Source organism: Pseudomonas sp., assembly GCF_030150285.1.
In the GTDB taxonomy this organism is placed as follows: domain Bacteria; phylum Pseudomonadota; class Gammaproteobacteria; order Pseudomonadales; family Pseudomonadaceae; genus Aquipseudomonas.
Genome location: NZ_JASLGE010000032.1, coordinates 114,038 through 169,396 on the forward strand (window position 1 = coordinate 114,038; position 55,359 = coordinate 169,396).

Here is a 55,359-nt window from a genome sequence, read left to right on the forward strand (position 1 = left end):
GGATAAAAGTGAGGTATAGAGGTATTCATTATAGTTGTCATTCTAATCACCTGGTTAAATGCACATCGAGTGTGGTGGTATTAAACAGTCTCGTTGGGCTTGCCATTGTCCATCCATGTTTGGAGTTTGAACGGTGCGGGTGCAGTAAAACTAAAGCGACAAACAGTCCCTGTTTATTCCCGGTCAACGGGTCCGTGAAGCAATGTCTAACGTCATACTTGACCCGCGCGTGGCAACGGGCATTGCGCACAGTCGCCTGAAGAGGTGACAGTGGGTATAAGCCGCCTGCTATTGGCGCAAGCCTTCAATCTTCAGCTGTGTTCGTGTGCTGGTACTGTTGAAACCATGTGCGGGGTGATTCGCCCTGGTCCGGCCCCAGAATTGAAAAGCCGCCATCGACCGGTACGTCTACGCCGGTCATCCAGGACGCATCGTCCGAGCATAGAAAGCTGATCACTTGTGCAACTTCCTGGCCGCGACCGATTCGCCCCAACGGGTGCAGCGGCGCGCCGACTTTATCCGCCACATCGATATCATCAGCGCACATCTGTGCAACGGCGGGGGACCATGTCCAGGCGGGTGACACGCAAAGCACGCGAACACCGGCAGGAGCCAGGGCAACAGCAAAACTCTTGGTTATCTGGATCAATGCCGCCTTGGACGCCGGGTAAAGGGCCCTGCCGACCGCTCCAAACTTGCCTCCGGTGCTGCCCATATTGATCACGACAGCGCCGCGGGATAAGTGAGGCAGCACTTTTTGAGTGAACATGGCGGCGGACACTAAATTAACGTCCAACGTCTGGTGCCATTGTTCGCGCGTTGAGTGAATGCCGTGGTCCACGTATATGCAGGCGTTATTCACCAGAATATCAATGCGCCCGAAACGAGCGATGGCAAATTCAATGCAATGCTCAATATCGTCATCGAGCTCAACATTGCATGCGCAAAAGGCGCTGGACGGGCCCAGTGTGTCTTCCAGCGCACAACCGGCATCGCGGTTGCGGCCGACAAGCACAACATTGGCTCCCACACTTAACAGGTGCCTGGCAATGTCTACTCCCAGGCCCTGGGTGCTGCCGGTAACAATCGCCACCTTACCGTTCAGGTTCATGTAAAGGCCCTCATCACGTCAGACACACGGGTGATGTCTGCGATTAACGTCATGTTATTGAGCGAGGCTTCATGGGTGAGCGTACTTGCCGAGGCACAAGCGTCGGCCACTACGCTGACTTCATAGCCGCAATCAACGGCATGTCTGACAGTACTTTCAACCACGGAATGAGTGGCAACACCGGCCACGATCAATACAGGGTTGTTGATCGAGGCAATCAGTTCTTCCAGGCGGGTACCGTAGAACGCATTAATCCGGTTGTGCGTAATCACCTGTTCCAGGGCAGAGTCCTGCGGCTTTAGTGCGTCTAAAAACTCCGCGCCCCATGACCCCTCCAGCACGGCACCCACCTTTGCCACGTTCTTGAAAATGGGGGCGTTCTGTATCAAGTCACCGTAGTCGGCGCTGTACGCCACCCGCACGTGGAAGATGGGCCAACCCTGGTCACGGGCCCCGCTTAACAGGAGTGACGCGGCGCTGACCAGGTGTTGTCTTGCTGCAGGATCATCACCCAAGCCGACTTTAATTTTGCCGTGCTCATGCAGAACATCATTTTGATAGTGCAGGGCGATCACAACCGGCGTCTTCATCACACAAAAACCTCAAGGTTTTCGAATACATCATCGCAGTTGACCAGTTGCACTTTCTTTAACTGTATTTTCCAGCCACCGTTTTCTTGCGCGGCCAGCTTGTAGGTGTAACGGCCCGCCAGTTGGCGCTGTTTAAGGCGCCACTCGGTGACTTGGAATACAGCGCTGACGACGACATTGCCATGGTCATCCGTGCCTTCGACGGCAATGTTGCCCACCAGGTGCGCCGTTTGGGTTTGCGGTTGTTGCGACCAGTTACGGGCGTTCTCGACGCGACGAATGCGTACCGCGCGAAGCATGCGGTCTTCCCAGAAAAGGGAAATATGATCGAACGGATTGTCCTGGTAGTGTTTCTGAGGTGCCCAGTACATGCCGGTGTCGGTAAACAGCTTGTCCCATTGCCAAAACTTGCGTTGATCCAGAAGTTTTGCTTCTTCGAAGATAAACGCCTCAATACTGCGCAAGGTTTCTACAGGCGTGGTGACGGCATTGAGTGCAGTGGTGTTAATGTCGAACGTTGCATCAGGCAGCATGGGTGCTCTCCTTGGCAATAAGGGTGGTCGTCATATACCGCTTCCACGCGGCAAACTGGTTGCGCATGGGCAGTTCGCTCGTGCCATTGGTAGAAATGGCACCGTCTTCCAGGGTGATATCCTGGCCGGCATAGCGGTGCATGCTGATCCACTCTCCGCCACGGGTCATGTTGCCTTCCTGGCAGCGGGCATAGACTTCAACGTCATCTGGCATGACGTTGGAAGAAGGCGAGTTAATAACGTTGGCGTAAGTCAGCGCACGATCAAACACTGAGCTGGGCGCGCCTTTACAGCGGAAGGTTTGAATCTCGACCATGGTGCGGTCCACAGCCAGTGGGCGGATCACGCGAAACTGCATAAAGACCGTGTGGGGAGAACCGCTGCCGTAAATCACCGTGTTGTGGCGGTTCATGCCCAGAATTTCACGGCTGCGTTCTTCGCCATACGCTTTGCTCAAACACTCAAAGTGTTCGCGCGACACAATATCTCGGTCTGCGGCAGCCGGGTCAAAGATGGCTTCCATATAACCGTGGCCGTTGTTGTAGGCGCGCAGTTCCAGTTTTTCCCAGAAGTCATACGGCTCGCCGTTGCCATCCATGATCAACAACTCAAACGGCATTTCGCCAATGGCTTCGGCTTCGCCCCGGGCAGCGTCTACGGAAGATTCATGGGTAATACGAGCGTGCATGGTGTCATGCAGGTTTTCATAGAACACTTTCCAGTTCGAACGCTGTTGCACACGGAAAATGCCACCGGCGACTTCAACTTCGCCAACCGGGGAACGGTCGCACAGGTTGTCGATAGAGGTGATCACGCCCCCGAGAAAGGATTTCAGGTCTTCGCCGTAGGCCGCCTGGCTCGCAAAAACAAAACCGCGGTAACTGTCGACACGGGCGACACTGACCATGGAAAAGTCGGCATGTTTCGGGTCGTAGCAGGTACCTTCGAAACCGCTCTTTAAAGGGGCCGACAGATGTTGCCCATCCAGTTTGAACGTCCATGCGTGGTACGGGCAGCGGAAGAACTTACCGACGTTGCCATCGCCATCGGCCACCAGTTTGGCCCCTTTGTGGGGGCAGCGGTTGTAGAGCACGTTCACCGTACCATCGGCTGCGCGAACCATGACGACATCCTGTTCGCCAAGGCGCGTGGTGTGGTAATCCCCCGCGTGTTTCACCTGGCTTTCATGGCCTACATAGATCCATGCATGGCCGTAAATCCGTTCCATTTCCAATTTGAAGAGAACCGGATCGGTATAGACGCTCTTATGGACGCTGTCTTCTCGAATTAAAGCGGCGATGTGTTCATTCGTTGGAATCATGACGTTTACTCTTTTTATTAGATGTTCAGGACCAATCGGTTGCTGGTGGCGCGTGACACACAGGTGCAAAAACTTCCGGCAGAACGCTCCCGCTCGGACAGGCAAATATCACGGTGATCGGCTTCTCCCTCTTGAATCTGCGCCACACACACGCCGCAATCGCCTCTTCGGCAATCAAACAGGGGGTCCAGCCCGGCTTCGATCATTGCGTCCAGCACGGTTTTGTCTGCGGCCACGGTTAATGCAATGCCAGTACCGCTGAGGAAAACTTCAAAAGCCCGGTCGCCTGTTTTTTCCAGGGCACCCGCGAAAGTCTCAGAGTGCAAATGGTCTTCTGGCCAGCCCAACTCGCGGGCGGTGGCCAAGACACTGCTGACCATTTTATTGGGGCCGCATATATATAAATGATGACCAGCACTGGGGTTGGCCAAGGCCTGCGAGGCGGGAAAACGCTTGCTTCTATCGCCCTGGGTAATCCAGAGTTTTTTATGGGTCAGTTGTTCAACCTCTGGCAGGTAGGCCATGGCTTCCTGGCTGCGGCCTGCATAGTGCAATGTATAGGGTTTTAATTGAGCATCGAGGTGCCGCGCCATACTTAAAATGGGCGTAATACCAATGCCACCCGCAATTAACGTTACATGGCGAGCGTGTTCATCCAGGGCAAATAAATTCTCCGGATGTTTAACCTGGACATGTTCGCCTTCGGTTAACGAGTGGAGCCATCGGGAGCCCCCCGTACTTTCATCTTCAAGTTGGACGGCTATTTCGTAGACGTCCTCGCCACCGCTATTAACCAGCGAATAAGCGCGGTGTTGTATGCGATCACCCGCAATAGTGATTTCGATATGGGCACCCGGCGAAAAAGCCGGAAGCGGACTGTGGTCGGGGGAAACCAACAAGAGCTTGCGGATTCGTGGGGTGAGGCATTCTATTTGCCGCACCATGAGAGACAGGCTGGACATACTTCATTTCTCCGAAGGCAGGTGCCCAATCTACGAGCCTGACGACTTCAAAAAAAGCCGGAAATGGAAAAGGCACTATCCAGATCTGGCATTTTATTTGGGCCAACTGGCGCTCGATATCTTTCGTTTAATCCAGGGTCTGGCGATAAATAGAGGTCACCACAGCTTTTGTTGTTTCGATATAACCGTCTACATCCGCGTCCGTCATGGGCAGCGTTAATCCAACCTGACCGCGATGTACCGGAAAGTAACCGCGAGTTGCCATTTCCAGCGCATAAATACTCATGCTGTTATCGTCTATCTTGTGCCAATAGTCGCGATGGGTGGTGATGGCCTCTCCCAGTTGCCGGGTAAAAGCGAACGCAAACACCGAGAATGCCCCGAATATAATAAAGGGATAATGATGTTCCGCTGCCCAACGGTTCAGTTCGTTTCTAATCTTCGCGAACATTTCATTGAGCCGTTGGTAGGCTTTTTGATCCATGGCGTTGAGGCATGCAATGCCTGCTGCGCAGGCCAATGGGTGACCATGGTGGGTGCCGGAAATCATGACGTGGTTGTCTTCCAGTACCCGGAACACTTTCCGGCTGCCGCCCACGGCCCCAATGGGAAGACCGCCACCAATCATTTTACCCAGCACGGTGAGGTCGGGCTTGATTTGATACTCGCCTTGAAGCCCATGGTATGCGGCGCGCAATGTGACGGTTTCGTCGACGATCAGCAAGATGCCAAGCTCTTCAGTCAACGCCCTGATTTTTTTCACGAATGTTTTGTCGAGTACGACAATGCCCCCAGCACACGCTTGTAGTTCCATCATTACGCAGGCGATGTCCTGCGCATGAGCGCGCAGAATCTTCTCGCAGGCTTCGTAATCGTTTTGCACCAGAATAATGACATTATCGGTTTTATAGCGTGGAATGCCGTCGGAGTCTGGAAGCGCCCTGGGGTTAAAATCCGGGCCGGGAAAGTGCTCGGGATTGGGGTGTGCCGACACGGCGAGTTCATCTGTAAACCCGTGGTACCCGCCTTCAAATTTGGCAATTTTATGACGCCCGGTGTATCCCCGTGCAATGCGAACGGCACTCAGGCAGGCCTCGCTGGCGGAACACGAGAACTTGACCTGTTCGATGGATTCAATTCTGTCGCAGATCAGCTTGGCGAGTTCAAGTTCGTGGTCGGTCGGGTTACCGAAAGAGAAACCATTCGGTAGCATATCCGTAATGGCTTGAATAATCGCCGGGTGGTTATGGCCCAGTACGTTCGTGGAGAAATTGTTATTAAGGTCGAGGAGTTTTTTTCCTTCAATGGTATAGATGTATTGCGCGTCACCTTTTTCGACAAAGATGGCGTGTGGACCAAAACCAAAGGTGCGCCTGCTGAACCCCCCTGGAATAAGATGCTTTCCTTTATGCGTTTCAGTCTTGGACAGACTAAAGGTGTCCGAGAAGTTTTTAACGGATTGCTGATAATCAAGTTTCATGGTTATTCCCGTATAAAAGTCTGGCAGGCGAATACGCTCGCGGGTAGCCCCGGGCACCTCTAACGCTGCCCGTCTCGCGTTCCAGTGTGGTTGTTGAACTCATGAGTCATGAGTGTGATAGCGGGTGTTTTAGGCATGTCCTATAGACACTGTTGTGCCTGGCGGCTCAGGTCGAAGTGGGCAGTTCATTGGCTTGGAAGTTTGCTGATTTGCGTCGGCCATTGATGATGCCCACCCCGGCTGCAATCGGAACGAGCCAAGGTAATAAACTGGCCAGTTCCGAGTGGGAGCCTGTTAACGCCTGAAAGTTACTCAGGGCTAACACGATGACAACGATAAGCCCCGCGCCCCCGAGTAGCGGGGCCGCAAAACCTTGCCAGAAAAAGCCTTTCCCTGTTTTTTTGAAGTACGCGATGACGGCAACGGCCCCCATGGCTTGCAAGACCAGAATGGCCAATGTGCCGACTGCAACCATCCACATGTAGAGATTGCCAATGGGATCCGCGCCGGTAAACATGAACGCCAGGAGTATGGCCAGTGTGATGGCGCTGAGTGCCAAACTGGCTCTATGCGGGCTGCTGTATTTTTTATGCACACGGCTTAACGAACTGAACAGAAACCTGGAGCGGGCGAGAGAAAAGAGGTACCGGCACAAAGCGTTATGGAACGACAGAAGTACTGCAAACAGGCTCGTAACGGCAAGTAATTGCATGAGTTGGGTCGACCAGAGGCCAACATAGCGGGTATTCATGTTGAACACGAAATTCACCAGGTCATCTGTAGCCGCGGCTTGTATGTCACTGCCTGAGTAAGCAATGCCCAAACACCAGGTGGTCAGCGTATAAAATACGCCAATCAGGGCAATGGCAATGTAGGTGGCCCTGGGAATGGTCGTATGCGGGTTTTTGGCTTCTTCACCGTAAAGAGTGGTTGACTCAAACCCGACGAAACAGGCGAAGGCAAACATTAATGCCACGCCGAGGCCGGGTGCGCTGAAATCGACTGGAATGAAGTTGGACACATTCATCGCTGCAAGGTCTGACTGAACCAGGACCGCTGCATCGAACACAACAAGAATCAACACCTCGAATATCATTAAGACACCGAGTATCTTCGCTGAAATGTTGACATCCAGATAACCAAACAGGCCGACTAGCGCAATGGCCATTACGGCGCTTAACTGCCAACTGATGGTCATGCCGGTAAAGTTTTTAACAAGTTCCGAGTTGAATGCGGAGAAGGCACCATAAATGCCGGCCAGCATGCAAATGTAGGCGAGTATGGCAACACCTGACGCGGCATGCCCGACGCTGCGCCCGATACCCACTTTAACCAGCTCGGCAAACCCGCCTGCACTCACCACATATCGGCTCATCGCGGCAAAGCCGATGGCGAACAGCATCAAAATAACGGAAGCACACAAATATAAGGCGGGTGCGCTGCTGCCGCCGATAGCGAATACCGCTGGCGATCCGCCCAGCGTTGCGCCCAGTGGAGCGGCTGCCGCGACGACAAAAAATACAATATCGGACACGCCCAGTGAGTTTGTTTTTAAATTGTTTTTCTGATCACGATCTTGCATAAGGTACTCCAGACGGCATATCACAGTACGTTGCTGCCACGTCGGCGAGCACGTTTAACTACGGATAAATTCGCATTGGACAATGCGTGTATTTACTTGGCAGCTTGCGATGTTTGCATTGGCGAGGTTTTTATTTCTTATTTGTTTTTGGCTCAATTCAAACTGGAGAAAACCTGGTGTTTAATCATCGGCTTTCACCACAACGGCGACGGCCTGCAGTGGTTGGATAGCCGGTAAGTTGGAATGTGTTCACGGTTCGCTCCCTGTTATTTTTATTAAAGCGATTGGGTACGGACTCTAACGGTTTTTAGGGGTGTCGGGTGTCAACGCCCCAACGAATTTCAACCTTATGAACGCTCAGTGTTTATGCGTCCGTTGAGCGATGATGTGACCATTCGGGGGGAGATTCAATGCGCTAAAACTGATTGATTAATCACGCTTTGAGATGGGTCAGCGCAGGAGCGGATTCTGACGCCAACGCTCAGTTGACCGTTGCACGCCAACAGCGAGCCGCCGAGCACAGGCTGCATTAAGAGGGCCGATCAGTGCCCGCTAATGGTGTCATGGGCTGGCGGCTAGTCTGAAAAATTGATCTTGAAGGTCTGCGATGCGCAATACCGCAATGCGCGGATGCCGGGGCTGCGGTTGCCTTGCAGTGTCGCCAGTGACAGGGTGCTTAACGACGCGTCCTCCAAAGCTATGTAGCGAATTCCGGGGTGGTTGTAGGCCTTTGTCAGCGACGATGGGAAGGTGTCAAAAGCCCCGGCATAAGCAACGGCTGATATGACTTCAGGTATGGTCCTGACCCTCGCTGCAATTTTACTGGGCTGGTTTCTGACATCCGCCAGGCTCCAGTATGAAATCAAGTCAGAAGGCGCACCTTCGTCTGGAATGGCGAAGGGTTTATCGAGCAGGTCAGCGACGCTTAAAACGTTAAGCGAGGCCAGTTCGTGCGTTGCGGGAACAACGGCGACCCGCTGCTCCTTGAAGAGCTCAACGTACTCGAGCCGCACATCGTGGGTCGGAATTCGCATCAAGACAACATCCACGGCCCCGCCCACCAGAGACTGCACCTGGTTGGTCATCTGCAGTTCTACGAATACCAAGCGAATGTCAGGGTTCAAGCGTTGAAAAAGCGCAAACATGGGATGGGTATATTCCGCGGCCTGATCTCCGAACATGCCAATTTTCAATACCGAGCGTTTGTTATCGGCCAGGGCTTTGCACTCAACGATAGAGTTATGCATGTCGGCCAGAATCAAGCGTGCTTTCTTAATGAAGATCTCGCCTGCTTCCGTCAGCGCCACTTTGCGATTCGCCCGTACGAAGAGGCGAAAGCCCAGTTCACTTTCCAGTTTGGCGATCTGTGCACTCAAGCCTGACTGCGCCATATTTTCAATTTCTGCAGCCTTCCCGAAATGAAGGGTTTCACCCAGCCTCACGGCCAGCAGTAGTTTCTTGGTATCCATGTCGTCGGGCCACGTAGAGGAGGTTGATGGTTATCAAGCAAGAAACGCACCTTGTGGCTTAGCACGTTGCTCAGGTAATCGGTGGCACCGGGAAAGAGGCTCAGCATGCGTATGGATACCCCCGCAAAGTCATGCGCCAAGCGATGACCGGTTTACCTTGCGCGGATCCATTTGATAAGGGGTGTATTGGTTAAATGTTACCGACGGAACTGAGTGCGGGAAAGTTTGTAACAACTACAGGTTTTAAAAAAGCGATGCACCGATGAGGTGCACAGCTTAATAGGGTGCGCGGGCGAGTTCGGTATCAGTTCGTAAACGAGTGGATATTTTCATTGGGCAATTTTCAGGATGATATTGGCTAATAAAGTGGATAGACACAGAGGGGCGGGTTATATCCAATAGCACGGTGGCTGTTCTTGTCATCTGTCAGTGCGCGCTACGTGTGTGAGCAGGCCGTGGTGTTTGATACTTGGCTGTAGAAGTTTCAGAAAAAAATAGTATATGAGGTCTGCGCTCAGGGGTGAATGCCGCAGGTATTAACTGAATAAAGCCTGGTCAGCTTTGTCGTGTTTCGGAAGTTGTTTTAAATGAACGTTCTGCCTCTAATAATAATTGGAAGTGCATCCATGCGCCCATACTCCATGCTTTGCTTATACACACTTGCTGCACTTGCCAGCACCGGCTCTCAGGTAGGTGCTTACGAGTTGTATTCTCGGGACGACACCCACCTTAGTGCCAATCTGGAAGCCGCATTCGGCGCTTTTCACAGCCAGCAACGTTACGCGCCCTCTGGCCGATTGGCGCAGGGATCGGCTTCCTGGCGTGAGGGCTACATTAAATATGGCCTGAGCGGCGATCAGGGCATCGGGGAAACAGGGGCGGCATATGGTGCGTTTGCCTTGCTCAGTTCCGGCACGTGGGGAGAGGGGGACGCAGCGGGTTTCAGCGACGGTTCTGAACGCACCACCCAGATCGAAGACGCCTACTTGGGGTGGCGTTCCGGTGCCCGGTTTGAGGCCCTTGGGGAAAACGGCGTTGACCTTTCTTTTGGCCGACAAAATATTGTGGTGGGCGACGGTTTCTTGATTCAGGGGGATGGTCTCAACTTGGGTCGAGGCACTAACGACGGTCAACTGAACCGCGGAGGGGCCTACTACCTGGCTGCACGCAAGGCGTTCGACAAAACGGCGGTGCTACGCATTGGCGGTCAAGAAGGTTGGCGTGGTGACTTGATGTGGCTCAAATCCGATAATCGGGCGCAGGCCGATACGCAGATGAACGTCGGTACGCTCGAACACGTGGCACAAGCCGGCACCGTCGGCCTGACCTATATTCACATTACCGATATCAGCAAGCAGTATGCCTCGCCGCTTCAACTTGAACGGGACGGAATGAAGACGTACAGCGTGCGCGCATCGGGCAATGCGGGCGTACATAACCTGTTCCTGTCGGGTGAGTACGCCAGCCAGCATAAACCCGACGCCTCAAATGAAAACGCGTGGTACATGGAGGCCGGCTGGACGTTCGCGAACACGCGGTGGGCACCGGGGGTCAGCTACCGTTACAGCCGATTTTCGCAAGGGTATGACACGCTGTTCTATGGTTTGAGCCGTGGTTACGGGACGTGGTTCCAGGGCGAAGTGGCGGGTAACTATGCTGGCCCTTTCAATAGCAATTCGCGCATCCAGAACGTGACGCTCAAAGCCTCTCCCCTGGAGAACCTGACGGTAGGCGCGTTGTATTTCCATTACGACACCCTTGATCGCCGCCTGGGCAATACCGATGGCCAGGAAGTCGACTTATATGCCGAGTGGCACGTTAATGAGAACCTGACGGTGATGCCGTTGGTGGGTTTCTACCGGCCCAGCAAAAGCGCAGAGCAGGGGGGGCTGCAGTTGGGCAACAACGAAACAAACGTGTACGCCCAGCTAGTGTTTGCGATGGGGTTCTGATTGCAACCCAGGGGGTTAGACGCTGGCCTGAGGCATTCAGTCGCGTGGCGAGTCCATTCGCCACGCGACTGAGAGGAAGCCGCGCAGGGGCGATATCAGCCTTCGCGCAACACCGTCAGGGGGCTGGCGTTCAAGGCGCGGCGTGTGCCAAACACACCGGCCCCTCCCACCATCAGGGCTCCCGCCACCGGCAGCAGCAACAGCCACGGGTGTGGCTGCCAAGGCAGGTCGAAGGCATAGCGATAGAGCACCAGGCTCACCAGTTCGGTGCCCAGCGCTGCAAGCAGGCCGCTGGTTGCGCCCAGCAGGCCGAACTCGATGCGCCGTACCTTGATCAGCAATTGCCGTTCGGCCCCCAGTGCGCGCAGCAGCGCACCTTGGCGAATGCGTTCGTCCAGGGTGGACTGCAAGCCGGAAAACAGCACGGCCATGCCGGCGGCCAATACAAACAACAACACGTATTCAACCGCGATCGTCACTTGCGCCAGAATGCTGCGCAACTGCCCCAACAAGGCTTCAATGGGCAAAATGGTGACAGCTGGGAAACTGCGTGACAGCTCGATGATTTCCTTGTCATGCCCCGGTGCCAGATAAAAGCTGGTGAGATAGGTGGCAGGCAAGTCCTGCAGGGTGCCCGGCTGGAAGATCATAAAGAAGTTCGGTTGGAAGTTGTCCCAGTTGATGCTGCGCAAACTGGTGACCCGGGCTTCACGGTTGACGCCGGCCACGGTAAATACCAGGTGATCGCCCAGTTTCAGTTTCAGGCTTTCGGCCACCTTGGCCTCGACCGACACGCCGGGTATGCCCTCGGCGGGCTGCTGCGTCCACCAAGTGCCCGCGGTTACTTCGTTGCCCGCAGGCAGGTCGGCGGCCCAGGTCAGGCTCAGATCGCGCTGGATGGCTCTGTCGCCGCTGGAGTCCTTGCTGACGATGTCTTGCACCGCTTCGCCATTGATACTGATCAAGCGCCCGGGTACCACCGGGTAGAGCGGTGCCGCCTGGGCCTGAAGTTCATGCAGGCGCGTGCCGAAGGTGTCTTTGTCGGCGGGCAGGATGTTCAGCGCGAAGTAGTTGGGCGCGTCTTTGGGCAACTGGTTTTGCCAAGTGTCCAGCAGTTCACCGCGCAACAGGGCAATCAAGGCCATGGAGAGCAGGATAAGGCCGAATGCCAGGGCTTGCCCGGCGGCCGCAAGCGGGTGTCGCAGCAGTTGGCCCAGCCCCAGACGCCATGGCAACGATGCGCCTGCCAATAGCCGACGCAGGCTTTGCAAGCCCAGCAGCAACAGGCCACCCAGCACCAGCGCGGCAACCACCCCGCCGCCGAGCAGGGCGAAGGTCAGAACCAGGTCCAGGCTCATGCGCCACATGATCAGCCCGAGAGCGAAGAGGGCAGCGCCGTACACGGTCCAGGTACTGGCCGGCACGGGCAGCATGTCGCGCCGCAAGACGCGCAACGGCGGCACGCGCCCCAAGGCGGCCAAGGGAGGCAGGGCAAACCCGGCCAAAGCGACCAGGCCGGTGCCCATGCCGGCAATGGCTGGCATCAAGCCACCGGCCGGTACATTGCTCGGCAGCAAGTCGTGCAGCAGTGCAAACAGCCCCATTTGCGCGAGCCAGCCGAGCAAGGCACCGGCCACACAGGCCAGAAGCCCGAGTACCGCCAGTTGCAGGGTAAACAGCCACAGCGTTTCCCGGCGTGACAGCCCCAGGCAACGCAGCAGGGCGCTGGCATCGAAGCGGCGGTTGGCGAACCGGGTGGCCGACAGTGCCACGGCCACACCTGACAGCAGCACGGCTACCAGGCTGGCCATGTTCAGGTAGCGTTCGGCTTTGCCCAGTGCGCCGCCGATCTGCTGGTTGCCATCACGGCCGTCCAGCAAGCGCTGGTTGACGTCCAGGCCTGGCTGGATCACATCCCGATAAGCCTGGAGTGCCGAAGGCTCCCCGCGCCACAGTTCGCGGAAATTGACGCGGCTGCCCGGCTGTACGATGCCGGTGGCTTGCAGGTCTTGCAGGTTAATCAGCACCCGTGGGGTGAAACTGTACAAATTGCCGGTACGGTCGGGTTCGTACGTCAGGATTCGGCCGATGTTGACGGTTTTCGAGCCCACGTCGATCTCGTCGCCCACTTTCAGGTCCAGTGCGGTCAATAGCCGCGACTCTACCCAGGCTTCGCCCGGCTTTGGCCCGCCGCCTGGCTGTTCTTCGGCGTAGGGTTGCGCAGTACTCTTGAGTTCACCGCGCAAGGGGTAGGCGTCGTCGGCCGCCTTGATGCTGGATAACTGAATGCCGTTATCGGTGGCGATCACACTGGAGAACTCTACGACGCGGGCATGTTGCAGGCCCAGTTCCCTGCCGACGCGCAGTTGTTCGTCGCGGGCTGGGGAACTGCCTTCAAGCACCAGGTCGGCCCCCAGGAACTCAGTGGCGCGCAGCACCATGGCACCGTTGAGGCGTGCACCGAAATAGCCGATGGCGGTGCTGGCCGCCACGGCAACCAGCAAAGCGAAGAACAGAACCCGCAACTCGCCGGCGCGGGCATCGCGCAGCAGTTGGCGGACGGCGAGGCTGAACAGACGTAACAGCGGCAGGCGTGCCATCAAGGCTCCAGCGGGCCGACCAAATGGCCAGCGTCAAGGCGGATCAGGCGCCGGCACCGATGGGCCAGGCGTTCGTCGTGGGTGACCAGTACCAGCGTGGTGCCACGCTCCTTGTTCAGTTCAAAGAGCAAGTCGGTGATGCGTTCACCCGTGTGGCTGTCGAGGTTGCCGGTAGGTTCGTCGGCAAACAGCACCGCCGGGTCGGCGGCAAATGCCCGGGCAATGGCCACACGTTGCTGCTCGCCCCCGGACAGTTGGCGCGGAGTGTGGCTCAGGCGTTGGCCCAGCCCCACGCGTTCCAGCAAGTGGCGGGCGTGTTCGCGGGCATCCTTGCGGCCGTCAAGTTCCAGCGGCAGCATGACGTTTTCCAGCGCGTTGAGGCTGTCCAGCAATTGGAACGACTGGAACACGAACCCGACGTGCTCGGCGCGTACGCGCGCGCGTTGGTCTTCATCGAGGGTGCTGAGGGCGTGTCCGGCCAGGGTCACCTCGCCCTCGCTGGGCAGGTCCAGCCCGGCCAGCAGACCCAAGAGGGTGGATTTGCCGGAACCCGAGGCACCGACGATCGCCAGGCTGTCGCCCTTGTTCAGTTCAAGACTTAAAGCGTGCAGGATGGTTAACTCGCCTTCCGCGCTGGGAACCACTTTGCTAAGGTTCTGCGCGGTGAGAATACGTTCGCCCATGGAGAATCCAATGCGTGTGTGGTTATTAAGTGCTGCTCTGGCCCTGATGTGTACGGCACAGACGGCAACGGCGGGAACAATTCTGATCGTTGGCGATAGTATCAGCGCGGCTTTCGGCCTGGATACCCGTCAGGGGTGGGTGACGTTGCTTGAGCAGCGGCTCAAGCAAGAGGGTTACAAGGATAAGGTGGTCAATGCCTCAATCAGCGGGGACACCAGTGCTGGCGGGCTCGCGCGGTTGCCTGCGCTGCTTGGCGAGCATAAACCTGAGGTGGTTGTACTGGAGCTGGGGGCCAATGATGGCTTGCGTGGCCAGTCGCCAGCGCAATTGAAACAAAATCTTGCAGCCATGATAGAGGCTTCCCAAAAGGCCGGGGCCAAAGTGCTGCTGCTGGGCATGCAACTGCCGCCCAATTATGGCGTGCGCTACACCCAGGCCTTTGCCGAGGTTTACAGTGAATTGGGCCGTGAAAAGCAAGTCGCGCGGGTGCCCTTCTTTATGGAAGGCGTGGGCGGCCAGCCCCAGTTAATGCAGGCAGATGGGCTGCATCCGGCCGCCAATGCCCAGGGAGTTTTGCTGGATAACATGTGGCCGGCGTTAAAACCTCTGCTTTGATGCTTTTCTAGTGGCAGTGTTTCGGCTAATGTGGCGCCCCCTCGATCTGGAGCCCCCGATGTCACGTCCTGCCTGGTCTTTATATGCCTATCAACTGATCGAGCCCGATGAGCAGCTCGATTTGTTCGCCTGCCAGGAGGTACGGGTGCATTTGGTGACGCGCCAACTGGAGCTGGGTGGCACGATTGATCGCACACTCTGCGGCTCTTTGTTGCCCGCGCAACCGCGCTGGTCAGATGTGACCCGCAAGGTGTTTCAAGACCATCGGTTGTGCCCGTTGTGCCGAGCAATTATCGAGTCGCAACGCCGTGGTACAGAACCGATCTGGCCTGAATTGCGCTTTGAACTATGATCCAACCTGTCTAACCGCTTAAGGCGAGGTACGCGGCCTCCTGGCTCATCAACCTGACGTGTACACTGCCCCCATTTTGTCCCCCGTTGATTATACGAAGGATGTTCCGGATGTTGTCGCGCCTACCTGCCGTCACCCGCTACCTGTCAGCTGCCGCACTGTGTGTTGCGGGGCCTGTTTCTGCGCTTGAGTTCCCATTACCGCCACCCGGCGAAGATGTGGTGGGCCAAGTGCAGGTCATCAAGGGCCAGTTCAAGGATACGTTTACCGATCTGGGTAGCCAGTACGAGTTGGGCTATTCGGAAATGGTTGCTGCCAACCCGGGGCTGGATGCCTGGTTGCCGGTCAAGAAAAATGCGGACGGTACAGAGATCGACACCGATATTGTGCTACCGACCCAGTTCATTCTGCCGCCGGGCAAGCGCGAAGGCATCGTGATCAACCTGGCCGAGTATCGGTTGTATTACTACCCGAAAGACCAAAACAAGGTGTACACCTTCCCGTTGGGGATTGGCCGCGAGGGGTGGGGCTCGCCGTTGGGCAACACGCGTATCACCGCGAAGACGCCTAACCCGACCTGGACGCCGCCCGCCTCGATCAAGGCCGAACACGCCTTGAACGGTGATCCGCTGCCGAATGTGGTGCCGGCCGGCCCTGATAACCCGCTGGGGCCTTTCAAGTTCACACTCGGGATGCCGGGTTACCTGATTCACGGTTCGAACGCGAAATTCGGTATTGGCACGGGCACCAGCCATGGGTGTTTCCGCATGTTGAACAAGAACGTGCTTGAAATGGCCAAAATGGTGCCGGTGGGCACACCGGTCAGAATCATCAACGAGCCTTACAAATTGGGTGTCAGTGGTGGCAAGGTCTTCGTTGAGGTGCATGAACCTTTGAACGTCAAGGACGGTTCGCTGATTGCCAAGAGCGACAAATCGCACCTGACCGATCAAGAAAAGCAAGACAAGTACGCATTGTTTATCAACTTCCTGCTCAAGCATCCCGACCTGGAAAGCCTCATTCAGATCGACAAGGATGAAGCGTTCCCTGTCGTGGTGGCCGAGACGGGAATCCCTGCACCCATCGGTATTGCCCATACAGTGGCACCTCAGGCGCAGTCCTTGGACTACGTGCAGTAAGTAAACGGTCCAAAAGCCGCCGCGGTTAATCACCCCGGCGGTTTTTTTTGACCGGCGGAATGAATAATGAGCAGGCAATAAAAAAGCCGGCCCATTGGATGGGCCGGCTTTCGGTAACAATCCCGAAGGACTATTACTTGCGGCTTGCTTTTTCAAGCATGCGCAGAGCACGTTCGTTTGCTTCATCAGCAGTCTGTTGTGCTTTTTGAGCAGCAGCCAGCGCTTCGTCAGCTTTACGGTAGGCTTCGTCAGCACGAGCCTGGGAACGTGCTGCTGCATCTTCAGTTGCAGTCAGACGGGCTTCAGTTTCTTTAGATACGCTGCTGCAACCGGTAGCCAGAACTGCGGCCAATGCCAGAGCAGAGAATTTCAGAACGTTGTTCATCGTGTTCCCCTTCAAGGACTTTCTAATTAAAGCTGCTCCTTCAGAGTGAGGAAACAGCCGGCGTACATACTACCCATTACTTGTAGTAAGTAAACTGACCTAGCGCAAGATCGAAAAAAAATAATTGGCGAGTAATGCCAATAGGCTAGTTTTAACTGTTTGTGTATGAAAAACAGGCAGTTTTGCGTGTCGAGGGCAAGGTCAATAATGCATCGGCACGTGACTTGATACGCAGCGGTACGTCATAAGGTCTACCCCGACAAAAAATGAACCCGGGTTGCAGGGCCGAAGGCACTGCCGGTAGTGGCGAAGTAGTTCCCACGGCTGGAAAACAACAGTAATGTAGAGGTCCAGGTTCAAGACCCGCTAAGGAGCAATGATGAGCGAGGCGTTGTCCATCCATCATGACCAGACAGCTCACCAGTTTGAAATCACTGTTGACGGTCATCGTGCCTATTTGACCTACATGGATCTGGGTAAGCAGACTCTGGATATCTATCGCACATTTGTTCCCAATGCCTTGCGTGGCCGCGGGATTGCGGCGGCATTGACCGAGCAGGCGCTCGATTACGCCGATAAAATGGGCTATCAGGTGATTCCTTCGTGCTCTTATGTCGAGTGCTACATGGAACGCCATCAGCGGGCCTCCGCTAAAATCTGAGCGTAGCCCCGCGAAAAAAAACGCCGGCCTGCCGGCGTTTTTTTTGGCTGTGATCCAGGCTCTGATGGTCTATCAGGTGCTCAAGCGCACGGTGACGGGGCTGGTGGGCCGTGTGCAACACAGCAAGATGTCGCCATGGGCCGGTGGCTCCAGCGGCTCCTCTAGGTACTCCACGGTGCCGGCTTGCAGCGGCACCTGACAGGTGTTGCACAGGCCCGCTCGGCAGTTGTAGGCGGGTGCCAGGCCCGCTTGCTCCGCCAGTTCCAGCAATGAGTGGCAGTTTTTATCCCACGCCACCCGCACGCCGGAAGGCAAAAAGCACACCTCCAGCCCACCTTCCTCTCGCGTCGGCACAGGCTGGGCAAGGGGATGTGCGGCGGTTTCGTCCCCTTCCAAAACCGTGGCCGGGCCAAAGAATTCGTAGTGGATGCGTTCCCGCGCAATACCCAGGCTGCGTAGCAAGCGCCAGTTGGCTTGCATAAAAGCCCTCGGGCCGCACAGGTATACGTCGTAGTCGTCCAGAGGCAGTAACCGTTGCAGGGTTTGCTGGCTGATCAAGCCTTGGCTGTGGTAGCGCCCGTGGTCATCGGGGCCTGGGTTGCGGTAGCAGAAATGCACCGCGATACCGGGTCGAGCATCGGCCAGTGCCTGCGCTGCTTCGCGAAACGCATGCACGGCACCGTTCTCACAGGCATGGATAAAGTGCACAGGTCGGTTCGACTGACGACTCAGGTGCTGCAGCATGCTGAACATGGGCGTTATACCCACGCCCCCGCTCAGCAGCAGCACCGGCCGTGGGCTGACCTCATCCAGTACAAAGGTGCCGGACGGGCCAGCTATTTCCAGTACGTCGCCCACATTGATCGCGTCGTGCAGGTGGTTGGAGCCGAGCCCGGCGGGCAGGTGGGGTAAATCGAAGGGCGCAGGTTCGCGCTTGACCGAAATCCTTACTTGGCACGGGTCATCGGGAGCGGCACTGAAGCTGTAGTTACGCAGCAGTGTTGCCCCGTCTGCGAGGGCCAGACGTACCGTCAGAAATTGCCCGGGTCGGAATGCCAGGCGGCTGGAGCCATCAGCCGGTGCCAAGGTAAACGAGGTGATGATTGCGCTCTCCGGTTGCCTGGCGACCACCCGCCAGGCACCGAACCCCTGAGTGCTTGTGCTCATTTCAGGCCTCCACGGCAGTCGGTTGCGCGGGAACCAGCGGGATCAGCGTGTCGGCATTTTCCAGCGCAATCAGTTTGGCCAGGTTGCGCCGAAAGCGCAGCGGGCCCGAGTCTGACGCCAGGTCAATGTTGGGCGTGCGCTTGTGCGTCATGCCCTGGTGCACGGCGCTCAGCACCACGCGATCCTCGGCGAAGGCGTGGCGCACATCTTCGTCAAACTGGCGGGAAACGTCTTCGTTGTCTTGATCGAAGTTGCGCACCTGGAACCAGTAGTAGCGCGTGGTGGATTCATCAATGGGCGTCATGAAGTTGTAGGAGTTCATTAAAAACACCTGCTCATGTTGCTCGCCGTCATCCGAACCAGTGCCCGCCGGGGTGAAAATCGCCTTGATAATGGCCTGCGCCGGGTAGTGCACCTCGTAGTGCTGCTTACGGTCGCAGTGGCCGCTGAACTTCACAAATTTGGCGTAGAACGGTGCCACCTCGACGTCACGCATCCAGCGCGACACAATCACACCGGCGTCGGTGACCGTGGTTTGCAATGGCTCCTGGGCGCAGGCCGCATTGCCGAAGGAAGACTGGTGTACCCACGCCACGTGAGACGGGTCCAGCAGGTTATCGGTCATGTACAGGTAGTTGCAGGGGATGAGCATGCTGTCGCCACGGTTGAGCCCCCAAGCCGGATCGCCCCATTCAGGTACCTGGCAGATTTTGTCGGGGTCGGCCAAGGCGGCATCGCCCATCCAGATCCAGATTAAGCCGTAGCGCACTTCCAACGGGTAACTGCGCACACGTGCGCCTTGCGGCACGCGGCTGCTGCCCGGAGCGCGGACACAACTGCCCGAGCAATCGAAGGTCAGCCCGTGGTAACCACATTCAATCGTATCGCCCACGCGGCGGCCCAGTGACAGGGGCAACTTGCGGTGTGGGCACGCATCCTCCAGCGCTACCGGGGTGCCCTCTTCTTTGCGGTACAGCACCACGGCTTCATTGAGTAATTTGACCGCCAGCAATTGCTCGCCCAATTCGGTTTCACTGGCGGCGACGTACCACGCATTACGCATAAACATGGGGACTCTCCTTATTATTCTGGGTGCCTCGGCGGGCGATGACTGATCACGAACCCAGCATAAAAGGCGGCAGACTCGTAAGGATAGAGGCCTAAAACTGTTGAATGATTTAGCTGTACTAAAGTGTTGGCGGTGAGCAAAAAAAGGCTGCAACGCGTTCAAGGCCGTCTAAAACGGCCTTGATGCGGTGCAGCTATTGCCCCTGCGTTTAGCTTATGACGCGCTTAAGGCGGCCAGCGCGCGGTCCCAGATTTGCCGGGTACGCACTGCGACCAATTCCTGCCAGTCGCTGTCGGCCGGGAAGAACTGTTCCAGCAATTGCAGCTTGATCTGGCGGGCCTCAGGGCTATACAGGTCACCGTACAGGTGCAGCCATTGGTCATCGCGCAACACGCTATGAATCTGCGGGCCGGGGTAGGTGCCGCACTCGATCACAAAGGGCATCAATTGCACATGCGGTAAGGCATTGATGATCGCTTGCGAGGTGTAACCGGTGGCGGTGGCCGCGACCCCGGTGTCACTCTGGCTGTCGGCCCCGGTGATCAAGGTGAACAGCCACGGGCCGAACAGCGCCTGAGCCGCGTCCAGCGCGGGGTAGGCCGCCTGGGCGATAGTCATCAGCATCGGGTGGCCATAATCCCCGGCCCCGGTGTGCAGGTCGAAACACATGACCCGCTCGGCCTGCCCGAGGTGGTCTGCGAGAATGCGATGCAGCGTGCGGTTCGACCAGCTGGCGGCCTGCCCGCCGTAAAACAGGCCGTCGGGGTGGCGATACTGGCCGGCTTCGACAATCGACATCACCGCTGACCAACCCTCGCGCTGTACCCGCTCATTGAGCACGGCGTCGGCGTGGTCGCGGTGTGGGCCGCGCAACTGGTCGCAGGTGTACACCCCGTGCAGTGCCTCGTAGGCGGTGTTGTCCGGTGGCGTGTGGTTGAAGTCCAGGTAGTTGCGGTTCAGGTCGATATTGTCTTCATTGACGCGGCGCATCCAGGCCGTGCCCCACGGGTTGATCAGGTGGATCATCAACACCGCGACGTCATCAGGCAGGTGCCGGGTGTCCAGCGTCTGTAACCACTGGCATTGGCTGTGCGAACCATAAAACCCTTCCACCCCGTGGGTACCGCTCAAGGACACCAGCACGCGTTTGGCCTCGGGGTTGCCGATGAGCGCCACATCGGTACTCAGCGGGTCATCAAAGGGGCCGCGAAACGGGTGTGGGTAGGTGAACAGGCGGGCACCGGCGGCATCGGCGGCGGCCACAAACTGCTCGCGCTGGCGGGTAAAACTGCGGTGCGATGGAAAACCTTCGCTCATGCTGTGCTCCTGTGGCAGTCGGGGAATGTGGGCGGCGGTCATTTCAAGCGACCGGACAGAAACTGCGTCAACCGTTCACTTTTCGGGTTGACCAGCACGTCCCCCGGCGCGCCTTGTTCTTCAACGCGGCCTTGATGCAGAAACATCACATGGTTAGAGACGTTGCGCGCAAACCCCATCTCGTGGGTCACCACCACCATCGTGCGGCCCTCTTCGGCCAGGGCTTGCATCACTTTCAGCACTTCCCCCACCAACTCCGGGTCCAGGGCCGAGGTCGGTTCGTCAAACAACATCACTTCCGGCTCCATGGCCAGCGCACGGGCGATAGCCACCCGTTGCTGCTGGCCACCTGACAGGTGCGACGGGTATTTGCTTTCGACGTTGGCCGCCAGCCCGACCTTGTTGAGGTACTGGCGGGCGCGCTCTTCGGCCACTTTGCGCTTGATACCCAGCACATGCACCGGCGCTTCAACGATGTTTTCCAGCACGGTCATGTGTTGCCACAGATTGAAGTGCTGAAACACCATCGCCAATTTGGTGCGTATTTTTTGCAGTTGTCGCGGGTCGGCCACGCACAGTGCGCCATTAAGGTCTTTGCGGGTGCGGATCTGTTCATCGTTGACCGCGATGCTGCCGGCGCAAGGCTGCTCCAGAAAGTTGATGCAGCGCAGGAAGGTGCTTTTGCCCGAGCCGCTGGACCCAATAATACTGATGACGTCGCCCGCTTTGGCCTTGAGGGAAACGCCCTTGAGCACTTCGTGGTCGCCGTATTTTTTGTGCAGCTCATCGACGCTGAGTTTGTACATGTTCAGTGATCTCCAGGTGAGTGCCGGGTTAGCGGGATTGAGGTTTCATGAAGGCCAGCCAGTGGTCTTCGCAACGGCGGAACACCCAGACCAGAATAAAGACCATCACCGCGTACAGAACGGCGGCCAGGCCGAAGGCTTCAAACGAGGAGTAGGTGGCCGAGTTCACATCCCGGGCCACTTTCAGCAGGTCGGGCACCGTGGCGGTGAACGCAAGGGTGGTGGAGTGCAGCATCAGGATCACTTCATTGCTGTAGAACGGCAGCGAGCGGCGCAGCGCTGAAGGCAAAATAATGCGCCGGTACAACGTGAACTCGGACATGCCATAAGCCCGGCCCGCCTCGATCTCGCCATACGGGGTTGCGCGGATGGCCCCTGCAAACACTTCAGTGGTGTAAGCGCAGGTGTTCAGCGCGAAGGCCAGTAACGTGCAGTTGATGCCCTCGCGAAAGAACGCATCCAGCGTGGGTTGATCGCGCACGATCTGCAGGCTGTAGATGCCGGTGTAAAGAATCAGCAACTGGATGTACAAGGGCGTGCCGCGGAACACGTAGGTGTAAAACCAGACCGGCAGGCGCAGCAGCGGGTTGCGTGACACCCGTGCGACGGCCAGTGGTACTGACAAGATGCCACCGATGGCGATGGACGCCACCAGCAACCACAACGTCATGGCCACGCCCGAGAGCTGGTAGCCGTCAAACCACAGGTACGACTGCCAGTATTGCTCAATAATCTCGTTCACAGCTGCGCTCCTCTGACGCCCACTGAATAACGCCGCTCCAGCCACAGCAGTGCACCGTTGGACACGGTGGTGAGGGCCAGGTAAATCAGGCCGCCGATGACGCTGAAGAAAAACAGGTCCATCGAGTTTTTGCCCGCATCCTGAGTGACTTTGACGATATCGATCAAACCAATGATCGACACCAGCGCCGTGGCCTTGAGCACCACCTGCCAGTTGTTGCCGATGCCTGGCAGCGCGAAGCGCATCATTTGTGGGAACAGCACACGTATAAACACTTGGCGCCGGTTCATGCCGTAGGCCGCGGCCGCTTCAAGCTGGCCTGCCGGGACGGCCTGAAAGGCACCGCGAAACGTTTCGGTGAAATACGCGCCGTAAATAAAGCCCAGGGTAATAACCCCGGCGGCGAAGGGGTTGATGTCGATTTGTTCGGCTTGCAGCCACTCGGTGAAGTTGTTGAGCCAGATTTGCAGGCTGAAAAACAGCAGCAGCATGATCACCAGGTCGGGCACGCTGCGGATCAGCGTGGTGTAGCCAGCGGCCAGGTGACGCAGCACGGGGTACCTGGAAAGTTTGGCGGATGCGCCGATCAGGCCCAGCGAGACGGCCAGCAGCATCGACAATAGCGCCAGCTGAATGGTGGTCAGCGTGCCTTCGACAATCAATGAACCATAGCCCTGTAAAAACATGTTCTGTCGCTCCATTGGCAACGTCGGCTCACAGGCCGGTTGCGCGAAAGTGAACTGCCAGGCTCCGGATTACCCGCCCATGGGTAATCCGGAACCGTTCAGACGCGGGGCTCAGTTATAAATGTCGAAGGTGAAGTACTTTTTCTGCAGCGTGTCGTAGGTGCCGTCCTTGTGCATGGCGGCCAACGCGCGGTTGATGGCTTCGCGCAGTTGCGGTTCGTTCTTGCGCAGACCAATGGCGATACCTTCGCCCAACAGTTCGGTGTTGATAACGGCATCACCGGCGAATTCGAACCCGGTATTTTTGGAGGTTTGCAAGAAGCCGATATCTGCCACAGCCGCGTCGGTCAGGCTGGCGTCGATCCGCCCGCTGACCAGGTCGGGGTACAGCAGGTCCTGGTTGGGGTAGGTGACCATGATCACGCCCTGGGGTGCCCAGATGGCCTTGACGTAGGCTTCTTGCGTGGTGCCTTGAGCCACACCGACGCGTTTGCCTTTGAGTGACTCGGCCGTGGGCAGCAAGCCGCTGCCCTTTTTGGCGATCAAACGGTTCGGGGAGTTGTAGAGACGGTCCGAGAAGTCGACGTTCTTTTTACGCTGTTCGTTGATGGTCATGGCGGACAACACGGCATCGAATTTCTTCGCTCGCAAGGCCGGGATGCTGCTGTCGAAAGGTGTTTCGACCCACACGCACTTGACCTTCAACTCGGCACAAATGGCATTGCCCAGATCAATGTCAAAGCCCACCAGTTCACCCTCTGCGTTTTTCGATTCGAAGGGGGCGAAGGTCGGGTCGACGCCGAAACGAATCACGCTCAGGTCTTTGGCCAGGACGCCAGTTGAAGCCAGTGCTAACACGGTTGCGAGGACAAATTTTTTCATTGTAGTTTTTCCTTTGTCTTACAGATTTAGCGTTGGGGTCGCTCGGCAGGTCTTTTTACTGATGACATGACCTGTATATACAGGTAGAGCAAGATACAGGCCAATTCAGTGATGTGACGTGCTAGAGCGGTTGCGGTGCAAGGTGCCTATCAGCAAACAGTGGGTATCGTTACGCGCAGTTACATTTTGTGTGAGGTGTTTCCTCATCTTTTAGGTGGATGTTTTGAACAGGATACGAGGCTTTTACTATACGAACAGATGATCAAAACTGTAAGTTTCTATAGCTGAGCTAAAGTATCAGCGCATTAATCCCTTTCTGGAGAGGCTGATGAACCCTTTGCCTTCCCTGCGTGCCTTGCAGGTTTTTGAAGCCGTTGGACGCTTCGGCGGCATTGTCGAGGCGGCACGACGCCTCGGGATCTCGGCCGGGGCCGTGAGCCAGCAGATGAAGCTGCTGGAGGACACGCTAGGGTTGAGCTTGACTCACAAGGTGGGCAAACGCATTCGCTTGACCGTGGCGGGCCAGCGTTATCACGAAAGTTGTGCGGCGGCGTTTGAGAGTTTGCGCATTGCTCAGACCGAGGTCGAGCGTTCGAAAAACGCCAGCAACTTGCGCATCAGTGCCTTGCCATCGCTACTCTCGGAGTGGCTGGCCCCGCATGTGTACGCGTGGCAGAGCGAGCACCCCACACTCAATGTATTTCTGGACGGCAGCCATGCCGAGCCTTCGCCGGAAGGCTACGACATCGATTTTCGTTTTACCTACGGTGACTACGTGTCGGCAGACAATGCCATTGAGTTGTTTCGGGATTGCGTAGTGGCGGTGTGCAGCCCGCAATTGGTGCACGCCGAGGCTCCTTTGCACCATCCGCAGGACTTGATGGCGTACCCGCTGCTGTCGATTGACTGGTTGCCCAAGTTCGCTTCGCCGCCGTCCTGGCGAGACTGGTTCAAGTCCCAAGGGGTGGACTGCGAAGGCGTGCGCGATGGTTATCGGGTGTATTCGCTGTCCGCCATGGCGATCCAGGCTGCGTTGGCCGGGCAGGGTGTGGTGCTGGCGCAATATTCCATGGTGGCTGATGCGTTGGCAGAAGGGCGGTTGTTGATGCCGTTCAGCCATGCTCTGGCCATGCCGTCACCGTATTTTCTGGTGGGGGCCAAGGGGGCCTTTGACAAGGCGCACTGCCGCGATTTTCACCGCTGGATGGTGGCGCGAGGGCGGGAGCAGGGCGTGGCGAGCCAGCGTTTGCTGGAGCGTGACGCAGGGTAGGCGCGACCTTGAACGGTCGCGCCCACTGCCGGGTTAGCCGCGTTGACGCTTGGGCAACACATCCTTGAGCTTGGCATGCATGCTGCGCAGGGTGTTTTCAGTGCTGGTCCAGTCGATGCAGGCATCGGTGATCGACACACCATATTGCAAGTCGGCGAGGTCTTTGGGGATCGCCTGGCAACCCCAGTTCAGGTGACTTTCAACCATCAGGCCGATAATCGACTGGTTGCCTTCGAGGATCTGGTTGGCGACGTTTTCCATCACCAGCGGTTGCAGGGCCGGGTCCTTGTTGGAGTTGGCATGGCTGCAGTCGACCATGATGTTCGGGCTGATCTTGGCCTTGTTCAGCGCTTGTTCGCACAGCGCTACGCTGACCGAATCATAGTTCGGCTTGCCGTTGCCGCCGCGCAATACCACGTGGCCGTAGGCGTTGCCCTTGGTGGTGACGATCGATACGCCGCCCTGCTGGTTGATCCCCAGGAAACGATGCGGGCTGGAAACCGATTGCAGCGCGTTGATGGCAACGGTCAAACCGCCATCTGTGCCGTTTTTGAAACCCACCGCCGATGACAGGCCGGAGGCCATTTCGCGGTGAGTCTGCGACTCGGTGGTGCGAGCGCCAATGGCCGACCAACTGATCAGGTCCTGCAGGTACTGCGGGGAAATCGGATCGAGGGCTTCGGTGGCGGTCGGCAGGCCTTTTTCAGCCAGGTCCAAGAGCAATTGGCGACCGATATGCAAGCCGTCTTCGATCTTGAACGAGTCGTCCAGGTACGGGTCGTTGATCAGGCCTTTCCAGCCCACCGTGGTACGTGGCTTTTCGAAATAGACGCGCATGACCAGGTACAAGGTGTCGCTGACTTCAGCGGCGAGTACCTTAAGGCGCTCGGCGTATTCGTGGGCCGCCTTGATATCGTGGATCGAGCACGGCCCGATGACAACGAAAAGCCGATGGTCTTTGCCATCCAGGATATTGCGAATCACCTCACGCCCTTTGGTCACCGTCTGCAGTGCGGTCTCGCTGAGCGGGATCTCGCGTTTGAGGCGTTCAGGTGTGATCAGGGTTTCGTTGGAGGCAACGTTTAGGTCGTCGATCGGTAAATCAGCCATCGTGTTACTCGTCAGGTCACGGGTGCCGGCCGCCAGCGATCCCCGTGCGGCGGAACACAGCTTGATTGAGCGCATCGGGGAGCCGAACCTTAACGCGTTAACTGGCCCGTCGACAATGGGCACACACCGCTTTAATCCACAACGGGCTGCGCGTACGTGCGGTCCAGAGTGGCTTGCGAAAACTCGGCAGCGTGGTGGTTGATCCATTCCAGCGCCAGGGTTTCAGTGTTTTCGGGTGTCGGGCCGACATTTCGCTGGAGGCGGCAATAGTGTTCGATCTGGCAGACCTGCTCACCCATGCGGGCACCAAACAGCGTTTGATCGTCGGTAAACGCGACGCCGACACGATAGCCGTCGGGTTGTTTCTCACACCAGGCAATGTAGCCCGGGTAGCGCGCGTTTTCGCCGAGGGTCGGCATGCTCATGTCCACCGCCATGCCGCGTCGCCAGCGCTTGTCGCTGTGGCATGCCACGCCGCCCAAGCTGATAGAGTGCAGCTTGCTACGCGAGAGAGAGGGGTGTTTTCGGGAAGTGATCTCGACAGGAACATCATCTGGGTGAGGTAAAAAACGACCCATGTATGCACACTCCGGGTGCCATTATTTTGAAATTGTTTTCATGAGTATAGTGACTGAAATGCAATTGACTGACTTTGATGCTGATCAGCGCCTTTTAGGGTTCGCGGGCACCTCGCTGGTGGTGTTCACCAGTGTGGGCTGTTCGGCGTGTCGTACGGCGCGCCATAGGCTCCCCCAGATGGAACTGCCGATTGACCGTGTGTGCTGGATCGATGCCGGTGACAACGGCGGGCTGGTCGAGCGCTACGGGATCTTTCATCTGCCCGCTTTATATGTCGTGCATGACGGTGCCTTTTACGGCGAGCTCAAGTCGCGCTTGAGCGAAGGCGACCTGGCGCATCATATAAGGCTTGCGTTGCTGCGCGAGCCGGACGAACTACCGTAACCCTGCTGTTCAACCACTGTCCTGATACCTTCGGAGGCAACATGAGCAAAGGCTTGAAGGGCAAATTGGTACTGGCCATCTCGTCTCGGGCGCTGTTCGATTTGAGCGAGAGCCATCAGGTGTACCTGGCGCACGGCATTGAGGCCTACCGGCAGTACCAGATTGAGCATGAAGATGAAGTGCTGGAGCCTGGCGATGCGTTTGCGCTGGTCAAAAAACTTCTCAGTTTCAATGCCAGCCTGGGCCGTGAGCGGGTCGAAGTGGTGTTGGTGTCGCGTAATAGCGCGGACACGGGGCTGCGAGTGTTTAACTCCATTCAGCATTACGGGCTCAACATCTCCCGTGCGGCGTTTTCCGGCGGGCGAAACCCTCACCCGTACCTGAATGCGTTTGGCTGCGACCTGTTTTTATCGACCCATGCCGAGGATGTGCGCAGTGCGCTGGCGGCCGGGTTTGCCGCCGCCACGATTTTGTCGGGCGGGGCGCGGCGTGCAGAAAGCACCGAATTGCGCATTGCATTCGACGGGGACGCCGTGCTGTTTTCGGACGATTCCGAGCGTGTTTATCAAGAAGGCGGCCTTGAGGCCTTTCAATCGCTTGAGCGTGAAGCGGCGCGTAACCCCTTGCGTGGCGGGCCGTTCAAGGGGTTTTTAGAGGCGTTGAACCTACTGCAGCGCGAGTTCGCGGACGACGCCTGCCCGATTCGAACCGCGCTGGTCACTGCCCGTTCGGCTCCGGCCCATGAACGGGTTATCCGCACGTTGCGCGACTGGGACATTCGCCTGGACGAGTCGTTGTTTCTCGGCGGGCTGGACAAATCGGCGTTTCTGGAAGCCTTCGCGGCCGACGTGTTCTTTGATGACCAGGCGGGCCATTGTGAAAGGGCCCGGCAAGTGGTTGCGACCGGTCATGTCCCTCACGGCATCAGCAATGAACCTCGTGCCACGACACCCGAATAACGCGGTATGCCTGTCATCATGTGGCCCGTCGAGAGTGGTTGGGCGCTGCTAAGCTAACTCCATCTCGGCCATTCTGGCAGTCGGGGGAGGTTGCATGATTCGCTCGATACTGTACGCCACAGACCTTGGGGTTTACGCGCCGATTGTGATGCAGCACGCGCTGGGGCTGGCCCGCAGCTTCAGTGCCGACCTGTATGTGGTGCACGCGGTTGAGCCCATGGGGTTGTTCGCGGAGTCTGTGTTGCAAAGCTATCTTGATGAGCAGGCGTTAAGCGAGTTTATAGAACAAGGCATGACGACCATGCTGGCGAATATCGAACTGCGTGTACTGGAAACCCTTCGCGACGAGCTGGCCGGTTGTGAACAGGACCTGGCCTTGATTCGCTCAGTCACCGTGGTTCAAGGCGAGCCCGCGCAGGTCATTCTGGACCAGTTGAGCCGGCTGCCCGTGGATTTGCTGGTGCTTGGCAGTCACGGTCAGCAGGGCAGTGACCTGGCTCCTCTGGGGCGAACGGCCGCACGGCTTGTTGGGCAAGTGGCGGTGCCGGTGTATTTGGTGCCACTGACGCAGCGTCGACGTCGAACTGCTGTGTAGGAGAAGTCATCAAAAACGATAAAAAGTTCTAGATTTCTTGTTCGCACCTTCCATATAGTTATATACCGCCGCCGACACCCTTGGCGTCAACCTGCTTTGAGGGATGCATATGAAGCTTCAACAACTGCGCTACATCTGGGAAGTGGCGCACCACGACCTCAACGTGTCGGCCACCGCACAGAGCCTGTACACCTCTCAGCCAGGTATCAGCAAACAGATCCGTCTGCTGGAAGACGAGTTGGGCGTTGAGGTGTTTGCGCGCAGTGGTAAGCACCTGACCCGCGTTACGCCCGCCGGCGAGCGCATAATCACCACCGCCGGGGAAATTCTGCGCAAGGTCGAAAGCATCAAGCAGATCGCCCAAGAGTTTTCCAACGAGAAAAAAGGCACCCTGTCGATTGCCACGACGCATACGCAGGCGCGCTATGCCTTGCCACCGGTGATCAGCAACTTCATCAAGCAATACCCGGATGTCGCCTTGCACATGCACCAGGGCTCGCCGATGCAAATCGCCGAGATGGCTGCTGATGGTACGGTTGATTTTGCCATTGCCACCGAAGCGCTTGAGCTGTTTGGTGACCTGGTGATGATGCCGTGCTATCGCTGGAACCGGTGTGTGGTTGTGCCCCAGGGCCACCCTTTGGCCAAGTTGGGCAAGTTGACGCTTGAAGCGCTGGCTGAGTATCCGATTGTGACCTATGTGTTCGGTTTTACCGGCCGCTCCAAGCTCGATGAAGCGTTCAGCCATCGCGGCCTGACCCCCAAAGTCGTGTTTACCGCTGCCGATGCTGACGTGATTAAAACCTATGTGCGCCTGGGCCTGGGCGTTGGCATCGTGGCTAAAATGGCTGTCGACACGGCTCTGGACAAGGATCTGGTGGTGCTGGATGCCAGCGAACTGTTTGAGTCCAGCATCACTAAAATCGGTTTCCGTCGTGGCACCTTCCTGCGCGGGTTTATGTGCGACTTTATTGAAAAGTTTGCACCGCACCTGACCCGTGAAGTCATGGCCAAGGCCATTCAGTGCCATAACAAACAGGAACTTGAAGACCTCTTTGAGGGTGTTGAACTGCCGGTTCACTAAGCCCCGACTGCGGTACCTGGCCCGCCTGTCCCTCAGGCGGGCTGATATTCGCGGGTGTTACCCCACTAATGCAGTGTTGCCCCGTCACTCCTTGAAGATAGCCGCGTGATTGACCCTGGCGCAGCCATCACGGCTGTCCCTCACCGACTTCAAGGACCCTGCCATGAGCGAGCGCGCTACCGAATTTTCTACCCTGACTCCCGCCTTAAGCCCCGCCTTTATCAGCGCCGATGATGCGGCGGTGTACGCCCATGAGCTGATTGTCGCGATCAAGAATGGAATCGTGTATGGCGGTTTTATTCTCAGCAAAAACCATCAGTTCTTTGCCACGCTGCCGCAAGCGGGTGCGCTGCACAGTTTCGATCCTGCCCAAGTCTTGTCGCTGTCGCCTGAGGGGAATTTCCTGCCGATGGCCGGGTATGTGATTGAAGGCATGTACCATTCCAACACGTCGCTGTACCGCGTGCCTTGGGCTGTTCATGAAGAGAGTGAGTTGCAGGACAACTTTTTCTCGATTCAGGATCTGAATATGGCGATGCGCTACCGTGATAATTACCCGCGTTTTTACCTCTCGTGCCCCGATAAATGTGTGCTGAGCTACATCGCCAGCGGTACCGATTTTGAGCGCGCGCTTTGGCCTTTGTTCACGCGTACACGGCCGCATTATCCAGGCACGCTTGAGCGGGCTTATGACTTGGGTTCTCTGATGCCCAGCCATTTGGTGGGCCTGATGGCGGTGGTGGGGCAGTTGTATGTGGTGCTGCCGGGCGGGCACTGGGCCCGGCGCTCCAGGTTGGGTGTCAACTGGGCAACGGACCAGCAGAACTCACAACTGCCCATTGATCGCCAGCCGGTCAGCGGGCCGCTGTGCAGCACGTTGAGGGAGGCAGTGTCAGGGGCTCAGCAGCAGATGCTCAAGCGCAAGGATCTCCAGCAAGCGGGTTACATCCTGGTACAGGAAAACACAGGGGAATACGTCTGCACCCGTCCTCTGCAGGTGGCTTTTCTAGAGTTTGATCGCAGCCGTGTGTTCCCCAAAAATGCCAGCGGCGTACCCGCTTTGCCGACAGGCTGCCGTGTGGTTGGCGTCTATCAGTCGGGGGATGAACACGACAGTGAGCTGCCGGATGCCTTGAATGAAGTCTTTGGCGACTTTTTTTCGCCAGGCAACCTGTTCGTCAACCTGTTGCTGGCGCGTGCCACACCTGGCTGCGAGATTTATTTTTGCACTCGACGGGGCGGTTTGCTGCGTTACAACAGTGAGCAATCCGAGGCGCAATCCACGTTGCTGGCAGAGCTGACCACTGTCAATGGTGTTGCCAGTGAGTTGGAATCACAGTTGTTGGCCGCCGAACTCAGTGCTCGGGATTATGTGCGTCGCGTGGCGGCGGCGGGTCAGCTTGAGGTCATCATTGCCGATGGGGTCTGGACACAGGTGGGGCCGGTCGACCAGACGTGGGAGCCATTTGCGGCGGTGACAAACGCTGGGGAGACCCTCAATGATCAGGCCCAAGCACTGCATTGGGCATGATAATGGCTGGAGTGCCTTAGGGGGGCGGATGCCGTTTGGACGAAAACCGGGCGTGTGACTTCGCAATGGCAGCCGGGCGCAACGGTGGGCTAGTATGAACAGACGCTCTGGGCTGAGCGGGGCTATGTAGATGGCGATAATGTGCTTCATTTATTAGCAAAAGTTACGGTGCCCCTGAATTGTTATTCAAGCATGAACTTATCCGCTGTTTGCACCTCTTATGCCGGTAGCCATTGGTCGCGGCCGCCTGATAAGCTCGCGGCTTTATTCGATTGCCCACGTTTGGCGCATGAACAAGGAAATAGCATGAAACAGCATCGGTTGGCGGCAGCTGTTGCCCTGGTAAGCTTGGTACTGGCGGGTTGTGATTCGCAGACCAGCGTAGAGCTGAAAACCCCGGCGCAGAAAGCTTCATACGGCATTGGCTTGAACATGGGTAAAAACCTGGCTCAAGAAGGCATGGATGACCTGGACTCCAAGGCCGTAGCACAGGGCATCGAAGATGCCGTTGGCAAAAAAGAGCAGAAACTCAAGGACGAAGAGCTGATTGAAGCGTTCGCTGCTCTGCAGAAGCGTGCTGAAGAACGCCTGACCAAAATGAGCGAAGAAGCTTCAGCCGCCGGCAAGAAGTTCCTTGAAGAAAATGGCAAGAAAGCAGGCGTTGTCACCACGGCTTCCGGCCTGCAATACGAAGTGATCAAAAAGGCCGATGGCCCGCAGCCTAAAGCCACCGACGTGGTGACGGTCCACTACGAAGGCAAATTGATTGATGGCAAGGTGTTCGACAGCTCCGTCGAGCGCGGCAGCCCGATCGATCTGCCGGTCAGTGGCGTGATCCCGGGTTGGGTTGAAGGCCTGCAACTGATGCACGTCGGCGAGAAGTACAAACTGTATATCCCAAGCGAGCTGGCTTATGGCGAGCAAAGCCCGAGCCCGGCCATTCCGGCCAACTCGGTGCTGGTTTTTGACCTGGAACTGCTGGGTATCAAAGACCCTGCAAAGCCTGAGCAAGACGCCGCTCAATAAGCTGTACCGTGTGCTGCCAACGCCCCGTCTCGACGGGGCGTTGTCGTTTATGCGCTTCGCGCACGTTACCCACACGCTGAGTCGACAGGCGGTAAAGACCTTTACGTTTCCCTGGCAAGTAGTACTTGGCCGTCAAGTCAATGAATGTATGGGGTTTTTTATGTGTGTAAAAAACGCCCGATTTAAGCGTAGCCCTTATAGGGCGGGCCTTTCAGCCGCAAAAAACAGCTCTGTTCACAATGTTATCCACAATTTTTGTGGATAACATTGGTCATCCGGTGCATGGCCGGGCTGCGCAGAGCGTCAAATAACCCGTCAGATCAAAACCCCCCAGAGACCTTGGCTGCTGTTAGGATTAAGATTCCAAGGAAAGTTCTGACTCGTTCTATTTAAAAGTCTGACGGGGTTAAGTAATGGATCTGCAAATCATCACGCGTAATGGCGAGCCGGAGTACGCGGTTCTGCCATGGGACAGTTATCAGGCGTTGCTCAAAGCTGCCGGTCTTGGCGATCAGGCGGCTACCGCTGCGGCGGTTCATCCTCCAAAGACTGAACCGCAGTCGCCAGAACCGGCATTGCCCGGGCTCGATCAACTGCGCGATCTGCGCGAGACCAAAGGCCTGGCGCTGGAAGCGTTGGCCCGTACTGTAGGCATTAGCCCGTCTTATCTGGGAATGATTGAAACCGGTGAGCGTCTGCCGGATCTTGCCATTCGTCGCAGCTTGGCCTGGGAGCTGGGTGTTCCGGGCTGGAGGGAAGCATCATGAGCGTGCGTATCAGTCGTCAACACTGGGATGGGTTATTGGCTGAGCTGGATCAGGCGCGTCGACAGCGCCATTTGCTCACGTATCGTGCGTTACTGGAGCGTTTGCAGTTGCCGAGCCCGGCCATGCTGACGCTGACAGCGGCGCTTGAGCATCTGGCCGCGATGGATGCGAAAGCGGATCAGCCGTTACGCAGTGCGCTGGTGATCAGCCAGGGAGCGAGCCGTTTACCGCGAACCGGCTTCTTTGAATATGTGGAACGCATTGGGCGCTTTAGCGGCCCGCCGGATGGCGTGGCGGCGGCGTCATGGCACGCTTCTGAGGTGGTGCGGGTCTTTGAGTATGATTACGAACACGTGGAGGCTTAAGTGCTGTGGCAAATGAGGGCGCGTGTGGGCTACGAGGTGGCGCGTCAGGCGTTTCACCGGCCCTGGTTAATGCGCCAGCCGCGTATCTGGCGCTGGATGGAAGGGCAGTTTGCCCGTATGGCTAACGTTGGTGATATCCAGGCGCAGAGTTTCTACGGGCATGTCCTGGCGTTTCGTGGCCAGGGCTTGGGTGCCCGGGAGGAAGGCTTGCGCTTGTTGCGTCTGGCGGCGCTGGGCGGTGATGGTAAGGCGGCTTATCAGGTAGGGGTCTTCAGCTTGACGGGCAGCGCCAGCCGAGCTCCGGATGCCGTCGCAGCGGCGGGTTGGTGGGAGAGGGCGGCGAAGGCCGGGCATCCGTTGGCGGTACTCAAGCTGGCAACGTTGTATGAGCAGGGTGGCCCCGGGCTGTTGCCCAACCCTGAACGGGCTCAGCATTACCGGGCAGCATCGGCTTAAACCCCAGCCGAAAAAAAGGCGGAGCGCATCATGCGCTCCGCCTTTTTAATGCCCGTGTTGTGTAGCCGCCGCCCAAAGCGGCGGCTACGGGCGTGTTACTTCTTGGCGACTTGAGAACTGAGCTTCAAGTAGTCCAGGAGAATGCGCCCGGTTTCACTCAGGTAGGCGTCATCTTCCGGTTTGGTCTTTTCAGGTTCGACCGGCAGTGCATCTTCGTCTTCTTTCTTCATTTCCTTGAGCGGTGCCTCACCTTTGGCCTTGCGACGGGCGTTCTCCATCACCAGTTGCTTGGCGTCGATGTCGGCGTGCTGCTTGCGACGTTCTTCCTCATTGAGGCTGACGGTTTTCTCGCTCATCAGCTTCTCGGCCAAGGCCAGCTTATCGCGGATGAAAACGAACTCGGCGTCTTTGGCCACCCGTGCATCATGCTCGGACTTGAGCTGAGCGATGAACGGTTTGAAAGGGTCCGCCGCCGGTTTGATAGCCGGGCGAATGGTGTCCCACGGCATGGCTTCGGGCAGGGCGCTTTCACCGATTTCCTTGGTGTCGATCAGTGAAGGCAGTGCCACATCAGGCAGCACGCCCTGATGCTGAGTGCTTTGGCCGGAGACCCGATAGAACTTGGCCAGTGTCAGCTTCAGTTCGCCGTGGTTCAGTGGCTGGATGGTTTGCACCGTCCCCTTGCCGAACGTTTGGCCGCCGATGATCAGTGCACGATGGTAGTCCTGCATGGCACCGGCAAAAATTTCCGACGCTGAGGCAGACAGGCGGTTGACCAGCAACGCCATCGGGCCTTTGTAGAACGCGCCCGGGTTTTCGTCTTCCAGCACGTCGACCTTGCCGTCGGCGTTACGCACCAGCACCGTAGGACCTTTGTCGATAAACAGGCTGGTCAGTTCGGTGGCTTCCTGCAACGAGCCGCCACCGTTGTTGCGCAAGTCAATGATCACACCGTCGACTTTTTCTTTCTGCAACTCGGTCAGCAGCTTTTTGACGTCGCGGGTGGTGCTCTTGTAGTTCGGGTCGCCCGCGCGGAACGCCTTGAAGTCCAGGTAAAAGGCCGGGATCTCAATCACGCCCAATTTGTAGTCTTTGCCGTCCTGCTTGAGGTTCAGGATGGATTTTTTGGCCGCCTGCTCTTCAAGCTTCACCGCTTCGCGAGTGATCGACACCACCTTGCTGGTCTGGTCGTTAGGCGCATTGCTGGCCGGAATGACCTCCAGGCGCACCACAGAGCCTTTAGGGCCACGAATCAACTTGACCACCTCGTCCAAGCGCCAGCCGATTACATCGACCATTTCCTTGTCGCCCTGGGCCACGCCAACGATCTTGTCCGCCGGAGCCACTTGCTTGGTCTTGTCGGCCGGGCCAGCGGGAACCAGCCGCACGATCTTGACCTGATCGTTGTCGCTCTGCAGCACGGCACCAATGCCTTCCAGCGACAGGCTCATGTTGATGTCGAAGTTTTCCGCATTGTCGGGCGACAGGTAATTGGTGTGCGGGTCGTAAGACATGGCGAAGGTGTTGATGTACGCCTGGAAAATATCTTCGGCACGGGTCTGGTCAAGGCGCGTCAATTGATTCTTGTAACGCTTGGTCAGCAGTTCCTGGATTTTTGCGGGCTCTTTGCCGGCAATTTTCAGGCGCAGGACTTCATCTTTGATGCGTTTGCGCCACAGGTCGTTGAGTTCGGCTTCGGTTTTGAGCCATGGCGCGTCCTTGCGGTCGATCTGCAGGGTTTCCTTGGCCTTGAAGTCGAACGAATCGATGCCTTTGCTCAAGTCGGCCAGGGCAAAATCCAGACGTGACTTGACGCGGTCCAGGTAGCGCTTGTAGATGATGAAACCGGGGTTGAGGTCGCCGTTTTTGAGGAAGTCGTCAAACTGGTACTTCCATTTGTCGAATTCGGCAATGTCGCTGGCCAGGAAGTAACTGCGCGAAGGGTCAAGCAGCTTAAGGTAGCTGTCATAGATGATCGCAGAACGTGCGTCATCCAGTGGCGGTTTGCTGTAATGATGACGCTTGAGCAGCTCGACCACGTTCAGGCTGGCAATTACCTCGTCACGATCGGGCTGAAGGTTATCCCAACTGTTAGCGGCGAACGTATTGGTTGAAAACGGTAAAACGCTTAAACCAATGAAAAGGGCAAGTGCGGTGCTAGGGAATAAGTGCTTCATGCTGATTCGACGCGGGGGCAATTGATAACGCATATTAGGCCGTCTTTGAAGTCGCCGGTTCCGTGAAGGCCGGCCGCATAATGCAAGAAGCCCGGTGCGACAGCACCGGGCTCGGTCCAGACTCACTATGGAGGCACTGTGAAAGCATTGCAAGGCGTTGAAGGTCAAGTGAAGTGGGTTGAAGAGCCAAGCCCTGCCTGTGATGTAGGGCAAATTCGTATCCGTGTGGCGGCGGCGGGCCTCAATCGGGCCGATTTGCTACAGAGCGCGGGCTTGTACCCGCCGCCACCGGGCGCTAGCCAGGTGCTGGGGCTGGAGTGTTCGGGGGTTGTGATTGAGGTGGGCCCGGGGTCTTCGTGGGCTCTCGGTGATCGAGTGTGTGCTTTATTGGCCGGTGGCGGCATGGCGCAGGAAGTGGTGGTCGATGGCCGTCATGTGCTGCCGGTGCCTGAAGGGCTTTCGTTGGTGGAAGCGGCGGCTTTGCCCGAGGTTTACAGCACGGCGTGGCTGAACCTGTTTCAGTTGGCGGCCCTCAAGCCCGGTGAGAAAGTGCTGCTGCACGCCGGAGCCAGTGGCGTGGGTTCCGCGGCGATTCAGCTCTGCAAGGCTTTTGGAAGCCCCTGCTGGGTGAGCGTCGGTTCGGCCGAGCGCTTGGCTTACTGCGAGGCGCTCGGGGCTCAGGGCGGGGTTGTACGGACCGAGGGGCTGGACAGCCTCAAGGCATTAGGGCCATTCGATGTGGTGCTGGACCCGGTGGGTGCCAATTACGCCGAATCCAACCTCAAGCTATTGGCGCTGGACGGCCGTTGGGTGGTGATCGGATTAATGGGGGGGCGCAAGGCCGAGTTGGACCTGGCGCTGGTGCTGGGCAAGCGTATCCAGTTGCTGGGTTCGACCCTGCGCAGCCGAAGTGATCAGTTCAAATCAGATTTGCTCAGTGATCTGGGTCAGCAGGTGTGGCCGCTGTTCAGCGAAGGGCGCCTGAGCCCGCAATTGGCCAAGACGTTCCCGATCGAACAGGCGCAAGAGGCGTTCGCTGAGCTGGCCAGCAATCAGGTCGCGGGTAAGGTGGTGTTGGTCATAGAGCCAAGCCTGGTTTGACCGCGTTTGTCTGATGCAGGAACGGGCTGAGTGGTCCGTGTTGAAAAGATCGCGAGCAAGCGCGTTCACTGTAGAGTGCCCCTTGCTCGCGATGATTTGACCTGGCCTGGATTATTTCCAGAGATGAATCGGCCACCCGGCCTTCTCGGCGTGCTCGCGCAGCACAGGGTCCGGGTTCACCGCATGCGGGTGATCGACCTTCAGCAGAAGGGGTAAATCATTGCGTGAGTCGGAATAAAAACTCGCGCCTTCGAGGTTTTCTTCCTGCTCGTCGAGCCATTCCAGCAGGCGGGTGATCTTGCCTTCGCGGTAGGTCAGGGTGCCCGTGGTTTGACCCGTGTACACCCCGTTTTTGACTTCCAGCTCAATCCCCAACACTTCGTCAATGCCCAAGCGCTCGGCAATCGGCTTGACCAAATGCGTGCCCGAAGCCGAGATGACCAGGATGCGGTCCCCCGCCTTGCGATGTTCGGCAATGGCCTTGCAACCCTCGCTGAAAATGATCGGCTCAATCACGTCTTCTACCCACGGGCCGACCAAGTGTGCAACCTCTTCGGGGGTACGTCCGGCCAGCGGCTCCAGGCTGAACGCCATAAACACGTCCATCGCCAACTCGCCCTTGCTGTACGCGGCCATCAGCTCGTTATTGCGCTTCATGAACGGCTCGGTATCGACCCAGCCCAGGCGACCCATTTGCTGGCTCCACAACGTCGCGCAGTCGCCATGTATCAGGGTTTCGTCCAGATCAAAAATTGCCAGGGCCATCAGCGCAACTCGCTATTCAGTAGATTCAAGGTCATCAGGCTACCTCACATAGGGTGCTGTTATCGATGGACAATGCGACGCGCTGGCCGTCGGGGTAAAGATCGCCCGGGGAGCGATTGAGCACATCGACGATCAACTCCACGCCGCGAACCTCTACGCGGTAGCGAATGACGTTGCCCAGCAAGCTGTGGTTGCGAATGACGGTGTCGGGCTCGCCCTGCAGGCTCAGGCTCAGGGTTTCCGGGCGGATGGCAACGCGGCTGCTGACCGGGCGCTGCAACAGGCGGCTCGCGGTCTCGGCGTCCAGCAGGTTGTAGTTGCCGATAAACCCGGCCGCGAAGGCGTCGGCGGGGGCGGCGTACAAGGTTTGGGCATCGCCGCTTTGTACGATGCGACCTTGGTTCATCAGGAAAATGCGGTCGCTCATGGTCAGCGCTTCTTCCTGATCGTGGGTCACGAAAATGGTGGTCAGGTTCAGTTCGCGCTGGATGGCGCGGATCTGCTCGCGCAAATGTTTGCGAATGCGCGCATCCAGTGCTGACAGCGGCTCGTCCAGCAGCAACAGGCGGGGTCGTGTTACCAGTGAGCGCGCCAGGGCGACGCGCTGGCATTGCCCGCCAGACAACTGGTGCGGGTAGCGCTTGGCGAAATCATTCAGTTCGACCAGTTGCAGTGCTTCAGTCGTGCGTTTGTGGCTGTCATTGGCGTTGACCTTTTGCATGCGCAAGCCAAACGCGACGTTTTGTTCGACGGTCATATTGGGGAACAGCGCGTAGCTCTGGAACACCATGCCGATGTCACGTTTTTGCGGGCTCAACGGCACGATGTCCTGGCCATCCAGCAGGATTTTACCGCCATCGACCGGGGTCAGCCCCGCGATGCAGCGCAGCAGTGTGGACTTGCCGCAGCCCGAAGGGCCCAGCAGGGTGACGAACTCACCCTGAGTGATGGTGAAGTGGATATCGCTGAATACCGGAGTGCCGGAATAGGTTTTTTGCAGGCGTTCGACGCTGACGAAGCTCATTGGCTTTTGTCCTTGTTCAGGAAGGTGGCAACCCAAGTCAGCACCAGTACAAAGAGGAAGTACGAGATCACCAGGGCGCTGGTGAAATGACCGCTGCTGTTGCGCATGTTGTTCAAGAACACTTGCAGGGTTTCGTATTGCGTGCCGACCAGAATATTGGCAAACACAAACTCGCCGAACAGGAACGAGAACGACAGCAGCAACGCGACCATCAAGCCTTTACGCAGGTTGGGCAGCACCACCAGAAAAGCGGCCTGCCAGGTGCTGGCACCCAGCAGTTGGGCCGCGTCCATCAGGTCACGCAGGTTAATGGCCTGCAGGTTGTTGGTGATCGCCCGGTACATAAAAGGCAGCGCGACGGTGAAGTAACAGCCAATCAAGATCCACGGTGTGCCCACCATGCGCAACGGACCGGAGCCATACAGTTGCAGCAAGCCCACCGATGACACCACGGGTGGCACGGCGAAGGGCAGCAGAATCAGAATGTTCATCAGGGCGTCGAGCCGCGGAAAGTGGTAATGCACCACAAACAGCAACGGCAAGATCAGCACCACTGACAATACCAGTGCCGCCACGCACACCAGCAGCGAGTGGCCGAAAGCAGTCAGAAAACGCGGGTCGCCCCAGAGTTGGCTGTACCACTTGAGGGTAAAACCGCTGGGTAGAACAGTCGCTGACCAACTGCTGGCGATGGAGTACACCAACGTGCCCAGCAGCGGCAGTAACAGGATCAGAAACAACAGCCAGACCACGCTGCGGTGGTAAACGCTGGCGGTCGTGGATTCAGCGCGCGACATGGTAGCTCCTCTTTAACAGCCACTGGTGCACCAGCGTCACCAGGGTCATCAGCCCCACCAGAATCACCGCCAGGGCGCTGGCCATGTTCGGATCGAGGCTGATGTCACCCGACACCATTGCCGCAATACGAATAGGCAGCACGTTGAAGTTACCCGTAGTCAGGGCGTACACCGTGGCATAGGCACCCAGTGCGTTGGCCAGCAGAATCACGAAGGTGCCGAGCAGCGCCGGGGTGAGTACCGGCAAACCGATATGCCGCCAGAACTGCCAACTGTTGGCACCCAGCAGCGCTGCCGATTCGCGCCAGTCTTCACGCAGTGCATCAAAGGCCGGATACAGCAGCAGCACGCCCAGCGGGATTTGAAAGTAGGTGTACAGGATGATCAGGCCGGTTTTGGAGTAGAGGTTGAAGTCCTGAATGATCCCGGCCTGTTTAAGCATGATCGTGATGCTGCCGTTGAACCCCAGCAGAATGATGAAGGCAAAGGCCAGCGGAACACCGGAGAAGTTGCTGGTCATGTTGGCGAAGGCGTTGACGAAGTTACGTAGCCGCGAATCTACCCGGCGCAGCGAGTAGCTGCCGAGGAGTGCGATCACAATGCCAAAAAGGCTCGACCAAAAGCTGATCTCCAGGCTGTGCTGGATGGCCTGCAAATAGAATTTCGAGCTGAAAATCCGGGTGAAGTTATCCAGCCCCCAGCCGCTCTCTTCCGATTGCACGCTGTGAATCAGCACCCACACCAGCGGAGCGATCTGGAACACGATAAAAAACACGGCAAAGGGCACCAGGCATAACAGCGCCAGCCATTTACCCCGGGTCATGGTGCGTGCCTCAACAGGCCATGGCACACCGGTTTATCGTGGGCGATGCCCAGCAGTTCGCAAATCGTGCCGCAGAGTTCGGTTTGCTTGGGGGATACACGGGGGTCGAGACTAAACGCATCGCCCAGCACGAACAGGGGCACTTCGCGTTCTTCAGGCAATAACCCGTTGTGCGAGCGGTCGTTATTCATGCCGTGGTCGGCGGTGACCAGAACCTGGTAACCGGCGTCCAGCCAGCCTTGCAGGTAGTCGGCCAGAATAATGTCGGCAGAGCGGGCGCTGTTGCGGTATTGCGGGGTGTCGAGGCCGTGTTTGTGCCCGGCATCGTCAATGTTCATGGGGTGGACCAGTAGAAAATCGGGCGAGTGCTTGATGCGCAAATGCTCGGCATCGGCAAACAGGTGTGAGTCGGGGTAATGGTCGTTCCAGTAAAAGTGCCCGGCTTGAATGGGCAAGTCACTGTCTTCGGTGTGTCGGTCGCGGGCGGCGATAAAGGGCGAGCGGTTATACAGTTCGCTGACCCAGTGGTAGGCCGCGGCCGCCGTGCAGAGCCCTGCCTCGCGGGCGTAGTGGAAGACACTGCGCTGGTTGGACAGGCGTGACACGTTGTTGTGCACAATGCCGCTTTCAATCGGTGGCACACCGGTGAGGATGCACTCATACAGTGGGCGCGACAGGGCCGGTAATTCACAGGTGAGTTTGTACAGGGCGGCGCGTCCTGCCCCGACATAGGCTTGCAAATGCCCCATGGCATGGCGAGCGACCGCGTAATTCAGTCCGTCGAGTACGACCAGGATGGTGTTGTGTTTCATGTACTGCGACTCCGCTGGTAAAGCACAGAACCTGTAGCCGCGGGCTTGCACGCGATGGCAGGCATCCAGTGCGCTGCATCGCGAGCAGGTCGGCGTCTACAGGGGTTGAGGCCGGCGGGCCTTACTGCATGTTGATGATGACTTCTTCCTGCCACAGTTGTGGCAGTTTCTTGGACGTGGCTTCCCAGGCTGCGGCGTCTTTGATCGGGGTTACATTTTTGTATTGATCGTTGGACAGCAGTTTGCCTTGGACATCAGCCGGCAGTTTCAAGTGCTCGGCACGGATCGGCCGCGCATTGCCGCGCGCCAGGTTGATCTGGCCTTCGTCGCTGAAGATGTATTCACGGGCCAGTTTGGCGGCGTTAGGGTGCTTGGCGTATTTGTTGATGATGGTGGTGTAGCCCGAGATTACCGAACCGTCGGACGGAATCAGCACCACATAGTCATCAGGGTTAGCCATTTTGGCTTTGTAGCTCAGACCGTTGAAATCCCAGACGACACCGACTTCCACTTCACCCTTTTCCATCGTGGCGATGGTCGGGTTGGCCAATGACAGGCGACCCTGTTTGGCAATATCCGCGAACATCAACAGCGCGGGCTGAATATTCTTTTCACTGCCACCGTTGGCCAGTGCTGCCGCCAGCACACCGTTGGTGGCCTGTGCCGCGGTGCTGACGTCACCGATGGACACCTTGTATTTACCGGATTTCAAGTCAGCCCACCGGGTGGGTGCTTCTGAACCGTGCAGCAGCTTTTTGTTAACGATGAACGCAATGGTGCCGGTATAGGCCAGCGCCCAGTTACCGTCTTTGTCCTTGGCCCACTCGGGCACTTGGTCCCAGGTGGTCGGCTTGTAAGGTTGCGTGACGCCCTTGGCCACTGCAATCGGGCCGAAGGCGGCACCCACGTCACCGATATCGGCACTGGCGTTGTCTTTCTCGGCGGCGAACTTGGCGACTTCCTGCGCCGAACTCATGTCGGTATCGACGTGCTTGAGGCCATATTTGGTGTTGAGGTCGGCCCAGGTTTGCTTCCAGTTGGCCCAGTCATCGGGCATCCCGACGCTGTTCACCGTTCCCTCTTTTCTTGCGGCGGCTTCGAGGGCTTTTAAGTCGACATCCGCGGCCATGGCCGTGGTGCACAGAGCAATGCTTGAACCTAACAGTGATGCCAGAAAAAACTGTTTCATCCGAAGCTCCTTGGGCGTTTTCAACGCTGGGTTTTATTGATCTTTTGCAGTGGGTTGGTCTAGGTCAGCAATACCTGAGCCAATCTAAGCTCGACTGATGACACTTTAATGTCGGCCTGGGTCTTGCTTGTGCATTTTTAGGCCGGCGGGCTCATTGCGAGTAAGCGTAGACCATCGTGCAAGCCACGGCGGGCAAGGGTTTTGCCTGTATTTAGGTGCGCGTGTGCAGCGTGTCTGTCATCGAACAGTCATCTGACCTGCCTAGGCTGGCGGGATTGAGGCGCGGTGTCTGCCAGGTCGTGCTTGCCCTTTTTTGGTGCTGGACTAGTCCAGATAGGTAACGTTAATGCGTGAAAGTACACCCAAGGCGGTGACATCGATCAGCCGGGCGTTGCAAGAACAGATCGAACACGGCTTGTTGTCGGGTGGCACCCAGTTGCCAGCGGAACGCAAGCTCAGTGAGTTGTTTACGACCACGCGGGTGACGGTGCGTGAAGCCTTGTTGCAATTGGAGGCTCAGGGGCTGGTGTATCGTGAAGAGCGTCGCGGCTGGTTTATTTCGCCGCCGCGCCTGGCCTACAACCTGATGCAACGTAGCCACTTTCACGCCATGGTCAGCGCACAAGGCCGTGTGCCGACCACGCATGTCATCTCGGCGCGCTTGCAGCCGGCGTCGGCAGCGGTGTGCGAGCGCCTGCAACTGCCAGCGCTGTCCAGCGTGATTCAGATTTGTCGGGGCCGGCGCATCGACGGGCGTTGGGTGCTTTACGTCGAGCATTATTTGAACCCGCAGTACTTCCCACAGATTCTGGACTTTGACCTGACGCACTCGATTACCGAACTGTATGCCAGGCACTACGACTTGCATTACGGGCGTGTGCGCTTTGAAATTGTACCCACCGCGCTGCCCGCCGAAGCAGCGGCAACGCTTAAGGTGTCAGTGGGAAGCCCGGGGCTAAGGATTGCGCGGGTCAATTACGATCAGCATGAGCGCTTGATTGACTGTGACCTGGAATATTGGCGACACGATGCGATTCATGTCGGGGTGGATGTGCTGGACCGGGAGTAGGTGCGGCCGGTCGACACTCGAGGGCTCGCGATCTTTTAATCGTTAGAAGATCGCGAGCCAGCGGGTGCCTACAGAGGCCTGGGGTTATTCCTTTTGCAATGTACCGCTGCTGGCGGTCACCACCTGCACGCTCAAGCGCGGGGTGGCCAGGTCGAGGCCGGCTTCGTCCAGGTGGCGTTTGAGTGACAGGTTGAATGCACGCGACACCTCCCACTGCTTGATCGGCGCGGTCTTGAACCGGGCGCGTAAAATTGCGCTGCCGGACTCGAAGCTTTCAACCCCTTGGAACTCCAGTGGCGACCAGATATTGCGGCGTTGCAGCGGATCGTTGCGGATTTTTTGACCCACCTCACGTATCAGCTTGATCGCATCGTCAATGTCCATGTTGTAGGGGATGGCGACGCGGAATATCGCGTAGCCAAATTCGCGGGAGTAGTTCTTGATGCTTTTGATTTCGCTGAACGGGATAGTGTGCACGATGCCGTCGATGTCCCGTAGCCGGACGGTACGGATGGTCAGGCCTTCCACCGTGCCCAGGTGCCCGCCGACATCCACGTAGTCGTCGATGGCCAGCGAGTCTTCGATGATGATGAACAGCCCGGTGATCAGGTCTGCGACCAGGGACTGGGCCCCGAAACCGATGGCCAGGCCGATAACGCCTGCACCGGCCAGCAACGGCGTCACGTTCATGCCCATGTTGGCCAGCGCGACGATCAGCGCAATCAGGAAGATCGCGGCAAACAGCACGTTGCGGATCAGCGGCATCATGGTTTGCGCACGGGCATTGGCCAAGCCTTTGCGCGATCGCGTGAGGGCGTGGTGAATCGCGGTGTCAGCCAGTATCCAGATCAGCCAGGCAAACAGTAGCGTGCCGGCGAGGCCGAACAGTTTGACGCTGATTTCATGGCCGTCACCTTCGGTAAAGCGAATCAGCGAGAGGCCCCACACCCTTAACCCCAACTCGATAAAGACCAGCCACACCACCAGGTGAATCAGGGTGTAGACGAAACTCTTCAGGCGCTCGGAATACAGGGCGTGGCGCTTGGGCCCGTGTTGCGGGCGTTGCGCATGACGGCGCACCAGGCCGTTGATGACCATGCACACGATGACCAGCACCGTGCAGATCAGCGATTGGCGCAGGGCGGTGCTGGTGTCTCCGGCGGACACGAAGGTGGCGGCCAGAGAAATGGCCACCAGAATCAGTGCCGGCACGAACCAATAGGTGCCGAGGATATCGATACTGTCGCTCAGGGCGCGGCGTGTGAGGCGCCGTGACAGTGGCTGGTTGCGGATCAGGTGGGCGATGGGGCGACGGAACCGGATGATAAACAACCCGGTGGACAATGCCGCCATCACATTGGCAAATGTAGCGGCGGTGTGAGCCAGGTGCACGCCGAGGGTAGCCACCAGGCGCGGGTCGCTCAATGCCTCGCCAAATGCGGCAAAGCTGCCAATCCACCACAGCGGTCGGAAAGCTTGATGGCGCAGGATATGCAACGCGCGATGGCGGTGCGGGCCGTCAAGCAACGAAAAGGCGATGACGCAAATGGCCGAAAAACAGGTGCCAATCACCAGCGCATAGGCCAACACCATCGCCAAGTCTTTGCCCAGAGACGAGGGCAGGGCGTAGCTCATGTAGACCGTAATCATCAGAGCGACCATCCACGGCCCCAGCTTGCGCAAGGCAAAACGCAGCAAATCGATGGCTTTGGGGTGTTGCGGCAACTCTTCACTGAGCCCGAATCGTACCCGCACTCGGTGGCTGACCCAGATCAGCAGCGCAGCCAACAGGCTCCAGACCATAATGATCAGGGCGAAGGCAAAAATAATCGGCAGCCATTGGTTCGCGGGCAACATCAAGGCCACCAGTTCATCCCTGGCCTGTTCGATTTCCAGCGACCAGCGATAGGTGGGGCTGTCAGCGCCGGAGAACTGTTTTTCAAGGTCTGACAAGGTACTGCCGATCAGACCGAGTACGCCGAGCTCAGCTTCCGGTTGGGCTTGCTTGGTGGCGTCGCGGAGTTTTTTGAGGTCTGCCAGCAATTTGGTACGTTGCTGGTCGTTCTCGAGGTTTTTGATCACCTCATCCAGCGATTGGCCCAGCGGCTCGGTCGGTTGTGCCTGGGTTTTATCCGGGCTGCCGAGCAGGCTGGTCAAGCCGACCGCTTGAGCTGAACTCAAGGGCAGCAACGTCAGTAAGCAAAGTAACAGGCATGAGGGTAAGGCAAGCAGACGAAGAAACACTGGGCGATCAACCTCAAGGGGTGCGAGATGGCCGAGTGTACGCGAGGGCCTGCAATCATTCATTTCTTGTCACACTAAAATAAGCGACTGCCGCCCAGGTAACTTTGCAGAGCCGTTACTCGTTGAGTTTGGCGAGGATTTTAAACACGATGGTGCCAAAGATCAGCAGCATGCCGCACCAGATCATCAGCACGCCGACGCCGCTGCTTCGTTCACGGAAGTTGAAACCGATGGTCAGTAATAGCATCCCGCAGATAATCGGAATCATCATGGAGTGGAACGCAGATGTCTCAAACATGGTTAAGGGCCTTAGAAAAGAATGCCACTAGTCTAGGTTGCTTTGCCGAAAAGTGGGGTGATGTGTATCAAAAATGAATCAGCCGCGCGCGGCCCCGGTGGAACCGCGCGCGTGGGCTGGGTCAGGGCAGTTCGTGGCTGGCGTAAAACGCGCTCAGTACCTTGACCAGGTGGGCCAGGTCATGGCTCCCAGCCAGTTCGCGGATCGAGTGCATGGCGAAGGTGGGCAGGCCGATATCGACGGTGCGAACGCCCAGGTGGCTGGCGGTGATCGGGCCAATGGTGGAGCCGCAGCCCATGTCACTGCGCACCACAAAACTTTGCACGGGGACTTCTACCGCCATGCACAGGTGGCGGAAAAAACCGGCCGTTTCGCTGTTGGTGGCGTAGCGCTGGTTGCTGTTGACCTTGATGACCGGCCCGGCATTGAGTTTGGGGCCGTGGTTGGCATCGTGTTTGTCGGCATAGTTGGGGTGAACGCCGTGAGCGTTGTCGGCCGAGACCAGCAGCGATTTTTGAATCGTGCGCACGTACTCATCCCCTTCAGGGAGCAGGCGCTGCAGGATTTGCTCCAGCATCGGGCCATCTGCGCCGCAGGCTGAGCAAGAACCGACTTCTTCATGATCGGTGGCCACAAACAGGCAGGTTTCATCGGTCTCGGTGTTGAGCAGGGCTTGCAGGCCGGCGTAGCACGACAGCAGGTTGTCGAGGCGTGCGCCCGCAATGAAGTCAGCATTGAGGCCGATGACTGCGGCGCTCTGGGTGTCGTAGAAGCTCAGCTCGTAATCGAGCACCACGTCAGCATTCAGGCCGTGCTCGCGGGCCAACTGGTCGGTAAGCAAGGCGCGGAAGTCCACACGCTCATCGCCGGCCACCTGAGCCAGGATGGGTGGAAGCTCGGTCTGCGGATTGATCGCCCAGCCTTCATTGGCCGTACGGTTGAGGTGGATGGCCAGGTTGGGAATGGTGGCAATGGGGGCTCGGAAGTCGATCAGTTGGCTTTCAACCTTCCCGTCGCGGCGGAAGGTGACACGCCCGGCCAGAGACAGATCACGGTCGAACCAGGGAGCCAGCAGAGCCCCCCCGTAGACTTCGACACCCAGTTGCCAGAAACCCTGGCGTTGCAGTTCCGGCTGCGGTTTGACCCGCAGGCACGGGCTGTCTGTGTGGGCACCAACCATGCGAATGCCTGCGAGCAGCGGCGAGTAGCGCCCCAGCTTGAACGCGACGATGGAGGAGTCATTGCGGGTGACGTAATAGCGGCCATTGGCTTCGGTGAACCAGCTGTCGCGCTCGTCGAGGCGCTGGAAACCGGCGGCCTCCAGGCGTTGAACAAGGCTGGCAGTGGCATGAAAGGGGGTAGGGGAGGCCTTCAGGAAGTCGATCAGGCCTTGGTTCAACTCTTCGCGCATAAGTTACTCCAGACAGCAAGGCCGCGAGTTTAGCGCATTGATTGCAAGAATTGAGCAGCAAAAACGTGCAAACCCTTAGAGGAACAACCGGCCGACGCTCGATTGCTCGCGAGCTTTTAACGATCAAAAGATCGCGAGCAAGCTCGCTCCCACAGCAGGTTGTCAGTCTTTAAAACGGGGCTGGGCACTCGAAGCGCAGGCGTTCGCCGGTTTGCGGGTGGGTAAAGCTCAGCATGCTGGCGTGCAGACACAAGCGCGGCCAGGCAGCCAAGGCTTGCGGGTGGGCGTACAAGCCGTCGCCCAACAGTGGGTGGCCGATAGAAAGCATATGCACGCGCAACTGGTGTGAGCGGCCAGTAATGGGGGTTAGCTCAACCCGGCAGTAATCGCCGCAACGCTCCAGTACTTTCCAGAACGTCAGGGCATTTTTACCGAACTCATGGTCGACCACATGCCGGGGTTTGGTCGGTGGGTCGTAGCGCAGTGGCAGGTCGACGGTGCCGCTGTCCAGTGCTGGCTGGCCCCACGCCAGTGCCGTGTAAGCTTTCTCGGTTTCGCGGTCGTGAAACTGGCGTGACAGTTCGCGGTGAGTGTCGGCATCACGGGCCAACAGAATGATCCCGGACGTTTCCCAGTCCAGGCGGTGCACGATACGTGCTTCGGGATAGCCGTTTTCCTGCAGGCGGGTAATCAGGCAATCCTTGTTGTCTTCAGCCCGGCCCGGCACGGATAACAGCAGTGTCGGCTTGTTGACGACCAGAACACCGGCGTCCTGATGAATAATATGGATGTTGGACAACGGCATTAAAACAGCCTCTTAACAAACGCCAACGGCGACATGGGGTGTTCCCCTGGCAGAGAACACTCCACGTCGCCGTGGTGTTGACCGGATCGATTAACGATCTGGCAGTGTGATGTTGAGTTCCAGAATCGAGCAGCTACCCTCGTTCTCGAGCGCGATCTGTACTTGATCGGACTCGATATTGACGTATTTGCGGATCACTTCGACCAGCTCTTTTTGCAAGGCTGGCAAGTAGTCCGGGGTGCTGCGTTGGCCGCGTTCGTGCGCCACGATGATCTGTAGACGCTCTTTCGCGACCGACGCGGTTGTGGTCTTTTTGCTGGCACGAAAGAAGTCAAAAATATTCATTGCTTAATTGCCTCCAAACAGGCGCTCGAAGAATCCCTTCTTCTGTGCATCGAGGAACCGATGCTCCACGGTTTTGCCCAGCAGGCGATCAACGGCATCGCTGTAGGCCTGGCCGGCATCGCTCTGATCATCAAGGATCACGGGCACGCCCTGGTTGGATGCCTTGAGGACGGCCTGGGATTCCGGAATGACGCCCAGCAGGGCCACCGCCAGAATTTCCTTGACGTCTTCAACGCCGAGCATTTCGCCTTTGCTGACGCGCTCGGGGTTGTAACGGGTCAGTAGCAGGTGTTCCTTGATAGGGTCCTGGTTGAGCTCGGCCCGGCGCGACTTGCTGGCCAGCAGGCCCAGCATGCGGTCGGAGTCGCGCACCGAAGACACTTCAGGGTTAGTGACGATGATGGCTTCATCCGCGAAGTACATGGCCAGGTGAGCGCCGGTTTCGATGCCTGCGGGGGAGTCGCAAACCACGAACTCGAAGGTTTCCTTGAGTTCCATCAGTACTTTTTCGACGCCTTCCTTGGTGAGGGCGTCCTTGTCGCGGGTCTGGCTGGCCGCCAACACATAGAGGTTCTCAAGGCGTTTGTCCTTGATGAGTGCCTGCTGCAGGTTGGCTTCGCCGTTGACCACGTTGACGAAGTCATACACCACGCGACGCTCGCAGCCCATGATCAGGTCAAGGTTACGCAGGCCGACGTCAAAATCGACGATCACTGTTTTGTGGCCGCGCAAAGCGAGGCCGGTACCGATAGCGGCGCTGGTGGTGGTCTTGCCCACGCCACCCTTGCCGGATGTAACCACTAGAATCTTGGCCAAGGTGTTTCACCCCTAAGGAAGAAGGACTATGTGCGTCCCGGATAAACATCTCTGATAAACAACGCTGGTGAACAGCCTTGGCGGGGCTTCGTCGCAGGTCAGGCTTACACAGCGTAAGCGTTACCTGATCATTGAATTCCTACAAGGTTTAGTCTGTTTCCTTACGCTTTGGAGATGGTCGTAAAATGGCGTGAGTATCCGTTAAAGACGGGTGATGTTCAACATGTCGCTTGACAGACTGATTTGAACCCCTGTTCCCCACAACGGGTCGCGGCGCAGGTCTTCAGATACTTTATACGTACCGGCAATCGATACGAGTTCGGCGCTGAGCTGCTGGCAGAAAATTCGCGCCTTGGTGTTGCCCTTGTGCCCGGCCAATGCACGGCCACGCATGGGCCCGTACACATGGATGTTGCCATCGGCCATAAGTTCCGCGCCGGGGCTGACCGATGCAATGACCACCAGGTCGCAGCCTTCGGCATACACCGTCTGACCACCGCGCACCGGGGAGGTAATGATTTTGGTGGGTTTTATCGTGGGCTCGGGCGGCTTTTCAGGTTTTTTCGGCTCAACGACTTCCACCGGGTTGATCGCTCGCTCACGGGCACCGGATGGCGGCAGCACGGGCAGATCGATGGCAATGGCGGCGGCGATGTCTTCGATACGGTTGGCGCGGATGGCCAGGGTGCGCAGGCCATGTTGACGGCACACGCGCATCAGGCCCGGCAAATCAATGGCTCCTTCGCCTGCGGGAAGCTTGTCCAGCGCCAGCACCAGCGGGGTATTGCTGAAGAAATTGGGTGCCTGAGCGACTTTGGCGGCCAGTTGGCGGTCAAGGGCGTCGAGGTTGTTTTGGGCCAGTTCCAGCACCGTAATGGCGAGCATACTGCCCTTTAGCTGGAACACAGGGGCTTGGTCTAGCGATTCGGTTTGGCTCATGGTCGGTTTAATGCGGCTTGTCACTTAAAGTGCTGAGACTTATAACGAGATCGCCCGCGAGCCGCAAGCGGGGCCGAACGATGTAGAATGCACGGCCCTGTGTTTGTCCGGAATCATTAATGGATCGCCCGCATTTTCGAGCTGCTTTTTTTCATCCGCGCTATTGGCTGCTATGGCTAGGGCTTGGCGTGCTCTGGCTGGTGGTGCAACTGCCTTACGCCACTCAGTTGTGGATTGGCCGTGTACTCGGCGCGTTGATGTACCGCGTGGCGGGCGACCGTCGGCGTATCGCCGCGCGTAATCTTGAGCTGTGTTTCCCCGAAAAGTCCGACGCCGAGCGTAAGCGTTTACTCAAGGAGAACTTCGCTTCAACCGGTATTGCCTTCTTTGAAATGGCCATGAGCTGGTGGTGGTCCAGGCCACGTCTGGCCCGACTGGCCCATGTCGAGGGGCTGGAGCACCTCAAGCAGGCGCAGCAGGAGGGCAAGGGCGTTATTTTGATGGCGTTTCACTTCACCACTCTGGAGATTGGGGCCGCCTTGCTGGGCCAGCAGCACACCATCGATGGCATGTACCGCGAGCATAAAAATGCGCTGTTTGATTTCATCCAGCGCCGCGGGCGCGAGCGCCATAATGTCGATTCGCTGGCCGTTGAGCGCGATGATGTGCGGGGTATGCTCAAGTTGCTGCGCGCTGGCCGAGCGATCTGGTATGCCCCGGACCAGGACTACGGTGCCAAACAAAGCATCTTTGTACCGTTGTTCAATATTCCGGCCGCGACAGTGACAGCCACCAGCAAGTTCGCCAAGCTGGGCAAAGCCCATGTTGTGCCTTTTACTCAACAACGGTTGGCAGATGGCAGCGGCTATAAGTTGGTGATTCATCCGCCCTTGACGGACTTCCCCGGAGAAAGCGATGAGGTCGATTGCCTGCGTATCAATCAATGGGTCGAGCGGGCAATCCGTGAATGCCCCGAGCAATACTTGTGGGCTCACCGGCGCTTCAAGACCCGCCCGCCGGGTGAGCCGAAGCTGTACGAAAAACGCCGTTGAAGCTGGCGGCCATGGTGCTTGTTCATGAGTGTCAAGGCCCCCGTAACAGGTCTGATTTTGTCGGGTGGCGGCGCACGGGCGGCCTATCAGGTCGGTGTGCTGGCGGCGATTGCCGAGTTGCTGCCCGCTGGGGCTGCCAACCCTTTTCCGGTGATCGTTGGCACTTCGGCGGGGGCGATCAACGCCGTTAGCCTGGCCAGCGGTGCTATGGCGTTTTCTTCGGCCGTCGAGCACCTGACCGCGTTTTGGCAGGGGTTCGAAAGCCATTTGGTGTTGCGCAGTGATTGGCCGGGTGTGATCCGGCAAGCCAGCCGGTTTTTTGGGCATAGCTTGCTAGGGTTGGGGGCATCGGTTCCGGTGGCCTTGCTCAACAGTGCCCCCTTGCGCGATTTGCTCGTGGATAAAATCAACTTTGCCGGCATTGAGCAGGCCATCGCCGAGCAGCATCTGCGCGCGGTGGCGGTTACGGCGTTTGGCTACTCTTCGGGTCAGGCCGTAACCTTTTATCAAGGTCAGGGTGCCATTGAGGGGTGGTTGCGCCATCGACGTATCGGGTTGCCAGCCGCGTTGACGGTTGATCATTTGCTGGCCAGTTCGGCCATTCCGCTGCTGTTTGCACCGGTGAGGATCGGTGACGAGTTTTTCGGCGATGGCGCAGTTCGCCAGTCCGCGCCCATAAGCCCGGCCCTTCACTTGGGGGCCAGCCGCGTACTCGTTGTCGGGGTGAGCGGCAACCCGCGCGGGCCTGATCCGCACATGGGGCAGCCGCGCTTTTTCAATACGCAGCACCCTACATTGGCGCAGATTGGTGGGCACATGCTCAACAGCACGTTTATCGACAGCCTTGAAAGCGATATTGAGTTGCTTGAACGCCTGAACCACTTGGGGCAACTGTTGCCGAGCCAGCCAAGTCATTTGGGCTTGGCCCCTGTTGACGTGTTGGTGATTGCACCGAGTCAGCCCATTGACGAAATTGCTGCCCGGCATCGGGATGAGTTGCCATCAGCGTTACGTCTGTTTTTGCGTGGTCCGGGTGCGACCAAAACCAGTGGTGCAGGCGTGTTGAGTTACTTGTTGTTTGAGTCGGGTTATTGCCGGGAACTGATTGAGTTGGGGCGCAGGGATGCGTTGGCCAAACGTGAAGTCTTATGCAAATTTCTGAGCATTTAGCATCAGGCACCTACTGTGACGGCAGGTACTAAAAAACTCTCTGGCTCCTAGGAATTCCCCTACATATCGGTCTGTGTAGTTACTGTAGCTTCGCCACCCTTTATGCCGAGGACTAAAACCGGTTCTCGCTCACCGGGGTGTGCACATGCCTGTAATCCGTCCGTTTAAAATCAAGCCACTGGCTTTATCAATCCATGCGTTGTCCGCGGTTACTGCGCTGGTTCTCAGCCAAACGGCTGCTGCCATTCCCGTCATAGGGGAGATGACGATTGATGATCGAACCCCTGTCCAACGTTATGAGGTCAGTGGCGCTGGCAGCAAATTGACTGCCAATGTGGCGACGACGCGAGCGATCAGCGTGAGCACGGGCGCAGAAGTTGAGTTGAATGGCTCGGTGGTTGATGGCCGCGCAGACGACGCCTTGACCCTGGAAGGTGCCACGGCGGCCATGACCGGCAGTAACCTTAGCAGCGAAACCGTAGGGCTCAATGACCTGGGCGGCAGTGACATCACGGCTGCCAACAGTTCAATAACAGGCGGTAATACGGGCGCTATTGTAGGGTCCGGCAGTACGTTCACTTTGCAAAATACCCGTATTGTCGGGTCGTATGCGGACAGTGTCGGCTTGCAACTGCAGGGGGGCAGTGTGCGGGCAACGAATGAAAGCGTCATTCGTGGCGGGCAGGCAGGCGTGGTAATGGCACCCTCGGCAGGGGCGGGCGACACGCATTCGCTGGAGCTGGATAATTCCAGCGTAGAGGGCGAGACCGGTTCGGCCATTGTCGTCGGAGAGGGCGGTGCGGTTAACGCGACGATCAGCGTGTTGAACGGCTCAACCCTGACTGGCGGTAACGGCACGCTGCTCGAGGTGAATGCGGGTTCAACGGCCTCTTTGCAGGTGGATAACAGCCATCTGGTGGGGGACGTGATTGTCGAGGCCGGTAGCACTGCCAACCTGGTGCTTGATAACTCGGCCACCTTGATCGGGCGCCTGGAAAATGTGTCAAGCCTGGAGCTTAACCGTGGGGCGCAATGGACCCTGGTTGAGAGCAGTCAGTTGGGTGACGTGTCCATGGACGGGGGCGCGATCAAGCTTGGCGAGCCCGGCGCTTTCTATACCTTGTCGATGGACAGCCTCGAAGGCAATGGCACCTTTGTGATGGATGCCGACTTTACCCTGGGAAAAACCGATGTGCTTGAGGTCACCGGCCTGGCCAGCGGCGACCACCGTTTGATGATAGGCAGCAGCGGGACTGATCCCTTGGCGGACAGCAAGCTCAGTGTGGTGACAACCGGTGGCGGCGATGCCGAGTTCTCTCTGGCCACAGACCGCGTCGACCTGGGGGCCTATTCGTATGACCTTGTTCGCGAAGGCAATGAATGGTTCCTGGCCTCCAAAGGTACGATAAGCCCCGGTACCCGGTCAGTGCTCGGTCTGTTCAACGCCGCGCCCACCGTGTGGTATGGCGAAATGAGCACCTTGAGCAGCCGCATGGGTGACATCCGCATGAACCCGGGCAATGCAGGTTTCTGGGTGCGTGCCTATGGCAATAAATTCAACGTGTCCGGGCGTTCGGGGTTTGCGTATGCGCAGCAACAGCAAGGCATGTCTTTTGGTGCCGATGCGCCGCTGCCCTATGGCGATGCCCGCTGGTTGGTGGGGTTGATGGGCGGGTACAGCCAGTCGGACCTGGACCTTCAACAAGGGACTACTGGCAAGGTCGACAGTTACTACTTGGGTGCATATGCCACGTGGGCGGATGATTCGGGTTTTTACGTGGATAGCGTCGTGAAGCTCAATCGGTTTCAGAACGAGTCAAGCGTTGGCATGAGTGATGGCTCGATTGCCAAAGGTGCTTACGCCAACCATGGTCTCGGGGCCACTGTGGAAGCAGGCCAGCATATAAAACTAGCCAATAGCTTCTATGTAGAACCCTATGCACAAGTCGCGGCGTTGGTGGTGGAAGGCAGCGAGTACACGCTGGATAACGGTATGAAAGCGGAGGGTGACCAGACACATTCTGTGCTGGGCAAGTTAGGCGTGACGGCTGGCCGCCATTTCGACCTGGGTGATAAACGTTTGCTCAAGCCCTATGTGCGTGCTGCCTGGGCTCAGGAGTTCTCGGCGCGTAACAAGGTTGAAGTCAATGGCAATGCCTTTAACAACGACCTTTCCGGTTCTCGCGCCGAGTTTGGTGTGGGGGTTGCGATGACCATGACCGATCGGATCAGCCTGCATGCCGACGTCGAGTACAGCCATGGCGAGAAAATTGAACAGCCTTATGGTGTCA

The 55,359-nt window shown here is 57.7% G+C and carries 55 protein-coding genes (2 of these 55 only partly in view); 20 read left to right on the plus strand and 35 right to left on the minus strand.

What is annotated here, in order from left to right; all coding sequences use genetic code 11:
• The 9 genes from Q1W15_RS07210 to Q1W15_RS07250 all read right to left on the minus strand — a co-directional run.
• Positions 1–29: the beginning of an aldehyde dehydrogenase family protein gene (locus Q1W15_RS07210; protein ID WP_300725543.1), read on the minus strand. 1,426 nt of this gene lie to the left of the window's left edge; the window shows 29 of its 1,455 coding nt (coding positions 1–29); it begins with the start codon at positions 27–29; its stop codon lies off the left edge, out of view.
• 275 nt (positions 30–304) lie between these two features.
• On the minus strand, positions 305–1,111 hold the full coding sequence (locus tag Q1W15_RS07215) for an SDR family oxidoreductase (protein ID WP_300725545.1): 807 nt from the start codon (positions 1,109–1,111) through the stop codon (positions 305–307).
• Positions 1,108–1,701 carry a cysteine hydrolase gene (locus Q1W15_RS07220; protein WP_300725547.1) on the minus strand — a complete coding sequence of 198 codons (594 nt, stop codon included), beginning with the start codon at positions 1,699–1,701 and terminating at the stop codon, positions 1,108–1,110. The genes Q1W15_RS07215 and Q1W15_RS07220 overlap by 4 nt, the downstream gene beginning before the upstream one ends.
• Complete coding sequence (locus Q1W15_RS07225) at positions 1,701–2,234, minus strand: aromatic-ring-hydroxylating dioxygenase subunit beta (RefSeq protein WP_300725549.1); 534 nt, start codon at positions 2,232–2,234, stop codon at positions 1,701–1,703. Before Q1W15_RS07225 ends, Q1W15_RS07220 begins: the two co-directional genes overlap by 1 nt.
• Complete coding sequence (locus Q1W15_RS07230) at positions 2,224–3,555, minus strand: aromatic ring-hydroxylating dioxygenase subunit alpha (protein ID WP_300725551.1); 1,332 nt, start codon at positions 3,553–3,555, stop codon at positions 2,224–2,226. The genes Q1W15_RS07225 and Q1W15_RS07230 overlap by 11 nt, the downstream gene beginning before the upstream one ends.
• Positions 3,556–3,572: 17 nt before the next feature.
• Complete coding sequence (locus Q1W15_RS07235; RefSeq protein WP_300725553.1) at positions 3,573–4,517, minus strand: PDR/VanB family oxidoreductase; 945 nt, start codon at positions 4,515–4,517, stop codon at positions 3,573–3,575.
• A gap of 127 nt (positions 4,518–4,644) precedes the next feature.
• Positions 4,645–5,997 carry an aminotransferase class III-fold pyridoxal phosphate-dependent enzyme gene (locus Q1W15_RS07240; RefSeq protein WP_300725555.1) on the minus strand — a complete coding sequence of 451 codons (1,353 nt, stop codon included), beginning with the start codon at positions 5,995–5,997 and terminating at the stop codon, positions 4,645–4,647.
• Positions 5,998–6,163: 166 nt separating this feature from the next.
• On the minus strand, positions 6,164–7,579 hold the full coding sequence (locus tag Q1W15_RS07245; RefSeq protein ID WP_300725557.1) for an APC family permease: 1,416 nt from the start codon (positions 7,577–7,579) through the stop codon (positions 6,164–6,166).
• A 575-nt stretch (positions 7,580–8,154) separates the two neighbouring features.
• The gene (locus tag Q1W15_RS07250) at positions 8,155–9,048 is read right to left on the minus strand and encodes a LysR family transcriptional regulator (RefSeq protein WP_300725559.1); all 894 of its coding nucleotides are present in this window, start codon (positions 9,046–9,048) and stop codon (positions 8,155–8,157) included.
• Positions 9,049–9,674: 626 nt separating this feature from the next.
• Between Q1W15_RS07250 and Q1W15_RS07255 the strand changes: the two genes are divergently transcribed.
• Positions 9,675–11,000, plus strand: coding sequence for a hypothetical protein (locus Q1W15_RS07255; protein ID WP_300725561.1), 1,326 nt, complete (start codon positions 9,675–9,677; stop codon positions 10,998–11,000).
• Between the two features lie 95 nt (positions 11,001–11,095).
• Here the strand turns inward: Q1W15_RS07255 and Q1W15_RS07260 are convergent, their stop codons facing one another.
• Both Q1W15_RS07260 and Q1W15_RS07265 read right to left on the minus strand, forming a co-directional pair.
• Positions 11,096–13,600: an ABC transporter permease gene (locus tag Q1W15_RS07260; protein ID WP_300725563.1), complete on the minus strand. Its 2,505-nt coding sequence runs from the start codon at positions 13,598–13,600 to the stop codon at positions 11,096–11,098.
• Complete coding sequence (locus Q1W15_RS07265) at positions 13,600–14,283, minus strand: ABC transporter ATP-binding protein (protein ID WP_300725565.1); 684 nt, start codon at positions 14,281–14,283, stop codon at positions 13,600–13,602. Before Q1W15_RS07265 ends, Q1W15_RS07260 begins: the two co-directional genes overlap by 1 nt.
• Positions 14,284–14,293: 10 nt before the next feature.
• Here Q1W15_RS07265 and Q1W15_RS07270 point away from each other — a divergent pair, with 10 nt between their 5' ends.
• The 3 genes from Q1W15_RS07270 (at position 14,294) to Q1W15_RS07280 (ending at position 16,390) form a co-directional block, all read left to right on the plus strand.
• Positions 14,294–14,899: an arylesterase gene (locus Q1W15_RS07270; RefSeq protein WP_300725567.1), complete on the plus strand. Its 606-nt coding sequence runs from the start codon at positions 14,294–14,296 to the stop codon at positions 14,897–14,899.
• 58 nt (positions 14,900–14,957) lie between these two features.
• Positions 14,958–15,251, plus strand: a complete 294-nt coding sequence (locus Q1W15_RS07275; RefSeq protein ID WP_003446817.1) for a hypothetical protein — start codon at positions 14,958–14,960, stop codon at positions 15,249–15,251.
• Between the two features lie 110 nt (positions 15,252–15,361).
• On the plus strand, positions 15,362–16,390 hold the full coding sequence (locus Q1W15_RS07280; protein ID WP_300725570.1) for a L,D-transpeptidase family protein: 1,029 nt from the start codon (positions 15,362–15,364) through the stop codon (positions 16,388–16,390).
• A gap of 133 nt (positions 16,391–16,523) precedes the next feature.
• Here the strand turns inward: Q1W15_RS07280 and oprI are convergent, their stop codons facing one another.
• Positions 16,524–16,775, minus strand: coding sequence for an outer membrane lipoprotei OprI (oprI, locus tag Q1W15_RS07285; RefSeq protein WP_003172710.1), 252 nt, complete (start codon positions 16,773–16,775; stop codon positions 16,524–16,526).
• Between the two features lie 379 nt (positions 16,776–17,154).
• On the opposite strand from oprI, the gene Q1W15_RS07290 reads away from it, so the two are divergent.
• On the plus strand, positions 17,155–17,436 hold the full coding sequence (locus tag Q1W15_RS07290; RefSeq protein WP_300725572.1) for a GNAT family N-acetyltransferase: 282 nt from the start codon (positions 17,155–17,157) through the stop codon (positions 17,434–17,436).
• Positions 17,437–17,508: 72 nt separating this feature from the next.
• Here the strand turns inward: Q1W15_RS07290 and Q1W15_RS07295 are convergent, their stop codons facing one another.
• From Q1W15_RS07295 to Q1W15_RS07325, 7 genes are all read right to left on the minus strand, one after another.
• On the minus strand, positions 17,509–18,603 hold the full coding sequence (locus Q1W15_RS07295) for an FAD-binding oxidoreductase (protein WP_300725574.1): 1,095 nt from the start codon (positions 18,601–18,603) through the stop codon (positions 17,509–17,511).
• A 1-nt stretch (position 18,604) separates the two neighbouring features.
• Positions 18,605–19,672: an aromatic ring-hydroxylating dioxygenase subunit alpha gene (locus tag Q1W15_RS07300; protein ID WP_300725576.1), complete on the minus strand. Its 1,068-nt coding sequence runs from the start codon at positions 19,670–19,672 to the stop codon at positions 18,605–18,607.
• Between the two features lie 213 nt (positions 19,673–19,885).
• Positions 19,886–20,989, minus strand: a complete 1,104-nt coding sequence (locus Q1W15_RS07305) for a DUF2817 domain-containing protein (protein ID WP_300725578.1) — start codon at positions 20,987–20,989, stop codon at positions 19,886–19,888.
• A 38-nt stretch (positions 20,990–21,027) separates the two neighbouring features.
• A complete protein-coding gene (locus Q1W15_RS07310) occupies positions 21,028–21,795 on the minus strand; it encodes an ABC transporter ATP-binding protein (RefSeq protein WP_300725580.1) in 768 nt (255 codons plus the stop codon).
• 28 nt (positions 21,796–21,823) lie between these two features.
• Positions 21,824–22,537, minus strand: coding sequence for an ABC transporter permease (locus Q1W15_RS07315; protein WP_300725582.1), 714 nt, complete (start codon positions 22,535–22,537; stop codon positions 21,824–21,826).
• Entirely contained in the window at positions 22,534–23,223 is a 690-nt protein-coding gene (locus tag Q1W15_RS07320) for an ABC transporter permease (RefSeq protein ID WP_300725584.1), read from the minus strand. The genes Q1W15_RS07315 and Q1W15_RS07320 overlap by 4 nt, the downstream gene beginning before the upstream one ends.
• A 111-nt stretch (positions 23,224–23,334) precedes the next feature.
• On the minus strand, positions 23,335–24,105 hold the full coding sequence (locus Q1W15_RS07325; protein WP_300725587.1) for an ABC transporter substrate-binding protein: 771 nt from the start codon (positions 24,103–24,105) through the stop codon (positions 23,335–23,337).
• Positions 24,106–24,433: 328 nt separating this feature from the next.
• Here Q1W15_RS07325 and Q1W15_RS07330 point away from each other — a divergent pair, with 328 nt between their 5' ends.
• A complete protein-coding gene (locus tag Q1W15_RS07330) occupies positions 24,434–25,375 on the plus strand; it encodes a LysR substrate-binding domain-containing protein (protein ID WP_300725590.1) in 942 nt (313 codons plus the stop codon).
• A gap of 33 nt (positions 25,376–25,408) precedes the next feature.
• Here Q1W15_RS07330 and Q1W15_RS07335 read toward each other — a convergent pair whose 3' ends face one another.
• Positions 25,409–26,485: a 3-deoxy-7-phosphoheptulonate synthase gene (locus Q1W15_RS07335; protein ID WP_300725593.1), complete on the minus strand. Its 1,077-nt coding sequence runs from the start codon at positions 26,483–26,485 to the stop codon at positions 25,409–25,411.
• A 131-nt stretch (positions 26,486–26,616) separates the two neighbouring features.
• Positions 26,617–27,063, minus strand: a complete 447-nt coding sequence (locus tag Q1W15_RS07340; RefSeq protein ID WP_300725596.1) for a PilZ domain-containing protein — start codon at positions 27,061–27,063, stop codon at positions 26,617–26,619.
• Between Q1W15_RS07340 and Q1W15_RS07345 the strand changes: the two genes are divergently transcribed.
• From Q1W15_RS07345 to Q1W15_RS07385, 9 genes are all read left to right on the plus strand, one after another.
• Positions 27,062–27,448, plus strand: a complete 387-nt coding sequence (locus Q1W15_RS07345; RefSeq protein WP_300725599.1) for a thioredoxin — start codon at positions 27,062–27,064, stop codon at positions 27,446–27,448. The two genes, Q1W15_RS07340 and Q1W15_RS07345, sit on opposite strands and share 2 nt — an antisense overlap.
• Positions 27,449–27,489: 41 nt before the next feature.
• The gene (locus Q1W15_RS07350) at positions 27,490–28,407 is read left to right on the plus strand and encodes a 5'-nucleotidase (RefSeq protein ID WP_300725602.1); all 918 of its coding nucleotides are present in this window, start codon (positions 27,490–27,492) and stop codon (positions 28,405–28,407) included.
• A gap of 94 nt (positions 28,408–28,501) precedes the next feature.
• Entirely contained in the window at positions 28,502–29,002 is a 501-nt protein-coding gene (locus Q1W15_RS07355; protein ID WP_300725605.1) for a universal stress protein, read from the plus strand.
• 109 nt (positions 29,003–29,111) lie between these two features.
• The gene (gene cysB / locus Q1W15_RS07360) at positions 29,112–30,086 is read left to right on the plus strand and encodes an HTH-type transcriptional regulator CysB (RefSeq protein ID WP_300725608.1); all 975 of its coding nucleotides are present in this window, start codon (positions 29,112–29,114) and stop codon (positions 30,084–30,086) included.
• A 163-nt stretch (positions 30,087–30,249) separates the two neighbouring features.
• On the plus strand, positions 30,250–31,617 hold the full coding sequence (locus tag Q1W15_RS07365) for a hypothetical protein (RefSeq protein ID WP_300725611.1): 1,368 nt from the start codon (positions 30,250–30,252) through the stop codon (positions 31,615–31,617).
• 306 nt (positions 31,618–31,923) lie between these two features.
• Positions 31,924–32,643, plus strand: a complete 720-nt coding sequence (locus tag Q1W15_RS07370) for an FKBP-type peptidyl-prolyl cis-trans isomerase (RefSeq protein ID WP_300725613.1) — start codon at positions 31,924–31,926, stop codon at positions 32,641–32,643.
• 413 nt (positions 32,644–33,056) lie between these two features.
• Complete coding sequence (locus Q1W15_RS07375; RefSeq protein WP_300725616.1) at positions 33,057–33,410, plus strand: helix-turn-helix transcriptional regulator; 354 nt, start codon at positions 33,057–33,059, stop codon at positions 33,408–33,410.
• Positions 33,407–33,775: a hypothetical protein gene (locus tag Q1W15_RS07380; protein WP_300725619.1), complete on the plus strand. Its 369-nt coding sequence runs from the start codon at positions 33,407–33,409 to the stop codon at positions 33,773–33,775. The genes Q1W15_RS07375 and Q1W15_RS07380 overlap by 4 nt, the downstream gene beginning before the upstream one ends.
• A complete protein-coding gene (locus tag Q1W15_RS07385; RefSeq protein WP_300725622.1) occupies positions 33,776–34,231 on the plus strand; it encodes a sel1 repeat family protein in 456 nt (151 codons plus the stop codon). It abuts the gene before it with no gap.
• 95 nt (positions 34,232–34,326) lie between these two features.
• Here the strand turns inward: Q1W15_RS07385 and Q1W15_RS07390 are convergent, their stop codons facing one another.
• Positions 34,327–36,408: a carboxy terminal-processing peptidase gene (locus Q1W15_RS07390; RefSeq protein ID WP_300725625.1), complete on the minus strand. Its 2,082-nt coding sequence runs from the start codon at positions 36,406–36,408 to the stop codon at positions 34,327–34,329.
• A 138-nt stretch (positions 36,409–36,546) separates the two neighbouring features.
• Between Q1W15_RS07390 and Q1W15_RS07395 the strand changes: the two genes are divergently transcribed.
• Positions 36,547–37,509 carry a zinc-binding dehydrogenase gene (locus Q1W15_RS07395; protein WP_300725628.1) on the plus strand — a complete coding sequence of 321 codons (963 nt, stop codon included), beginning with the start codon at positions 36,547–36,549 and terminating at the stop codon, positions 37,507–37,509.
• Between the two features lie 111 nt (positions 37,510–37,620).
• Here Q1W15_RS07395 and Q1W15_RS07400 read toward each other — a convergent pair whose 3' ends face one another.
• The 6 genes from Q1W15_RS07400 to Q1W15_RS07425 form a co-directional block, all read right to left on the minus strand.
• Positions 37,621–38,274 carry an HAD family phosphatase gene (locus Q1W15_RS07400; RefSeq protein ID WP_300725631.1) on the minus strand — a complete coding sequence of 218 codons (654 nt, stop codon included), beginning with the start codon at positions 38,272–38,274 and terminating at the stop codon, positions 37,621–37,623.
• A 34-nt stretch (positions 38,275–38,308) separates the two neighbouring features.
• Positions 38,309–39,298 (minus strand): ABC transporter ATP-binding protein, encoded by a 990-nt coding sequence (locus Q1W15_RS07405; RefSeq protein WP_300725634.1) that lies wholly within the window; start codon positions 39,296–39,298, stop codon positions 38,309–38,311.
• Complete coding sequence (locus Q1W15_RS07410) at positions 39,295–40,095, minus strand: ABC transporter permease (RefSeq protein WP_300725637.1); 801 nt, start codon at positions 40,093–40,095, stop codon at positions 39,295–39,297. Before Q1W15_RS07410 ends, Q1W15_RS07405 begins: the two co-directional genes overlap by 4 nt.
• On the minus strand, positions 40,082–40,918 hold the full coding sequence (locus Q1W15_RS07415; protein ID WP_300725640.1) for an ABC transporter permease subunit: 837 nt from the start codon (positions 40,916–40,918) through the stop codon (positions 40,082–40,084). Before Q1W15_RS07415 ends, Q1W15_RS07410 begins: the two co-directional genes overlap by 14 nt.
• On the minus strand, positions 40,915–41,730 hold the full coding sequence (locus tag Q1W15_RS07420; protein ID WP_300725643.1) for an alkaline phosphatase family protein: 816 nt from the start codon (positions 41,728–41,730) through the stop codon (positions 40,915–40,917). Before Q1W15_RS07420 ends, Q1W15_RS07415 begins: the two co-directional genes overlap by 4 nt.
• Positions 41,731–41,851: 121 nt before the next feature.
• Positions 41,852–42,919: an ABC transporter substrate-binding protein gene (locus tag Q1W15_RS07425; RefSeq protein ID WP_300725646.1), complete on the minus strand. Its 1,068-nt coding sequence runs from the start codon at positions 42,917–42,919 to the stop codon at positions 41,852–41,854.
• 346 nt (positions 42,920–43,265) lie between these two features.
• Here Q1W15_RS07425 and Q1W15_RS07430 point away from each other — a divergent pair, with 346 nt between their 5' ends.
• Positions 43,266–43,988: a UTRA domain-containing protein gene (locus tag Q1W15_RS07430; protein ID WP_300725649.1), complete on the plus strand. Its 723-nt coding sequence runs from the start codon at positions 43,266–43,268 to the stop codon at positions 43,986–43,988.
• An 84-nt stretch (positions 43,989–44,072) separates the two neighbouring features.
• Here the strand turns inward: Q1W15_RS07430 and Q1W15_RS07435 are convergent, their stop codons facing one another.
• From Q1W15_RS07435 to minC, 7 genes are all read right to left on the minus strand, one after another.
• Entirely contained in the window at positions 44,073–46,232 is a 2,160-nt protein-coding gene (locus Q1W15_RS07435; RefSeq protein ID WP_300725651.1) for a mechanosensitive ion channel family protein, read from the minus strand.
• A gap of 115 nt (positions 46,233–46,347) precedes the next feature.
• The gene (locus Q1W15_RS07440; RefSeq protein ID WP_300725654.1) at positions 46,348–46,530 is read right to left on the minus strand and encodes a hypothetical protein; all 183 of its coding nucleotides are present in this window, start codon (positions 46,528–46,530) and stop codon (positions 46,348–46,350) included.
• Between the two features lie 121 nt (positions 46,531–46,651).
• Positions 46,652–47,941, minus strand: coding sequence for a M18 family aminopeptidase (locus Q1W15_RS07445; protein WP_300725657.1), 1,290 nt, complete (start codon positions 47,939–47,941; stop codon positions 46,652–46,654).
• Positions 47,942–48,110: 169 nt separating this feature from the next.
• On the minus strand, positions 48,111–48,746 hold the full coding sequence (locus Q1W15_RS07450) for a pseudouridine synthase (protein ID WP_300725660.1): 636 nt from the start codon (positions 48,744–48,746) through the stop codon (positions 48,111–48,113).
• A gap of 90 nt (positions 48,747–48,836) precedes the next feature.
• Positions 48,837–49,091 (minus strand): cell division topological specificity factor MinE, encoded by a 255-nt coding sequence (minE, locus tag Q1W15_RS07455; RefSeq protein WP_300725663.1) that lies wholly within the window; start codon positions 49,089–49,091, stop codon positions 48,837–48,839.
• A gap of 3 nt (positions 49,092–49,094) precedes the next feature.
• Complete coding sequence (gene minD / locus Q1W15_RS07460) at positions 49,095–49,907, minus strand: septum site-determining protein MinD (protein WP_300725665.1); 813 nt, start codon at positions 49,905–49,907, stop codon at positions 49,095–49,097.
• Positions 49,908–50,108: 201 nt separating this feature from the next.
• Positions 50,109–50,846: a septum site-determining protein MinC gene (gene minC, locus Q1W15_RS07465; protein WP_300725668.1), complete on the minus strand. Its 738-nt coding sequence runs from the start codon at positions 50,844–50,846 to the stop codon at positions 50,109–50,111.
• Positions 50,847–50,965: 119 nt separating this feature from the next.
• Here minC and Q1W15_RS07470 point away from each other — a divergent pair, with 119 nt between their 5' ends.
• The 3 genes from Q1W15_RS07470 to Q1W15_RS07480 form a co-directional block, all read left to right on the plus strand.
• On the plus strand, positions 50,966–51,898 hold the full coding sequence (locus Q1W15_RS07470) for a lipid A biosynthesis lauroyl acyltransferase (RefSeq protein WP_300725671.1): 933 nt from the start codon (positions 50,966–50,968) through the stop codon (positions 51,896–51,898).
• Between the two features lie 24 nt (positions 51,899–51,922).
• On the plus strand, positions 51,923–53,068 hold the full coding sequence (locus Q1W15_RS07475; protein ID WP_300725676.1) for a patatin-like phospholipase family protein: 1,146 nt from the start codon (positions 51,923–51,925) through the stop codon (positions 53,066–53,068).
• A gap of 145 nt (positions 53,069–53,213) precedes the next feature.
• Positions 53,214–55,359, plus strand: the 5' portion of a protein-coding gene (locus tag Q1W15_RS07480) for an autotransporter outer membrane beta-barrel domain-containing protein (RefSeq protein ID WP_300725679.1). The gene runs 26 nt beyond the window's last position; only the first 2,146 of its 2,172 coding nucleotides appear in the window; the start codon lies at positions 53,214–53,216; the stop codon falls past the right edge of the window.

What these genes read in the sequence shown, in the direction of transcription:
- Q1W15_RS07215 (WP_300725545.1), bottom strand. Translation starts at nt 1,111, where the DNA reads ATGAACCTGAACGGTAAGGTGGCGATTGTTACCGGCAGCACCCAGGGC.
- Q1W15_RS07220 (WP_300725547.1), bottom strand. Translation starts at nt 1,701, where the DNA reads ATGAAGACGCCGGTTGTGATCGCCCTGCACTATCAAAATGATGTTCTG.
- Q1W15_RS07225 (WP_300725549.1), bottom strand. Translation starts at nt 2,234, where the DNA reads ATGCTGCCTGATGCAACGTTCGACATTAACACCACTGCACTCAATGCC.
- Q1W15_RS07230 (WP_300725551.1), bottom strand. Translation starts at nt 3,555, where the DNA reads ATGATTCCAACGAATGAACACATCGCCGCTTTAATTCGAGAAGACAGC.
- Q1W15_RS07235 (WP_300725553.1), bottom strand. Translation starts at nt 4,517, where the DNA reads ATGTCCAGCCTGTCTCTCATGGTGCGGCAAATAGAATGCCTCACCCCA.
- Q1W15_RS07240 (WP_300725555.1), bottom strand. Translation starts at nt 5,997, where the DNA reads ATGAAACTTGATTATCAGCAATCCGTTAAAAACTTCTCGGACACCTTT.
- Q1W15_RS07245 (WP_300725557.1), bottom strand. Translation starts at nt 7,579, where the DNA reads ATGCAAGATCGTGATCAGAAAAACAATTTAAAAACAAACTCACTGGGC.
- Q1W15_RS07250 (WP_300725559.1), bottom strand. Translation starts at nt 9,048, where the DNA reads ATGGATACCAAGAAACTACTGCTGGCCGTGAGGCTGGGTGAAACCCTT.
- Q1W15_RS07255 (WP_300725561.1), top strand. Translation starts at nt 9,675, where the DNA reads ATGCGCCCATACTCCATGCTTTGCTTATACACACTTGCTGCACTTGCC.
- Q1W15_RS07260 (WP_300725563.1), bottom strand. Translation starts at nt 13,600, where the DNA reads ATGGCACGCCTGCCGCTGTTACGTCTGTTCAGCCTCGCCGTCCGCCAA.
- Q1W15_RS07265 (WP_300725565.1), bottom strand. Translation starts at nt 14,283, where the DNA reads ATGGGCGAACGTATTCTCACCGCGCAGAACCTTAGCAAAGTGGTTCCC.
- Q1W15_RS07270 (WP_300725567.1), top strand. Translation starts at nt 14,294, where the DNA reads ATGCGTGTGTGGTTATTAAGTGCTGCTCTGGCCCTGATGTGTACGGCA.
- Q1W15_RS07275 (WP_003446817.1), top strand. Translation starts at nt 14,958, where the DNA reads ATGTCACGTCCTGCCTGGTCTTTATATGCCTATCAACTGATCGAGCCC.
- Q1W15_RS07280 (WP_300725570.1), top strand. Translation starts at nt 15,362, where the DNA reads ATGTTGTCGCGCCTACCTGCCGTCACCCGCTACCTGTCAGCTGCCGCA.
- oprI (WP_003172710.1), bottom strand. Translation starts at nt 16,775, where the DNA reads ATGAACAACGTTCTGAAATTCTCTGCTCTGGCATTGGCCGCAGTTCTG.
- Q1W15_RS07290 (WP_300725572.1), top strand. Translation starts at nt 17,155, where the DNA reads ATGAGCGAGGCGTTGTCCATCCATCATGACCAGACAGCTCACCAGTTT.
- Q1W15_RS07295 (WP_300725574.1), bottom strand. Translation starts at nt 18,603, where the DNA reads ATGAGCACAAGCACTCAGGGGTTCGGTGCCTGGCGGGTGGTCGCCAGG.
- Q1W15_RS07300 (WP_300725576.1), bottom strand. Translation starts at nt 19,672, where the DNA reads ATGTTTATGCGTAATGCGTGGTACGTCGCCGCCAGTGAAACCGAATTG.
- Q1W15_RS07305 (WP_300725578.1), bottom strand. Translation starts at nt 20,989, where the DNA reads ATGAGCGAAGGTTTTCCATCGCACCGCAGTTTTACCCGCCAGCGCGAG.
- Q1W15_RS07310 (WP_300725580.1), bottom strand. Translation starts at nt 21,795, where the DNA reads ATGTACAAACTCAGCGTCGATGAGCTGCACAAAAAATACGGCGACCAC.
- Q1W15_RS07320 (WP_300725584.1), bottom strand. Translation starts at nt 23,223, where the DNA reads ATGTTTTTACAGGGCTATGGTTCATTGATTGTCGAAGGCACGCTGACC.
- Q1W15_RS07325 (WP_300725587.1), bottom strand. Translation starts at nt 24,105, where the DNA reads ATGAAAAAATTTGTCCTCGCAACCGTGTTAGCACTGGCTTCAACTGGC.
- Q1W15_RS07330 (WP_300725590.1), top strand. Translation starts at nt 24,434, where the DNA reads ATGAACCCTTTGCCTTCCCTGCGTGCCTTGCAGGTTTTTGAAGCCGTT.
- Q1W15_RS07335 (WP_300725593.1), bottom strand. Translation starts at nt 26,485, where the DNA reads ATGGCTGATTTACCGATCGACGACCTAAACGTTGCCTCCAACGAAACC.
- Q1W15_RS07345 (WP_300725599.1), top strand. Translation starts at nt 27,062, where the DNA reads ATGTATGCACACTCCGGGTGCCATTATTTTGAAATTGTTTTCATGAGT.
- Q1W15_RS07340 (WP_300725596.1), bottom strand. Translation starts at nt 27,063, where the DNA reads ATGGGTCGTTTTTTACCTCACCCAGATGATGTTCCTGTCGAGATCACT.
- Q1W15_RS07350 (WP_300725602.1), top strand. Translation starts at nt 27,490, where the DNA reads ATGAGCAAAGGCTTGAAGGGCAAATTGGTACTGGCCATCTCGTCTCGG.
- Q1W15_RS07355 (WP_300725605.1), top strand. Translation starts at nt 28,502, where the DNA reads ATGATTCGCTCGATACTGTACGCCACAGACCTTGGGGTTTACGCGCCG.
- cysB (WP_300725608.1), top strand. Translation starts at nt 29,112, where the DNA reads ATGAAGCTTCAACAACTGCGCTACATCTGGGAAGTGGCGCACCACGAC.
- Q1W15_RS07365 (WP_300725611.1), top strand. Translation starts at nt 30,250, where the DNA reads ATGAGCGAGCGCGCTACCGAATTTTCTACCCTGACTCCCGCCTTAAGC.
- Q1W15_RS07370 (WP_300725613.1), top strand. Translation starts at nt 31,924, where the DNA reads ATGAAACAGCATCGGTTGGCGGCAGCTGTTGCCCTGGTAAGCTTGGTA.
- Q1W15_RS07375 (WP_300725616.1), top strand. Translation starts at nt 33,057, where the DNA reads ATGGATCTGCAAATCATCACGCGTAATGGCGAGCCGGAGTACGCGGTT.
- Q1W15_RS07380 (WP_300725619.1), top strand. Translation starts at nt 33,407, where the DNA reads ATGAGCGTGCGTATCAGTCGTCAACACTGGGATGGGTTATTGGCTGAG.
- Q1W15_RS07390 (WP_300725625.1), bottom strand. Translation starts at nt 36,408, where the DNA reads ATGAAGCACTTATTCCCTAGCACCGCACTTGCCCTTTTCATTGGTTTA.
- Q1W15_RS07400 (WP_300725631.1), bottom strand. Translation starts at nt 38,274, where the DNA reads ATGGCCCTGGCAATTTTTGATCTGGACGAAACCCTGATACATGGCGAC.
- Q1W15_RS07405 (WP_300725634.1), bottom strand. Translation starts at nt 39,298, where the DNA reads ATGAGCTTCGTCAGCGTCGAACGCCTGCAAAAAACCTATTCCGGCACT.
- Q1W15_RS07410 (WP_300725637.1), bottom strand. Translation starts at nt 40,095, where the DNA reads ATGTCGCGCGCTGAATCCACGACCGCCAGCGTTTACCACCGCAGCGTG.
- Q1W15_RS07415 (WP_300725640.1), bottom strand. Translation starts at nt 40,918, where the DNA reads ATGACCCGGGGTAAATGGCTGGCGCTGTTATGCCTGGTGCCCTTTGCC.
- Q1W15_RS07420 (WP_300725643.1), bottom strand. Translation starts at nt 41,730, where the DNA reads ATGAAACACAACACCATCCTGGTCGTACTCGACGGACTGAATTACGCG.
- Q1W15_RS07425 (WP_300725646.1), bottom strand. Translation starts at nt 42,919, where the DNA reads ATGAAACAGTTTTTTCTGGCATCACTGTTAGGTTCAAGCATTGCTCTG.
- Q1W15_RS07430 (WP_300725649.1), top strand. Translation starts at nt 43,266, where the DNA reads ATGCGTGAAAGTACACCCAAGGCGGTGACATCGATCAGCCGGGCGTTG.
- Q1W15_RS07440 (WP_300725654.1), bottom strand. Translation starts at nt 46,530, where the DNA reads ATGTTTGAGACATCTGCGTTCCACTCCATGATGATTCCGATTATCTGC.
- Q1W15_RS07445 (WP_300725657.1), bottom strand. Translation starts at nt 47,941, where the DNA reads ATGCGCGAAGAGTTGAACCAAGGCCTGATCGACTTCCTGAAGGCCTCC.
- Q1W15_RS07450 (WP_300725660.1), bottom strand. Translation starts at nt 48,746, where the DNA reads ATGCCGTTGTCCAACATCCATATTATTCATCAGGACGCCGGTGTTCTG.
- minE (WP_300725663.1), bottom strand. Translation starts at nt 49,091, where the DNA reads ATGAATATTTTTGACTTCTTTCGTGCCAGCAAAAAGACCACAACCGCG.
- minC (WP_300725668.1), bottom strand. Translation starts at nt 50,846, where the DNA reads ATGAGCCAAACCGAATCGCTAGACCAAGCCCCTGTGTTCCAGCTAAAG.
- Q1W15_RS07470 (WP_300725671.1), top strand. Translation starts at nt 50,966, where the DNA reads ATGGATCGCCCGCATTTTCGAGCTGCTTTTTTTCATCCGCGCTATTGG.
- Q1W15_RS07475 (WP_300725676.1), top strand. Translation starts at nt 51,923, where the DNA reads ATGAGTGTCAAGGCCCCCGTAACAGGTCTGATTTTGTCGGGTGGCGGC.